The organism is Streptomyces sp. NPDC127117 (assembly GCF_042677325.1).
Taxonomy (GTDB): domain Bacteria; phylum Actinomycetota; class Actinomycetes; order Streptomycetales; family Streptomycetaceae; genus Streptomyces.
This window is the reverse complement of record NZ_JBHXTM010000011.1, coordinates 28821-86238: the sequence shown is the minus strand read 5'-3', so window position 1 is coordinate 86238 and position 57418 is coordinate 28821. Positions and strand designations below refer to the sequence as shown.

Annotated in this window: 54 protein-coding genes (1 of these 54 running past the window's edge); 42 read left to right on the top strand and 12 right to left on the bottom strand. The window is 71.8% G+C overall.

Annotated elements, in window-relative coordinates; all coding sequences use genetic code 11:
- The 7 genes from ACFVH0_RS12655 to ACFVH0_RS12625 form a co-directional block, all read left to right on the top strand.
- On the top strand, positions 1-70 hold the final stretch of the coding sequence (locus ACFVH0_RS12655; protein WP_385819555.1) for a DUF6271 family protein. The gene continues 1271 nt to the left of window position 1, outside the view; 70 of the gene's 1341 nt are visible here — the last part of the coding sequence; its start codon lies off the left edge, out of view; it ends in the stop codon at positions 68-70.
- A 16-nt stretch (positions 71-86) separates the two neighbouring features.
- Complete coding sequence (locus tag ACFVH0_RS12650) at positions 87-1256, top strand: type III PLP-dependent enzyme (RefSeq protein ID WP_385819554.1); 1170 nt, start codon at positions 87-89, stop codon at positions 1254-1256.
- Positions 1257-1268: 12 nt separating this feature from the next.
- A complete protein-coding gene (locus tag ACFVH0_RS12645) occupies positions 1269-1826 on the top strand; it encodes a GNAT family N-acetyltransferase (RefSeq protein WP_385819553.1) in 558 nt (185 codons plus the stop codon).
- A gap of 6 nt (positions 1827-1832) precedes the next feature.
- Positions 1833-3047, top strand: a complete 1215-nt coding sequence (locus ACFVH0_RS12640; RefSeq protein ID WP_385819552.1) for an MFS transporter — start codon at positions 1833-1835, stop codon at positions 3045-3047.
- A 108-nt stretch (positions 3048-3155) separates the two neighbouring features.
- A complete protein-coding gene (locus tag ACFVH0_RS12635) occupies positions 3156-3836 on the top strand; it encodes a 4'-phosphopantetheinyl transferase (RefSeq protein ID WP_385819551.1) in 681 nt (226 codons plus the stop codon).
- An 11-nt stretch (positions 3837-3847) separates the two neighbouring features.
- Positions 3848-4990, top strand: a complete 1143-nt coding sequence (locus ACFVH0_RS12630; RefSeq protein ID WP_385819550.1) for a P1 family peptidase — start codon at positions 3848-3850, stop codon at positions 4988-4990.
- 79 nt (positions 4991-5069) lie between these two features.
- Entirely contained in the window at positions 5070-5642 is a 573-nt protein-coding gene (locus ACFVH0_RS12625; protein WP_385819549.1) for a hypothetical protein, read from the top strand.
- Here ACFVH0_RS12625 and ACFVH0_RS12620 read toward each other — a convergent pair.
- Together ACFVH0_RS12620 and ACFVH0_RS12615 are read right to left on the bottom strand one after the other, a co-directional pair.
- Positions 5624-6484 carry an acyl-CoA thioester hydrolase/BAAT C-terminal domain-containing protein gene (locus tag ACFVH0_RS12620; RefSeq protein WP_385819548.1) on the bottom strand — a complete coding sequence of 287 codons (861 nt, stop codon included), beginning with the start codon at positions 6482-6484 and terminating at the stop codon, positions 5624-5626. The two genes, ACFVH0_RS12625 and ACFVH0_RS12620, sit on opposite strands and share 19 nt — an antisense overlap.
- A gap of 172 nt (positions 6485-6656) precedes the next feature.
- Positions 6657-7541 (bottom strand): SIS domain-containing protein, encoded by an 885-nt coding sequence (locus ACFVH0_RS12615; RefSeq protein WP_385819547.1) that lies wholly within the window; start codon positions 7539-7541, stop codon positions 6657-6659.
- Positions 7542-7726: 185 nt separating this feature from the next.
- Between ACFVH0_RS12615 and ACFVH0_RS12610 the strand changes: the two genes are divergently transcribed.
- The 19 genes from ACFVH0_RS12610 (at position 7727) to ACFVH0_RS12520 (ending at position 28792) form a co-directional block, all read left to right on the top strand.
- Positions 7727-8527, top strand: coding sequence for a DeoR/GlpR family DNA-binding transcription regulator (locus ACFVH0_RS12610; protein WP_385819546.1), 801 nt, complete (start codon positions 7727-7729; stop codon positions 8525-8527).
- A gap of 259 nt (positions 8528-8786) precedes the next feature.
- On the top strand, positions 8787-9959 hold the full coding sequence (locus tag ACFVH0_RS12605) for a Gfo/Idh/MocA family protein (RefSeq protein ID WP_385819545.1): 1173 nt from the start codon (positions 8787-8789) through the stop codon (positions 9957-9959).
- Positions 9960-10306: 347 nt separating this feature from the next.
- A complete protein-coding gene (locus ACFVH0_RS12600) occupies positions 10307-11308 on the top strand; it encodes an MBL fold metallo-hydrolase (protein WP_385819544.1) in 1002 nt (333 codons plus the stop codon).
- A gap of 80 nt (positions 11309-11388) precedes the next feature.
- Complete coding sequence (locus ACFVH0_RS12595) at positions 11389-12759, top strand: ATP-binding protein (protein ID WP_385819543.1); 1371 nt, start codon at positions 11389-11391, stop codon at positions 12757-12759.
- On the top strand, positions 12756-13181 hold the full coding sequence (locus tag ACFVH0_RS12590) for a roadblock/LC7 domain-containing protein (RefSeq protein WP_385819542.1): 426 nt from the start codon (positions 12756-12758) through the stop codon (positions 13179-13181). The genes ACFVH0_RS12595 and ACFVH0_RS12590 overlap by 4 nt, the downstream gene beginning before the upstream one ends.
- A complete protein-coding gene (locus tag ACFVH0_RS12585) occupies positions 13178-13531 on the top strand; it encodes a DUF742 domain-containing protein (protein WP_360933071.1) in 354 nt (117 codons plus the stop codon). The genes ACFVH0_RS12590 and ACFVH0_RS12585 overlap by 4 nt, the downstream gene beginning before the upstream one ends.
- Positions 13509-14123 carry an ATP/GTP-binding protein gene (locus ACFVH0_RS12580; protein ID WP_385819541.1) on the top strand — a complete coding sequence of 205 codons (615 nt, stop codon included), beginning with the start codon at positions 13509-13511 and terminating at the stop codon, positions 14121-14123. The genes ACFVH0_RS12585 and ACFVH0_RS12580 overlap by 23 nt, the downstream gene beginning before the upstream one ends.
- Positions 14120-15394: a cytochrome P450 gene (locus ACFVH0_RS12575; protein ID WP_385819540.1), complete on the top strand. Its 1275-nt coding sequence runs from the start codon at positions 14120-14122 to the stop codon at positions 15392-15394. Before ACFVH0_RS12580 ends, ACFVH0_RS12575 begins: the two co-directional genes overlap by 4 nt.
- Positions 15395-15498: 104 nt before the next feature.
- Positions 15499-15897: a cell division protein SepF gene (locus ACFVH0_RS12570; RefSeq protein WP_385819539.1), complete on the top strand. Its 399-nt coding sequence runs from the start codon at positions 15499-15501 to the stop codon at positions 15895-15897.
- Between the two features lie 117 nt (positions 15898-16014).
- Positions 16015-17226, top strand: a complete 1212-nt coding sequence (locus ACFVH0_RS12565) for an ATP-binding protein (protein WP_385819538.1) — start codon at positions 16015-16017, stop codon at positions 17224-17226.
- Positions 17223-17591: a nucleotide pyrophosphohydrolase gene (locus ACFVH0_RS12560; protein WP_385819537.1), complete on the top strand. Its 369-nt coding sequence runs from the start codon at positions 17223-17225 to the stop codon at positions 17589-17591. Before ACFVH0_RS12565 ends, ACFVH0_RS12560 begins: the two co-directional genes overlap by 4 nt.
- A 123-nt stretch (positions 17592-17714) precedes the next feature.
- Positions 17715-18317 carry a DUF6099 family protein gene (locus ACFVH0_RS12555; protein WP_385819536.1) on the top strand — a complete coding sequence of 201 codons (603 nt, stop codon included), beginning with the start codon at positions 17715-17717 and terminating at the stop codon, positions 18315-18317.
- 127 nt (positions 18318-18444) lie between these two features.
- Positions 18445-19368, top strand: coding sequence for an LLM class F420-dependent oxidoreductase (locus tag ACFVH0_RS12550; RefSeq protein WP_385819535.1), 924 nt, complete (start codon positions 18445-18447; stop codon positions 19366-19368).
- Positions 19369-19601: 233 nt separating this feature from the next.
- Complete coding sequence (gene mmuM, locus ACFVH0_RS12545) at positions 19602-20477, top strand: homocysteine S-methyltransferase (protein WP_385819615.1); 876 nt, start codon at positions 19602-19604, stop codon at positions 20475-20477.
- A 118-nt stretch (positions 20478-20595) separates the two neighbouring features.
- Positions 20596-22095, top strand: coding sequence for a 3' terminal RNA ribose 2'-O-methyltransferase Hen1 (locus tag ACFVH0_RS12540; RefSeq protein ID WP_385819534.1), 1500 nt, complete (start codon positions 20596-20598; stop codon positions 22093-22095).
- Positions 22092-24656 (top strand): polynucleotide kinase-phosphatase, encoded by a 2565-nt coding sequence (locus tag ACFVH0_RS12535; RefSeq protein ID WP_385819533.1) that lies wholly within the window; start codon positions 22092-22094, stop codon positions 24654-24656. Before ACFVH0_RS12540 ends, ACFVH0_RS12535 begins: the two co-directional genes overlap by 4 nt.
- Positions 24657-24810: 154 nt before the next feature.
- Entirely contained in the window at positions 24811-26043 is a 1233-nt protein-coding gene (locus ACFVH0_RS12530; RefSeq protein ID WP_385819532.1) for an arginine deiminase, read from the top strand.
- Between the two features lie 112 nt (positions 26044-26155).
- The gene (gene argF / locus ACFVH0_RS12525; RefSeq protein WP_385819531.1) at positions 26156-27172 is read left to right on the top strand and encodes an ornithine carbamoyltransferase; all 1017 of its coding nucleotides are present in this window, start codon (positions 26156-26158) and stop codon (positions 27170-27172) included.
- Positions 27173-27349: 177 nt separating this feature from the next.
- Entirely contained in the window at positions 27350-28792 is a 1443-nt protein-coding gene (locus tag ACFVH0_RS12520; RefSeq protein WP_385819530.1) for an amino acid permease, read from the top strand.
- A gap of 48 nt (positions 28793-28840) precedes the next feature.
- Here the strand turns inward: ACFVH0_RS12520 and ACFVH0_RS12515 are convergent, their stop codons facing one another.
- The gene (locus ACFVH0_RS12515) at positions 28841-29272 is read right to left on the bottom strand and encodes an ATP-binding protein (protein WP_385819529.1); all 432 of its coding nucleotides are present in this window, start codon (positions 29270-29272) and stop codon (positions 28841-28843) included.
- A 251-nt stretch (positions 29273-29523) separates the two neighbouring features.
- Here ACFVH0_RS12515 and ACFVH0_RS12510 point away from each other — a divergent pair, with 251 nt between their 5' ends.
- Together ACFVH0_RS12510 and ACFVH0_RS12505 are read left to right on the top strand one after the other, a co-directional pair.
- The gene (locus ACFVH0_RS12510; protein ID WP_385819528.1) at positions 29524-30351 is read left to right on the top strand and encodes an enoyl-CoA hydratase family protein; all 828 of its coding nucleotides are present in this window, start codon (positions 29524-29526) and stop codon (positions 30349-30351) included.
- 4 nt (positions 30352-30355) lie between these two features.
- Positions 30356-32713, top strand: a complete 2358-nt coding sequence (locus ACFVH0_RS12505; RefSeq protein ID WP_385819527.1) for a bifunctional salicylyl-CoA 5-hydroxylase/oxidoreductase — start codon at positions 30356-30358, stop codon at positions 32711-32713.
- Here the strand turns inward: ACFVH0_RS12505 and ACFVH0_RS12500 are convergent.
- Genes ACFVH0_RS12500 through ACFVH0_RS12490 form a run of 3 tightly spaced genes read right to left on the bottom strand, consistent with a single transcriptional unit; the run spans position 32700 to position 35599 of the window.
- Complete coding sequence (locus tag ACFVH0_RS12500) at positions 32700-33131, bottom strand: hypothetical protein (RefSeq protein ID WP_385819526.1); 432 nt, start codon at positions 33129-33131, stop codon at positions 32700-32702. The two genes, ACFVH0_RS12505 and ACFVH0_RS12500, sit on opposite strands and share 14 nt — an antisense overlap.
- Entirely contained in the window at positions 33128-33949 is an 822-nt protein-coding gene (locus ACFVH0_RS12495; RefSeq protein ID WP_385819525.1) for a GNAT family N-acetyltransferase, read from the bottom strand. The genes ACFVH0_RS12500 and ACFVH0_RS12495 overlap by 4 nt, the downstream gene beginning before the upstream one ends.
- 48 nt (positions 33950-33997) lie before the next feature.
- Positions 33998-35599 (bottom strand): AMP-binding protein, encoded by a 1602-nt coding sequence (locus ACFVH0_RS12490; protein WP_385819524.1) that lies wholly within the window; start codon positions 35597-35599, stop codon positions 33998-34000.
- A gap of 198 nt (positions 35600-35797) precedes the next feature.
- On the opposite strand from ACFVH0_RS12490, the gene ACFVH0_RS12485 reads away from it, so the two are divergent.
- Positions 35798-36925 (top strand): acyl-CoA dehydrogenase family protein, encoded by a 1128-nt coding sequence (locus ACFVH0_RS12485; protein WP_385819523.1) that lies wholly within the window; start codon positions 35798-35800, stop codon positions 36923-36925.
- Positions 36922-37323 carry a RidA family protein gene (locus ACFVH0_RS12480; RefSeq protein WP_385819522.1) on the top strand — a complete coding sequence of 134 codons (402 nt, stop codon included), beginning with the start codon at positions 36922-36924 and terminating at the stop codon, positions 37321-37323. The genes ACFVH0_RS12485 and ACFVH0_RS12480 overlap by 4 nt, the downstream gene beginning before the upstream one ends.
- A gap of 68 nt (positions 37324-37391) precedes the next feature.
- Here ACFVH0_RS12480 and ACFVH0_RS12475 read toward each other — a convergent pair whose 3' ends face one another.
- From ACFVH0_RS12475 to ACFVH0_RS12455, 5 genes are read right to left on the bottom strand one after another with little or no spacing between them, the layout of a single operon-like run.
- A complete protein-coding gene (locus ACFVH0_RS12475) occupies positions 37392-38525 on the bottom strand; it encodes an FAD-dependent monooxygenase (RefSeq protein ID WP_385819521.1) in 1134 nt (377 codons plus the stop codon).
- Between the two features lie 53 nt (positions 38526-38578).
- Complete coding sequence (locus ACFVH0_RS12470; RefSeq protein WP_384762294.1) at positions 38579-39148, bottom strand: ATP/GTP-binding protein; 570 nt, start codon at positions 39146-39148, stop codon at positions 38579-38581.
- 6 nt (positions 39149-39154) lie between these two features.
- On the bottom strand, positions 39155-39559 hold the full coding sequence (locus tag ACFVH0_RS12465; RefSeq protein WP_385819520.1) for a DUF742 domain-containing protein: 405 nt from the start codon (positions 39557-39559) through the stop codon (positions 39155-39157).
- Positions 39556-39993 (bottom strand): roadblock/LC7 domain-containing protein, encoded by a 438-nt coding sequence (locus ACFVH0_RS12460; protein ID WP_385819519.1) that lies wholly within the window; start codon positions 39991-39993, stop codon positions 39556-39558. The genes ACFVH0_RS12465 and ACFVH0_RS12460 overlap by 4 nt, the downstream gene beginning before the upstream one ends.
- A complete protein-coding gene (locus ACFVH0_RS12455; protein WP_385819518.1) occupies positions 39990-42971 on the bottom strand; it encodes a nitrate- and nitrite sensing domain-containing protein in 2982 nt (993 codons plus the stop codon). Before ACFVH0_RS12455 ends, ACFVH0_RS12460 begins: the two co-directional genes overlap by 4 nt.
- A gap of 172 nt (positions 42972-43143) precedes the next feature.
- On the opposite strand from ACFVH0_RS12455, the gene ACFVH0_RS12450 reads away from it, so the two are divergent.
- The 10 genes from ACFVH0_RS12450 to ACFVH0_RS12405 all read left to right on the top strand — a co-directional run bounded on the left by ACFVH0_RS12450 (position 43144) and on the right by ACFVH0_RS12405 (position 52480).
- On the top strand, positions 43144-43575 hold the full coding sequence (locus ACFVH0_RS12450) for a (4Fe-4S)-binding protein (protein WP_385819517.1): 432 nt from the start codon (positions 43144-43146) through the stop codon (positions 43573-43575).
- Positions 43576-43721: 146 nt separating this feature from the next.
- Entirely contained in the window at positions 43722-46649 is a 2928-nt protein-coding gene (locus ACFVH0_RS12445) for a Na+/H+ antiporter subunit A (RefSeq protein ID WP_385819516.1), read from the top strand.
- Positions 46646-47248 (top strand): Na(+)/H(+) antiporter subunit C, encoded by a 603-nt coding sequence (locus ACFVH0_RS12440; protein WP_385819515.1) that lies wholly within the window; start codon positions 46646-46648, stop codon positions 47246-47248. The genes ACFVH0_RS12445 and ACFVH0_RS12440 overlap by 4 nt, the downstream gene beginning before the upstream one ends.
- Entirely contained in the window at positions 47245-48900 is a 1656-nt protein-coding gene (locus ACFVH0_RS12435) for a Na+/H+ antiporter subunit D (RefSeq protein WP_385819514.1), read from the top strand. Before ACFVH0_RS12440 ends, ACFVH0_RS12435 begins: the two co-directional genes overlap by 4 nt.
- A complete protein-coding gene (locus tag ACFVH0_RS12430) occupies positions 48897-49523 on the top strand; it encodes a Na+/H+ antiporter subunit E (protein ID WP_385819513.1) in 627 nt (208 codons plus the stop codon). The genes ACFVH0_RS12435 and ACFVH0_RS12430 overlap by 4 nt, the downstream gene beginning before the upstream one ends.
- Positions 49520-49864 carry a monovalent cation/H+ antiporter complex subunit F gene (locus ACFVH0_RS12425; protein ID WP_385819512.1) on the top strand — a complete coding sequence of 115 codons (345 nt, stop codon included), beginning with the start codon at positions 49520-49522 and terminating at the stop codon, positions 49862-49864. The genes ACFVH0_RS12430 and ACFVH0_RS12425 overlap by 4 nt, the downstream gene beginning before the upstream one ends.
- Positions 49861-50214: a monovalent cation/H(+) antiporter subunit G gene (mnhG, locus tag ACFVH0_RS12420; RefSeq protein ID WP_385819511.1), complete on the top strand. Its 354-nt coding sequence runs from the start codon at positions 49861-49863 to the stop codon at positions 50212-50214. Before ACFVH0_RS12425 ends, mnhG begins: the two co-directional genes overlap by 4 nt.
- 148 nt (positions 50215-50362) lie before the next feature.
- Positions 50363-50968, top strand: coding sequence for a DUF5994 family protein (locus ACFVH0_RS12415; RefSeq protein WP_385819510.1), 606 nt, complete (start codon positions 50363-50365; stop codon positions 50966-50968).
- Positions 50965-51471 (top strand): DUF5994 family protein, encoded by a 507-nt coding sequence (locus ACFVH0_RS12410; protein ID WP_385819509.1) that lies wholly within the window; start codon positions 50965-50967, stop codon positions 51469-51471. Before ACFVH0_RS12415 ends, ACFVH0_RS12410 begins: the two co-directional genes overlap by 4 nt.
- 166 nt (positions 51472-51637) lie before the next feature.
- Positions 51638-52480, top strand: coding sequence for a hypothetical protein (locus tag ACFVH0_RS12405; protein WP_385819508.1), 843 nt, complete (start codon positions 51638-51640; stop codon positions 52478-52480).
- A gap of 46 nt (positions 52481-52526) precedes the next feature.
- Here the strand turns inward: ACFVH0_RS12405 and ACFVH0_RS12400 are convergent, their stop codons facing one another.
- Positions 52527-53321, bottom strand: a complete 795-nt coding sequence (locus tag ACFVH0_RS12400) for an AraC family transcriptional regulator (protein ID WP_385819507.1) — start codon at positions 53319-53321, stop codon at positions 52527-52529.
- A gap of 101 nt (positions 53322-53422) precedes the next feature.
- Here ACFVH0_RS12400 and ACFVH0_RS12395 point away from each other — a divergent pair, with 101 nt between their 5' ends.
- Positions 53423-54235: a sulfite exporter TauE/SafE family protein gene (locus tag ACFVH0_RS12395; RefSeq protein WP_385819506.1), complete on the top strand. Its 813-nt coding sequence runs from the start codon at positions 53423-53425 to the stop codon at positions 54233-54235.
- Between the two features lie 451 nt (positions 54236-54686).
- Positions 54687-57275 (top strand): SdrD B-like domain-containing protein, encoded by a 2589-nt coding sequence (locus ACFVH0_RS12390; protein WP_385819505.1) that lies wholly within the window; start codon positions 54687-54689, stop codon positions 57273-57275.
- The last annotated feature ends 143 nt before the right edge of the window (positions 57276-57418 follow it).

Sequence of the window (57418 nt, the reverse complement as noted above, 5' to 3'; positions counted from 1 at the left end):
GAGGGCGAGCAGAACCACCACCGTCCACCGGCCGGCCACATCCGCCGGCGTTCATCGGCCGAGCCACTAGGCGGGCCTGGATCATCATGCATCTCAATGCCCATACGCGCGCTGCGCTGGAAGCCGCCGACGAGGACCGCATCGTCTTCGATCTAGCGGGAATCGAAGCGCAATACGATGCACTGTTACGGGAGTTGCCCGGCATCTCCGTCCGGTTCGCCATGAAGTCCTGCCCCGTGGACGAGGTTCTTTCCCGGCTCGCGGAGAAGGGGTCGGGATTCGACGCGGCGAGCCCGAACGAGATCGCGCAGGCCCTCAGGACCGGTGTGCCGGTCGACCGGATTCACTACGGCAACACCATCAAGTCCGACGAGAACATCGCCGAAGCACACCGCCTCGGCGTGCGGACCTTCGCGACCGACAGCCTGGAGGACGTGGCTGCGACAGCGGCCCACGCCCCCGGTTCCCGGGTCTTCTGCAGGCTGGCCACCAGCGGCGACGGGGCACTGTGGGGCCTCAGCCGGAAATTCGGCTGCTCCGGGACCGACGCGGTACTCGTCATGGAGGCCGCCCGGTCGGCCGGACTGACACCGGCCGGCCTCTCCGTCCACGTCGGCTCGCAGCAGATGACATCGGAAGCCTGGCAGGACGCCTTCGAGCGCATCGCCGATGTGCTCACGGACCTGAACCGGCGGGACATCTTTCCGGACCACGTCAATCTCGGCGGCGGCCTGCCCGCTCTCGGCTATCTCGACAGCCGGGGAATTCCGCTGGACCCTCCGCTGGACAAGATGTTCGCGGTGATCCGGGAAGGCATCCAGCACCTCGGGGCGGTCTCGGAGACCCCGCTGGACTTCGTCATGGAACCGGGCCGTCATCTGGTCGCCGACCACGGCGTGATCAGAGCACATGTGTCCCGGCTCTCGTCCCGCGGGCAGATCGACGGCGAACGCGAACACTGGCTCTATCTGAGCTGCGGAAAGTTCAACGGGCTCTACGAAATGGACCAGTTGCAGTACCGGCTGCAATTTCCCTCCCACTCCGGAACGGAACACGTACCGGCCGTTGTCGCGGGCCCCACCTGCGACAGCGACGACGCCTACGACCACACGCACAATCGTGTCTCCGTGCCCGGATCCGCCGCTTCGGGAGATCCGGTCTGGATTCTCTCCAGCGGCGCCTACGCCACCGGCTACATGACGCAGGGATTCAACGGCTTCGATCCCCTTCCGTACACCTGTGTCGAGGGCGGATAGATGGGCCACGACATGTGCATACGCCCTGTCTCGGAGCGTGACTGGGACGCCGTCGTGGCGCTGGAGGCCGGTGCGTACACCGACGCCGGTCTCTCGGAAGGCCGGGCGGCACTGGAGTCCCGGGCCAGTGCCTCGCCCGCCACCTGCTTCGTACTGGACCACGGGAACCGGACCGTGGGCTATCTGCTGGCACTGCCCTATCCGATGTTCGAGTATCCGGACCTGAACCGGACGGAGGACATCGTCTTCCACTCGCGCAATCTGCATCTGCACGATCTCGTCATCGCCGAGGAATTCCGTGGCAGGGGCCTGGCGAAGAGCCTGCTGCGGCACTTCACCGGAACGGCGGAGGTGAAGGGGTACGAGGGAATCTCCCTGATCGCCGTCCTGGGCAGCGACACCTTCTGGGCGGCGAACGGATTCAGGGCCCATCGGGAGGTCACACCCCCGGCGGATTACGGCCCGGACGCGGTGTACATGTCCCGGGCCCTGCCGGCCGTCCACAGCAGGAGAACGAACCCCGCCCGTGCGTCCTCGCACCGGGCACCTCTGGAAGATGAAGTGGGCTGATTGCCGATGTCTGGCGTTACCGATCAATTCCGCCGAGCGCAGTTCGCGATCGCGGCGTTGTTCTGTTTTCTCGGATTCCAGTACGCGACCTGGGCATCACGGCTCCCCGCCATCAAGACCCGGCTGGACCTGACGGAAGCGGAACTGGGCCTGCTGCTGATGGCCTGCGGCGCGGGCGCGGCCGCGTCGTTCCCCCTCGTGTCGATACTGATGAAACGCATGGGCTCACGACGCCTCGCGGTCCTGTCGGCCGTGGTTCTGAGCCTGCTCCTGCTCGCGCTGTCGGCAGCACCCAACTACCCGGTCGCCCTCGTCGTCATCTGCTGCGACGGGATCGCCGTCGGCAGCCTGAACGTCGCGATGAACGCTCAGGGCGCCGCGCTCGAAGTCACCTATCGGCGCACCGCCATGGCCAGACTGCACGCGACGTTCAGCGCGGGCTCGCTGTTCGCCGCGCTCCTCGCCTCCGGTGTGAACCTGCTGACCACGGATGTCTCGGTGCACTTCGGTGTGGCCGCGGCCCTGCTGCTCCTGCTGGTCGGACTGACCAGGTCGGGCCTGCTGACCGAGGACCAGCAGGCCCCGGCCGAGACCCCGGCCGAGACCCCGGCCGAGACCCCGGCGAAGAGCCGCCGCAAGCTGAGCATGCCGTCCCGCGTGACGATATGGATGGGCTTCGCGATGGTGTTCGGCACGGTCACCGAGGGCGCCATGAACGACTGGTCCGCGCTCTACATGAAGGACGTGGTCGACGCGGCGCCGGAACTGGCGCCCATGGGCATCGCCGTGGTCTCGGTCATGATGGTGCTGGCCCGGGTCTTCGCCGACGGCTGGCGCAGCCGCTGGGGCGACGGGCGCATCGTCCGCGTCGGCGGAGTGGTGGCCGGTGTCGGGCTGGCACTCGCGCTGTCGGTGGGCGGTGTGGTGCCGACGCTGATCGGGTTCGCCTGCGTCGGCCTGGGCATCGCGGCCGTGACGCCGTGCGTCTACGTGGTGGCGGCGGCGCAGGGCACGGACGCCCTGGCCCTGGTCGCCGCCATGGGAACGACGGGCCTGCTGGCCGGACCCGCGCTGATCGGCTTCATAGCGAGCGCCGGCAGCCTGGTCTGGGGAATGGGCGCCGTCGCCGCCTCGGCGATCCTGGTGTCCCTGTGCGCCACACGGATCCGCTGGCCGAGGCTCGCCGGGTCGCAACCCCGGGTCCTGAGCCCCGAGACCTGAGCCCCGGGACCGTGAGCACGGGCGCTCCGGGACTCCGTGACCCCCGACCGGTTGGGCGAGCTCCCGGCACCAGGCAGGATGGTGCCGTCCAGCCGGTAAGGGGAGACCATGATCGAGAAAATTCTGCCGTTCCGGGTAGCGGTGGCAGAGGCGTTCTCCGACCTGCCCGACGCCGTGCTCCTGCCCGGTGAGGAGGAGCTGACCCACGGGTTCGTGGAGAAGCGGCGCGGGGAGTTCGCCACGGCGCGTCACTGCGCCCGCCTCGCCCTCGGATCGCTGGGCATCGCTCCCGTCCCCATCCTCAAGGGCGCGCGCGGTGCCCCGCTCTGGCCGCAGAACACGGTCGGCAGCCTCACCCACTGCACCGGCTACCGTGCCGCCGTCGTGGCCCACCGGGCGCATGTGCGCTCCGTCGGCATCGACGCCGAGTGCGACGCGCCGCTCCCCGGCGATGTGCACGGCAGCATCGCGCTGGCGACGGAGCAGCGGCGTGAGCGGGAACTGCGCCTGGAGCACCCGGGGACCAACTGGGACCGGCTGCTGTTCAGCGCCAAGGAGGCCGTGTACAAGACATGGTTCCCGCTCACGCAGCGCTGGCTGGGCTTCGAGGAGGCCGATATCGAACTCCATCGGGACGGCAGCTTCACCGCCCGGATCCTGGCCTCCGACCTGGCACCGGCGGCCGGCCGGGGAGCGCCGGAGGTCCCCGCGGTCTTCAACGGCCGCTGGCTGTCCGAGGGCGGCCTGCTGCTGACCGCGATCGTTGTCGAGAACACCTCCGCCCCGTAACCTCTGTCCGCATGAGTGAGGATCACCCGGGCGAAGAGCGCATGCGCGCACGCGAGTTGGGCATCTCCCTGAACGGTGAGCCGGGGAAGTGGAACGCGATCACGGACGTCCCCGGCGTCGAGGTCGGATACGTCACCCTCGTCGACGGCGACGACGTACGCACCGGCGTGACCGCGCTGCTGCCGCGCGGCCGGGAAGGTGTGGGCACCCCCTGCGCGGCCGGTTGGCACTCGTTCAACGGCAACGGTGAGATGACCGGCACCGCGTGGATCGAGGAGACCGGCTCGCTCGCCGTTCCGGTGGTCATCACCAACACGTACGCGGTCGGCCCGGTGCACCGGGGCGTGGTCGAGTGGGTCCGCGCCAACTGCCGGGGCATGGCGCCGGAGTGGCTGCTGCCGGTCGTCACGGAGACCTGGGACGGTCACCTCAACGACATCCACGGCCCGGCCGTGGAGTCCCGCCACGCGGCGGACGCGATCGAGGCGGCGGCGTCCGGCCCGGTCGAGGAGGGATGCGTCGGCGGCGGGACGGGCATGCGCTGCTACGGCTTCAAGGGCGGCTCGGGCACCGCGTCGCGCGTGGTGGAGTACGGCGAGGACCGGTACACCGTCGGAGCCTTCGTCCAGGCCAACTTCGGCGCACTGCGCGAACTGGTGGTGGCCGGCGTGCCGGTGGGGCGCGAGCTCGCCGACCCGGCCGGGGCGGAGGCCCCCGAAGCGACGGCGGACGGGGAGCGCCCGGTTCCGCCCGGCGCGGGCTCGGTGATCGTGGTGGTGGCGACCGACGCCCCGCTGCTGCCGGGTCAGTGCAAGGCGCTGGCCCGCCGGGTGACGCTCGGCCTGGCCCGTACCGGCACCACCGGCAGCCACTTCTCCGGGGACCTGTTCCTGGCCTTCTCCACGGCCAACCCGTCGGCACTGACCAGTACGTTTCCCGAGAACGACGGCAGCGCCCCGTACGAGTCGATGCGCTTCGTGCCCTGGGGCCGGATGGACCCCTTCTACGGCGCGGTGGTCGAGTCGGTGGAGGAGGCGGTGCTCAATGTGCTCACCGGCGCGCAGCCGATGACCGGCCGGGCCGGCCACCATGTCCCGGCGCTCCCGCTGGACCGGGTGACCGGACTCCTGGCGGCGCGCGGAGCGGTCTCGTAGCCCACGAACGGGGGCACTCACAGCCGCTTCGCGGCGGGCTCGTTGGCCGGGTACAGGTTCGTCGGCCATACTGCCCGCCGTGGAGCAGCGCATAGATCCGAACACTCAGCCCGGATACGCCGCAGGGACAGACCCGGCGTTCATCCCCGGTCTCACGGCCCCCGTCACGGCCAGGAAACCGGACACGAGCCTGGAGCAGCCAGACCTGGAGGAGACAGAACCGGAACAGGCGGAGCAGGAAGAGCCGGAGCACGGACAGCCGGAGCCGGAAGCGGCGGAGGAGCGAGCGGCCGGCGACGCCGCTCCCGACAAGGACGCTTCCGACGACGGTGCCGGCGAGGCGGCGGCGGACGACGACAAGGAGGCGGCGGACGGTCCCTCGTTCGAGGTGAGCGACCGGCGCGGCTCGATCAGCGCGGACCGTGAGGGGGTCCGGTTCCGGCTGGACGACCAGGAAGCCGACTTCCGGTGGGACGAGATCGGCGCCGTCGAGGTGAAGCTGCCCCGGTTCGGCCGCCGGTTCACCGTCACTGTCCATATGTCGACCCGGCGGTGGTTCAACGCCGAGGTCGAGGCGCCGGCCAGGAGCAGCCTCAAGGGGTGGGCGGCGGAACTCGACGCGGTGCTGGACGCCTACTTCGAGGAGTCCTGACCTCGGCGGAGCGCTCCGGTGGGCGGGGCCGGCAGTCGCCCCGCCCACCGGCCTCGGCGCCTGCTGTGCGGGCCGCGGAGCGCGTCGAGGATGTGCGGCCAGGCGGCGGCCCCGAGCGCCGCGTCCGCCGCGGCCGAACCTCCGTACCGGAACTGCGCGGAGGCGGGCGCCGGGCCCTCGCCGGGCAGCCGCGGGCGGTGGCCGGCGCCCGGGCCGCCGACGACCCGTACGGGCAGGCCGGCCGCCCTGCGGCGGGTGGCCAGCTCCTCGGCATAGGGCAGTGCGGGCCACATCTCGTCGTCGCCGCCCGCGACCAGGACGAGATCCGCGCCGGACCTCTCCACCGGGATCCTCGCCGCGTCGACGTGCCCGGCGAACGTGCGCCGGCTCTGCTCGTACCAGCCGAGGATCGCGACCGGACCGTCCTCGGGCCGTGCGGGCGTCCAGGAGTCGTCGTACGGGACGAACGGCAGCGGTTCACCGCGCCAGGTCCACGAGGACCGGTAGGGCCGGGCCCGTCCGTCCTTCCCGGGCCCGACGTTCGCCCAGGTGAGCGACGTGGGGGAGAGGGCCACCACGGCGTCGACACCCGGCAGGAGCACGGACAGGTGCAGGGCCGCCTCCGCGCCCTTGGACGTACCGAGGACGCAGATCCGGCGTGCGCCGCCCGCGCGCAGCAGTGCGATCGCGGGCTCGAAGGTCTCCAGCGGGACCTCGCAGATGCCCGGCGGCTGTCCCGGGCCGCCGAACCAGCGGACCGACAGTGCCGCCATGCCCTCCCGGGCCAGAATCCGGCACCGTTCCTCCTCGATCCGCCCGCTGGACCCGGAGAGCACGAGCACCCCGACCTCCGGGTCGCCGGCCGGGCCGTGCGGGGGCCTGGCGAGAAACCCCTCGCGAACGCCCCGGTGCGGGGCTTCGTGAGGGGTTTCGCGAGCAGCCGCGCGAGCGCCTTCACCGGGATCGCCTTCACCGGGATCGCGGAGAACGCGCTCGACGATGTGCACCGGACGGTCAGGCGTCCGTGAGCACGACGGAACGGGTCAGGTGGCGCGGGCTGTCCGGGTCCAGACCGCGGGCGACGGCACGGGCGATCGCCAGCCGCTGCACGCGCACCAGGTCGGCCAGCGGGTCCAGGCCGCTGTCCACCCAGCGGGCGCCGGTCGCCAGCACCTGCTCCGCGAGCCCCTCGGGGGCGGTGCCGAACATCCAGGTCGCGGTGCCCTCGGTGGCGATGCTGATCGGACCGTGGCGGTACTCCATCGCGGGGTACGACTCGGTCCAGGACAGCGACGCCTCCTTCATCTTGAGCGCCGCCTCGTTGGCGAGCCCCGCCGTCCAGCCGCGGCCGAGGAAGGTGAACTGGGTGGACTCCACCAGGCCCTCGGGCAGCGGCTCGGCCAGCGCGGTCTCCGCGTCGCGTACCGCTTCCTCGGTGTGCAGACCGAGGTGGGCACGGAGCAGGGTGAAGGCGGTGGTGGCGAACCGGGTCTGCACGACGGACTGCTCGTCGGCGAATTCGAGCACGACGACATCGTCGGCCGCCGTCATCACCGGGGTGTTCGGGTCGGCGGTGATGGCGACGGTACGGGTGACGCCCCGGAGCCGTTCGAGCAGTTCCAGCACCTCGGTCGTGGTCCCGGAACGGGTGAGGGCCACGACCCGGTCGTAGCCCCGGCCGAACGGGAACTCCGAGGCGGCGAAGGCATCGGACTCGCCCTGACCGGACCCCTCACGGAGCGCGGCGTACGCCTGGGCCATGTAGAACGAGGTGCCGCAGCCGACGACCGCGATGCGCTCGCCGCCGGCGGGCAGCGCGGCCGACCGGGTCTCGGCCAGCTCGGCGGCGCGACGCCAGCACTCCGGCTGACTGGCTGTCTCGATCTCGACAAATGACACTTTTGCACTCCGTACTCGTAGTGGGATGCTCGTTTACGCACGTTATACGCGACCTGCGAGCATTATCAAGCATCTTGCGTGCAGATGGCTTGACTGGGCGGAGCCTTGTGCGACGCTTGCGCGTGTCCGGTGACCGTACCCAAGGGGATGGGTGCCCGAAGCCCGGGCTCGTGAGGAGAGTTGCCTTGTCCAGGGATGCCCGGTGGAACGCGCTGCTGGAACTCGTCGGCAAGAACGGCCGGGTGGACGTCGAGGACGCCGCCACGACGCTGGACGTCTCGGCCGCGACCATCCGCCGCGACCTGGACCAGCTCGCCGAGCAGCAGCTGCTCACCCGTACCCGCGGCGGCGCGGTGGCGCACGGCGTCAGCTACGAACTGGCCCTGCGCTACAAGACCGGCCGCCACGCCCCGGAGAAGCAGGCCATCGGCCGCGCGGTCTCCGAGCTGGTGGCGGTGGGCGAGGTGGTGGGGCTGACCGGCGGTACGACACTGACCGAGGTGGCCCGTTCGCTGGCGGTGCGCTCCGACGTCGTCGGTGACGGCGCGACCGGAATGGGCGGCCAGCCGACCCTGACCGTGGTCACCAACGCCCTCAACATCGCCAACGAGCTGGTGATCCGGCCGCAGATCAAGATCGTGGTGACCGGCGGAGTGGCCAGGCCCCAGTCGTACGAGCTGACGGGCCCGCTGGCCAGCGGGGTGCTGGGCGAGATCACGCTGGACGTCGCCGTGCTGGGCGTCAACGCCATCGACACCGAACGCGGCGCGTACGTCCATCACGAGGGCGAGGCCAGCATCAACCGCCTGCTCGCCCAGCAGGCCCAGCGCGTGGTCGTGGCCGCCGACTCCTCGAAGATCGGCAAGCGGGCCTTCGCCCGGGTCTGCGACCTGGCCCAGGTCGACTTCCTGGTCACCGACAAGGGGATCACCCCCGAGGCGACCGCCCGCTTCACGGAGGCCGGGGTCACGGTCATCGCGGTGTGAGCGCCGGCCGCCCGACGGCGGGGCGCCACCCCGGATGCGGGGCGGCGCCCCGCCGTTTCTTCGTGCCCGCTGCCTCTTTGCTTGCAACGAGACGACTCGATGTCGGTTGATGCTCGATAAGTCCGCGAAATGAACAACTCTTGCCACTTGCGTGCGCTGTCGTGAACTATGTGTGTGTCGCCGTGCAGGAGCATCGGCCGCACCCCCATCCCTGTACGAACCCGCCCGCACCACCAGTACAGCCAGCGAAAGGACCCCCGTGTCAGACCTGCGACTCGGCGTCATCGGGCTCGGCCTGCGCCGTTCCATCGCGACGTCCGCCCACCACCCCGGACAGGGTTCGGCGATCACCGCCGTCTGCGACCTCGACCCCGAGGTGCGGCAGCGCGAGGCCGAGCAGTTCGGTGCCGATGTCGCGGTCGAGGACTACAAGCTGCTCCTCGGCCGGGACGACCTCGACGCGATCATCGTCGCCACACCCGACGACACCCATGAGACCATCGCCATCGACGCGCTGCGGGCCGGCAAGGCCGTCTTCGTCGAGAAGCCGCTCGGGATCACCGTCGAGAGCTGCGACAACATCCTGCGGGCGGCTCACGAGACCGGCACCCGGCTGTACGTCGGGCACAACATGCGCCACATGGGCGTCGTGCGGCTGATGCGTGACATCATCGCGCGCGGCGACATCGGTGAGCCCAAGGCCGTGTGGGTGCGGCACTTCGTCGGATACGGCGGTGACTACTACTTCAAGGACTGGCACGCCGACCGGACCCGCACCACCGGTCTGCTGCTGCAGAAGGCCGCGCACGACATCGACGTACTGCACTGGCTGGCCGGCGGCTACACCCGACGCGTCAACGCGCTCGGCGACCTCCTCGTCTACGGTGACCTGCCGCGCCGCGAGGCGGACACCCCGCGCCCGGCGAACTGGCTGCGGGAATTCGACTGGCCGCCGACGGCCCGCAAGGACCTGCATCACGTCGTGGACGTCGAGGACGTCTCGGTGATGAACATGCAGCTCGACAACGGGGTCGTGGCCGCCTACCAGCAGTGCCACTTCACCCCCGACTACTGGCGGAACTACACCGTCATCGGCACCGAGGGCCGCCTGGAGAACTTCGGTGACGGGCCCGGCGACGAGGTCAAGGTCTGGAACACCGGACCCAGCGGATACCGCGCCGGGGCGGACATCACCTACCGGGTGCCGGAGGCCAACGGTTCCCACGGTGGCGGGGACAGCCGGATCATGGAGGAGTTCTGCCGGTTCGTGCGCGACGGGGGCGTCACCGACACCTCGCCGGTCGCCGCCCGGATGAGCGTCGCGGCCGGTGTGCTCGCGACCCGGTCCCTGCGCGAGGGAGGTGTGCCGTTCGAGGTGCCGGCCCTCGACCCCGAGCTGATCGCCTACTTCGAGGGCGGGCAGGTCCGGTAGCGCACGAATGGTGCGACTGGTTCGCAGCTGCGGAGACCTTCGGGGACGGTGCCTTCCGGTGCCGTCCCCGAAGGTCTCCGTACTACTGTTTTCGGCCATGCTCGGTGGGTAATCGGCTCATTCCGGTTTGGCGGCCGCCCGGTGGGCGTTCGGTGAGATGTGTGACATCGCCGAGTGAATTGGGCGGAATTGCAAGGAAGGTGACGGGTGGGGGTGAGGTGTGTCGGTCTCGCACGGTCACCGTGGGTGCGCCCCCAAAGGGGCTGGGCGTCGAATTCAAGCCAATGGGATCTCGTAGTGGCCGAGTTCGAACGCGTGGCCGGATCCCGGTCGGCATAATCGCGTCCATGTCGATCACGGGTGGAGACGTCGTTGACCTGGGGCTGGGCCTTTACGCATGGCTCCCGCCGAAACGGGGCTGGGGGCTGGCCAACTGCGGTCTGCTCGTCTCGCCCCGCGGCGCGCTCTGGATCGACACCCCGTACGACGCGGTGCTGGCCGGTCAGTTCCTGGCCGAGTCCACGAAGCGGCTGCCGGACGGTGTCCGGGTCGACCGGGTGATCGTCACCCATGCCAACGGGGACCACTTCTGGGGCGCGGGCGTACTCCCGGACGCGGAGATCATCGCGACCCGCGAGGCCCGTGAGCACATCCACTACGAGCCCACGCCCAAGCAGCAGCACGCCCTGGTCACCTCGGGCGATCCGGCCACCCCGCTCGGCGGCTACCTCGCACGCCACTTCGGCCCCTTCGACTGGTCGCAGACCGAGCCGGTGGTGCCGACCACCTACTTCACGGGCGAACTCGAACTGACCCTGGGGAAGTACCCCGTCCGGATCTCCGCGCTGCCGTCCGCGCACACCACCGGCGACCTGATGGTCCATCTGCCCGCCCAGGGCGCCGTGTTCACCGGGGACATCATCTTCTCCTCCACCCCGGAGCAGCCGGGCGACCACCCGGTGCACTGGGCGGGCCCGCTGAGCAACCTGATCTCGGCCTGCGAACGGGTGCTGGACACCGGCGCCGAGACCGTCGTCCCGGGACACGGCCCGATCCTCGACCGGGCCGGGGTGCGCGACCACATCGTGTACCTGGAGTACGTGCGCGAGCGCGCCCACGCCTTCCACGCGGCCGGGATTCCCGCCGTCGAGGCGGCCCGCCGGGTCATCGGCGAGGGCCGTTACCCGGAACTGGGGCTTCCGGAGCGGCTGGTGGTGACCATCGGCAGCGAGTACCGGCAGCTCGACGGCTCCGAACTGCCCGGCGTGCTCCAGGTGATGACCGAGGTCGCCGTGGTCGCTCAGGAATTGGAGCAGCCGGATGAGCCGGCCGGACCCGCGGAGCACTAGACGGAGCCGGCCGGGCCTGCGGAGCGCCTGCCGCCGCTTCGGCCGGAAGACCGATCCGACAACAGAAACGCGGTGACGGCATGGGATGGATAGTCGCGGTGATCGCCGCCGCCGCTGCCTTGGCGGCAGCGGTCCGCGCACAGAACGCGGCGCGCGCCGAACGCATCGCCGCGGCCCGCGCAGAGCTGGCCGAACGGCAGGCGAAGGCCGCCGAGGCCCGTACCGCGGCCCTCACCGAGGAGATCCGCCAGCTGGCCCGCGAGCGGATACCCGCCGCCGCGCTCGCCCTGTCCCACCCCACCGCCAAGGTCCCCGGACTACGGGAGGCCGCCGAGGTCGACGGCGGCTCCGCGCGGCTGCTCACCGAGGCGGTGCAGGCCGCCCGCACGGCCGTCGTCGAGGAGCGGGGCCGGGTCGACGCGGCCGCCCGCGCGGCGATGCGCGGCACCTCCGCCAAGATCCAGTCCCTGCTGAACCAGTCCCAGCAACTGCTGCACGAGCTCCAGCACGAGTACGACGACCCGCGCATCCTGCAACTGGACTTCCGCAACGAACTGGCGCTGCGACGCACCCAGGCCACCGCGGTGCTCTGCGACGCCTGGCCCGGCCTCGCCCGGCAGAACTCACCGCTCGTCGAGATCGTGCTCGGCGCCCAGTCCCGCGTCGCCGGCTACGAACGCGTCAAGGTCGCCAACCACCTGCGCGACGAACGGCTCGCCCTGGTCGCCCGCGCCGCCGAACCCCTCGCCATCGCCCTGGCCGAACTGCTGGCCAACGCCACCGCGTACTCGCACCCCGACACCGATGTCCAGGTCACCCTCCAGCAGAGCGGCGGCCGGGGCGCGTTCCTGGTGGTCGACGACGCGGGCATCGGCATGGACGACGACGCGCTCGACCGGGCGCGGGTCCTGCTCGCGGGCCCGCCCGAGGTCCTGCTGACCGAGCTGGGCGATCCGCCGCAGACCGGCTTCGCCGTCGTCGGCCGGCTGGTGCTGCAGTACGGCTTCAACTGCCACATCGAGGCCTCGCCGTTCGGCGGCATGCGCACGATCCTGCGCGTCCCCGCCCATCTGCTGACCGTGATGGAGGAAGACCGCAGCCTCTCCGCCCTCGCCCCGAAGCCGGTGCAGACCCACGCCGCGCCCACCGTTCCCGCCCCGACCGAGCAGGAGACCGCCCCCGTGCCGCAACCCGCCGGCGGTCAGGCACCCGCGCTGCCCAGCCGGCGCCGACGCGCACCACGGCCGGCCCCGGCCCGCGCCGCCTCCGCCGGTGCCGCCCCGGACCGCGAACAGGTGCCCCGTACACCCGAGCAGGCCGGGGCTTCCTGGGCGGCGCTCCAGCAGGGCACCCTCAACGGCAGGAGCCTCGCCGGACCGCCACCCGCACCGGCACCGGACGACCACGACCACCCGGACGACCGGGACGACCAAGGAGACGACCAGACGTGAGCGCCCCCACTTCCACCACCGGTGACCTCGCATGGGTGCTGACCCCGCTGCTGGAACTGCCCGGAGTCCAGCACGCCGTGGTCGCCACCGGCGACGGCCTCGTCGAGGGCGCCTCGCCCGGCCTGGACCGGGCCTCCGGCGAACGGGTCGCCGCCATGACCGCCACACTGCACGCCGCGGCACGCGCGTTCACCACGGCCTTCACCGACGTCGAGGCGCCCCGCCTGGCCCAGACGGTCGTCGAGTCCGACCAGGGCTTCGCCATCGTCGTACCGGCCGGGAACAACACCACGCTCGCCCTGTTCGCGGAACCCGGGGCCAAGCTCGGGGACATCGCGTACCAGATGCAGGTGCAGGTCACCGCCCTGACCCGGGCGATGAACGCCCCCGCCCGTCAGCCGGACACCGCCGCCCGGCCATGACCTCCGGCCCGGGGCGCCGTCTGATACCCGCCTATCTGGTCACCGGCGGCCGGACCCGGCCCGCCGGTCCCGCGCTCGACCGGCTCGACATCCTCGTGCGCGCCGACACCGAACTGCCCCCGGACACCGGCTCGGAGCAGCGCAGACTCTGCGAGCTGCTCGAACCGGGGGCGCTCACCGTCGTCGAATGCGCGGCCCACCTGGACCTGCCGGTCAGCGCCACCGTCTTCCTGGCCACGGACCTCGCGGCCGCCGGACATCTGCACACCCGACCGCCCGTCCCCAGCGCCGGGGAGATCGACCGGTCGCTCGTCGAGAGGCTGCTCGTTGGACTCCGCTCCCTCCACTGACCGCACCGGGATCGGCTATCTGCCGCCCGCCGCCCGGACCCTGATGAAGATCGTCGTCACGGGTCCTTTCGGCGTCGGCAAGACCACCCTGATCCGTACGCTGTCGGAGATCGCCACGCTCCACACCGAAGAGGCGATGACCCAGTCCAGCACCCGGCTCGACGACACCGCCGGACTGCCGGACAAGACCACGACCACGGTCGCCGTCGACTTCGGCCGGCTCACCGTCCTGGACGACCTGGTGCTCTACATGTTCGGCACCCCCGGCCAGCAGCGGTTCCTGCCGCTCTGGGAGGACATCGCGCGCGGTGCGCTCGGCGCACTCGTACTGGTCGACACCCGCAGGCTCGCCGACTCCTTCGCGGTCATGGACATGGTCGAGGAGCAGGGTCTGCCGTACGCGGTCGCGGTCAACCGTTTCCCCGACGCCCCCGCCCACACCGACGAGGTCCTGCGCAAACACCTCGACCTCGCCCCCGAGACCCCGCTGGTGCAGTGCGACGCCCGCGAACGCCGCGGCAGCATCGACGCGCTGATCGCGCTGGCCGAGCACGTACTCACCCGGATGCCCAGGCCCGAGGACCCGTCATGACACCGTTCGTACAGCCACCGGAACCCCTCGCCCTGTACGGCCCGGAATTCGCCGCCGACCCGCGCGACCACTACCGGCGGCTGCGCGAACACGGGCCCCTCGCGCCCGTCCGGCTCGCCCCCGGCATCGACGCCCTCCTGGTCACCGACTACCAGGCCGCCGTCGACCTGCTCCGCGACACCCACACCTTCACCAAGGATCCGCGTGCCTGGCAGGCCACCGTCCCCGACGACTCGCCGGTCCTGCCCATGCTCGGCTACCGGCCCACCGCGCTCTTCAGCGACGGCGACGTGCACGCCCGATACCGCGACGCCATCAACGACAGCCTCGCCCTGATCGAACCGCACGTCCTGCGAGCCGAGGTCACCCGGGTCGCGGGGCGCCTGATCGGCGAATTCGCCGCCACCGGCAACGCCGATCTCATCGCCCAGTACGCCCGACGGCTTCCGCTGCACGTCTTCGTCACCTGGTTCGGCGTGGAGCCGGGCGACGGCGAGCGCATCGTCAACGGCATCGCCGGAATGTTCAACTCCGCCGACAACGCCGCCACCGCGTACGCCGACCTCGTCGAGGTCGTCACCGAACTGGTCGCCGCCCGGCGCGCCCGGCCGCGCCGCGACCTCACCTCGTACCTCCTCGGCCACCCGGCCAATCTCGACAACGACGAGACTGTGCGTCAGATCACCCTGATCATGAGCGCGGGCCACGATCCGACGACCAATCTGATCGGCAACGCGCTGCTGCACATGCTCACCGACGCCCGCTACGCCGGTTCGCTGCACGGCGGCGCGATGACGGCCCACGAGGCGATCGACGAGGTCCTCTGGCAGGACCCGCCGCTGGCCAATCTCTCGGCCCACTACCCGCGGCACGACACGGAGTTCCACGGCGTGCGGCTGCGCGCGGGACAACTCCTCCTGGTCTCCTACGCCGCGGCCAACACCCGCCAGGCGCCCGGCCCTTCGGACTCCGCGGTCCGCTCCGGGGCCAGCGCCCACCTCGCCTGGTCCGCGGGCCCGCACCGCTGCCCGGCGAAGCAGCCGGCGCTGCTCATCGCCATGACCGCGATCGAGCAGCTCACCAGCCAGCTGTGCGATGCGGAACTGGCCGTTCCGGTCAGCGGGCTGAAGTGGCGTCCGGGCCCCTTCCACCGCGCGCTGGTCCGGCTTCCGGTACGGTTCACCCCCGTCGACATGAGTGCGGAAGCCCACCGGCACAGGACCGCCGGGGAAGCGGCGGACGGGCCGCGGGCGGTGTCGATCGGCCCTTGAACCGTGTCGGTGGTACGCCGAACGGGTGAGTGGCGAGAGAATTGCCCGATGAACAGCGAGCGCAGCCGGCGCAACGCCGACCGAAGCACAGACGGGGTGGTCCGGTGAGCAGGTACGACAGGTACGACGTCACGGACGAGCAGTGGGAGGGGCTTGCCCAGGTCGTACCTCTGCGCAGCCGCAACGAGTGGCCGTCCAGGGTGGATCACCGCACGGTTTCCGACGAGACCGAAGCGGCCGAGCAACGGCGACTGGTCGTGTTGCGGGTCCAGGTCTTCGCGGACGCACGGGAGGTGGCCGAATACCTGGTCGCGCAGATCCCGGTGCTGCTCGATCTGACCAGTGCCGAGACGGATGTGGCCAAACGCATCCTGGACTTCACCAGCGGGGTGGTCTTCGGCCTCGGCAGCGGAATGCACCGGGTCGACCGGAATGTCTTCCTGCTGTCCCCGGTCGGCATGGAGGTCGAGGGAGTCACGGCGGCGGGCCTTCCGGGTTCGTAGGGGGCCGCAGGGGCGGGCGGTGGCCGGGGGCGTGCGAGACGGTCGACGTACCCCGATCGTAGGAAGGTCGTTCAGGAGGAACGGTTCGCCTGTAGGTGGCGCGCATACCGTCCGCCCATGACTGCACTCCGTCCCGAGACCTTCCCGACGCCGTCCGCCCTCTCGACCGCGCCCGACAGCACGTCCCTTGCCGCACGCAGGCCGGTCCGCTCCGCCGGGCCCGTCGTCACCGAACTGCGACTGTCCGCCTTCGCCTCGCACCGGGGCGCCGCCTTTCCCGTCGGCCCGGTCACGCTCTTCGGCGGGCCGGGCGGCAGCGGGAAATCGAGCGCGTTACGGGCGTACGAGGCGCTGGCGCGGCTGGGCGGCGGAGACCCGCTGGACGAGGTGTTCCCGGATCCGGCGGCCTGCGTGCCGGAGGGGGCCGCGGCCGATGCACAGGGCCGCCGCGGCTTCCGGATCGGCTGTACGGCGGACGGCCCGGCCGGGCCGGTACGGCTCGACGTCGCCGTCCAGGCGGAGCCCACCCTCCGCATCGTCGGCGAACGGCTCACCGGCGGCGGCGAGACCCTGCTCACCACCGCGTTGCGCGACCCGGGGCGCGCCACGGTCCAGGCGGCCTGGCACACCGCGGGCGCGGTCCCGGTGACACGGGCACCGCTGCCGGACGACCGGCTCGGCACGGCCCTGCTGCCGCTGCGGGTCGCGGGCCGGACCGAGGGGCAGTTACGGGTCCTGGCCGCCGCCGAACAGATGGTGGTGGCCCTGCGGTCGGTCTTCGCGTGCGAACCGCGGCCGCAGCTGATGCGCGCCCCCGTGCCGGCCGGTGACGACCGGCTGCGGCGCGGCTGCGACAACCTCGCGGCGGTGCTGGAGCGTACGCACACGCAGTGCGTCCAGCGCCATGCCCGGCTGGTCGCCGCGGCGCACGCCGGGTGCGCGGGGACAGTGACCGCGCTGGGCGTCGAACGGCTCGGGGACGGATCGCTGCGGGCGATGCTCGGCCGTGGCGGGGGACGGGCCACCCCGGTCGACCGGCTCGGGGACGGCGAGCTGCGGTATCTCGCCCTCGCCCTGGTGCTGCTCACCGGTCAGGGGCTGCTGGCGATGGACGCGGCGGGGGAGGTACCTTCGGCCATGCAGACCCTCACCGTGCTGGCCGACGGACTCGACCGGGACCTGGACGGCCGGCAGTTGCGCGAACTGCTCGCCCTGGCCGTGTCGGTCGGGGCGGCCGGGCACCTCAGGCTGATCGGCACGGTCACGGAGCCCAGCGCTGAACGGGCCCGGGAGACGCCCGGGGTGACGGTGGTAGACCTGGGACCGTGACAGAACTCGATGTACAGACCTTGCAGCGACGGCTGGCCGCGTTCGCGGCCGCACGTGATTGGGAGCAGTACCACACCCCGAAGAACCTGGCGGCGGCGCTGAGCGTCGAGGCGTCCGAACTGGTCGAGATCTTCCAGTGGTTGACGCCGGAGCAGTCGGCGCGCGTGATGGAGCGGCCCGAGACGGCGCACAGGGTGGCGGACGAGGTCGCGGATGTCCTCGCGTACCTGCTCCAGTTCTGCGAGGTGTTGGGCATCGACGCGCTCTCCGCGCTGTCGGAGAAGATCGACCGGAACGAGTCCCGATTCCCCGTGCCGGAGCGCCAGGAGTCCACAGAAACGGGTGACCGTCACTCTTCGGAGTGATCAACTTGCCCACAATCGATTTAGTGTCCACAGATTTCCGAATTCCCCTGGCTTTTCGGTACCGGTGACCTCACTGTGGGTAATGGATGAGGTGAGCGGCTTTTCGTACGGACGGGGGAACGCATGGAAGCGGAACGGCTTGTGGGAGTCAGCCGGCGTGCTCTGGCGCAGAGCAGGGGTACGCCGGACATCATCGCGGAGGCCTGGCAGGCCCAGGCGCTGGCCCAGGCGATCGGCAGCCGCCTGGCGGCCGACGGGCCCAAGGAGTTACGGGGGGAGGCGCGCGGGCTGAGCGAGATCGGCGGGCGGAGCAGCGGTTCGCTGGACCATCCCGCGGCGCGGGCGGGGGTGGCACGGGCCGCGCAGCTCTCCGGGCTCGCCGAACCCCGGGCGACGCTGACAGGGCTGGGCACACTGCTCGGGGAGGTGGGGATGGCGCTGGTCGGGGTCGCCTGCGAGACCGATGAGCAGGGGCTCTACTGGCAGTGCATGGAGGCGATCGACGCGGCCGACGAGTCGATGGACCGGGTGCACGGAATGCTCCGCCGCCTCGACGAGTACGAGAGGGAGCGGCAGCAGGATCTGGAGCGAGGCCGGGAGCGGGACGGCCCGTACGGCGTGCACGGCTCGTACGGCGCGGTCGGCAGGGGCAGCGGAGTCGGCGGGGTCGGCGAGCAGCCGGGTACGACCGCGGCGGCTCGGGGACGCGCAAGGCTTCGGGAGTGACCGGGCGGCCTCAGGGACGGTGCCGGGACGGGAAGAGGACGGGTGACTGTACAGGAGTCCGGCGGCGACGGCGCGGGGGAGCAGGGAGGAGCGGAACGACCGGTGTCCGGAGGTGCAGGATGGATGCATGGATCTTCGAATCTTCACCGAGCCCCAGCAAGGGGCCGACTACGACACCCTGCTCACCGTCGCCAAGGCGACCGAGGACCTCGGCTTCGATGCCTTCTACCGCTCCGACCACTACCTCCGCATGGGGCCGGGGGACGGGCTGCCCGGCCCGACCGACGCCTGGATCACCCTGGCCGGGCTGGCGCGTGAGACCAAGCGGATCCGGCTCGGCACGCTGATGACCGCGGGGACCTTCCGGCTCCCCGGAGTGCTCGCCATCCAGGTCGCGCAGGTCGACCGGATGTCCGGCGGGCGCGTCGAGCTGGGCCTCGGCGCGGGCTGGTTCGAGGAGGAGCACAAGGCCTACGGCATTCCGTTCCCCAAGGAGAAGTTCGGCAGGCTGGAGGAGCAGCTGGAGATCATCACCGGGCTCTGGGCGACGGAGGTCGGCAAGACGTTCGACTTCGACGGCGCCTACTACCAGCTCACCGATTCGCCCGCGCTGCCCAAGCCGGCGCAGGCCAGGGTGCCGGTGCTGATCGGTGGCCACGGTGCGACGCGCACACCGCGACTGGCCGCCCGCTATGCGGACGAGTTCAACATCCCCTTCGCGTCGCTGGAGGACAGCGAGAAGCAGTTCGGCCGGGTCAGGGACGCGGCAACGGCGGCCGGCCGCGAACCGGACGACCTGGTGTACTCCAACGCCCTGGTGGTCTGCGTCGGCAAGAACGACGCCGAGGTGGCACGCCGCGCCTCCGTCATCGGGCGTGAGGTGGCGGAGCTGAAGGCGAACGGGCTCGCGGGCTCGCCCGCCGAGGTGGTCGACAAGATCGGCCAGTACGGTGCGATCGGCTCGTCCCGGATCTACCTCCAGGTGCTGGACCTCGACGACCTGGAGCACCTGGAGCTGATCTCCGCGCAGGTCCAGTCCCAGCTCGGCTGAGGCACCGGAACCGAGGACGGCGCGAGGACCAGGACACCGCGAGGACCAGGACACACGGACAGAGGGAGTCATCTGTGCACCCCGCCCGCCCGGCCGACGGCCCACCCTTCCGACGCCCGCCGGCCGGTACATCCGTCGGCACGCGCGTCGGCACGCGCGTCGGCACGTCCGTCGGCACGTCCGGCGGCACGTCCGGCCGTACGCTCGGGAGTGCTCTCGCGGCGGGGCCGGTCCTGCTGGACGGGGGTCTGTCCAACCAACTGGAGGCGCAGGGCTGCGACCTGTCCGACGCCCTGTGGTCGGCCCGGCTGCTGGCCGACGGGCCCGAACAGATCGAGGCCGCCCACACCGCCTATGTGCACGCCGGCGCACAGGTGCTCACCACCTCCAGCTACCAGGCGACCTTCGAGGGGTTCGCGCGGCGGGGGATCGGGCGGGCGGAGGCGGCCGGGCTGTTCGCCCGCAGTGTCCGGCTGGCGCGGCGGGCCGCCGGTGCGGTGGAGCGGGACGTCCGGGTCGCGGCCTCGGTCGGCCCGTACGGGGCGATGCTGGCGGACGGCAGCGAGTACCGGGGCCGGTACGGGCTCACCCGCCGGGAGCTGGAGCGCTTCCACCGGCCCCGGATCGAGGCGCTGGCCGCCGCCGGGCCCGATGTGCTGGCGCTGGAGACGGTGCCGGACATCGACGAGGCCGAGGCGTTGCTGCGGGCGGTCGAGGGGTGCGGACTGCCGGTCTGGCTCTCGTACAGCGTGGCGGGCGGCCGTACCCGGGCGGGCCAGCCGCTGGAGACGGCCTTCGGGCTGGTCCGGGGGCGCGACGACGTGGTGGCCGTGGGGGTGAACTGCTGCGACCCGGCGGATGCGGGCCGTGCGGTGCGGGTGGCCGCCGAGGCGGCCGGGAAGCCGGTCGTCGTCTACCCGAACAGCGGTGAACGGTGGGACGCGGGGGGCCGGGGATGGGCCGGTGCCCCCACGTTCCGACCGGGCAGGGCAAGGGCCTGGCAGGACGACGGGGCCCGGCTGATCGGCGGCTGCTGCCGGGTCGGTCCGGACATGATCGCGGAACTGGCCGGGCTGCTCGGCACAACGGCGGCCGACGGGGCGGCCTAGCCAGGGGCTCTCGTTTGGATCATGCCGGGCTCGCGTGCCCGGGTGCTTGCCGGGGCGATGGTCCGGACACGCGAAAATGCCTGGTGGGGGGCGAGTGGAGCGGACCATACTCGGACGCGTGTTCCTGACAATCAGCACGACCGGCGATCCGGAACGTCCGGCGACCGACCTCGGCTTTCTGCTGCACAAGCACCCCGAGAAGGCGCAGACGTTCTCCACCTCACACGGCACCGCGCATGTCTTCTACCCCGAGGCATCCGCCGAGCGCTGCACCGCGGCGCTCCTGCTGGAGGTGGACCCCGTGGCGTTGGTGCGCCGCGGCAAGGGCAAGGGCAGGGGAGGCGCTCCCGACGCGGCGCTCGCCCAGTACGTCAACGACCGCCCCTACGCGGCCTCCTCGCTGCTGTCCGTCGCCATGAGCGCGGTCTTCAAGTCCGCGCTGAACGGTGTGTGCCGCGCACTGCCCGAACGTGCACAGGCGCCGATGCCGCTGCGGATCGAGGTGCCCGCACTCCCGGCCCGCGGTGGTGCGGAGCTGGTGCGCAAGCTCTTCGGGCCGCTCGGCTGGACGAGCGTGGACGCCGTGGCCGTACCGCTGGACGAGCGGTTCCCGGAGTGGGGGGACTCCCGGTACGTACGGCTGGTGCTCGAAGGCGAGCTGCGGCTGGCGGACGCGCTGCGCCAGCTGTACGTGCTGCTGCCGGTGCTGGACGACGCCAAGCACTACTGGGTCGCACCGGACGAGGTGGACAAGCTGCTGCGCGCGGGCGAGGGCTGGCTCGCCACCCACCCCGAGCAGAAGCTGATCACCAGCCGCTATCTGTCCCGACGCTGGGGGCTGACCCGCCAGGCGATGCAGCAGCTCGAACTGGTGCGGCTCGCAGAGTCGGACGACCTCGACGTCGAGAGCATCGACAACGCGGTCGACGAGACGACCGACACCGAGGAGAGGCCGGTCCCGCTCGCCGAGCAGCGCCGCGCCGCCATCCTCGAAGCGCTGCGGGCCGCCGGCGCGAGCCGGGTCCTCGACCTGGGCTGCGGCCAGGGCCAGTTGGTGCAGGCACTCCTCAAGGACGTGGCCTTCACCGAGATCGTCGGCGTCGACGTCTCCATGCGTGCCCTCACCATCGCGTCGCGACGGCTGAAGCTGGACCGGATGGGAGAGCGGCAGGCAGCCCGCGTCACGCTCCGGCAGGGCTCGCTCACCTACACCGACAAGCGGCTCAAGGGATACGACGCGGCCGTCCTCAGCGAGGTGATCGAACACCTCGACCTGCCGCGACTGCCCGCGCTGGAGTACGCCGTGTTCGGCTCGGCCCGTCCGCGGACCGTGCTCGTGACCACGCCGAACGTCGAGTACAACGTCCGCTGGGAGACCCTGCCCGCCGGACACGTGCGCCACGGCGACCACCGGTTCGAATGGACCAGGGACGAATTCCGCGGCTGGGCCCGGGACGTGGCGCAACGGCACGGATACGCCGTCGACTTCGTCCCCGTGGGGACGGACGACCCCGAGGTGGGGCCGCCCACGCAGCTGGCCGTGTTCACCATGACCGCAGCCGGCGAGACCGCGAAGCAGAGCGGGAACCGGACCGAGAAGGAGGCGAATGCCGCATGACCAGTACCGCACGCACGCTGCCGGTGACCGACCTCTCCCTCGTGGTCCTCATCGGGGCCAGCGGCTCCGGCAAGTCCACCTTCGCCCGCAGGCACTTCAAGCCCACCGAGATCGTCTCCTCGGACTTCTGCCGCGGCCTGGTCGCCGACGACGAGAACGACCAGAGCGCCAGCCGGGACGCCTTCGACGTACTGCACTACATCGTCGGCAAGCGGCTGGCGGCCGGGCGGCTGACCGTCGTGGACGCCACCAGCGTCCAGTCCGAGAGCCGTAAGCAGCTCGTCCAGCTGGCCAGGAGCCACGACGTGCTGCCCATCGCGATCGTCCTCGACCTGCCCGAGGAGGTCTGCGCAGCACGCAACGCGGCCCGCCCCGACCGCGCCGACATGCCGCGCCACGTCATCCAGCGCCACCGTCGCGAACTGCGCCGTTCACTGCGCGGCCTGGAGCGCGAGGGCTTCCGCAAGGTGCACATCCTGCGCACCGAGGAAGAGGCGGACCACGCCGAAGTGGTGCTGGAGCGCCGCTACAACGACCTGCGCCACCTCACCGGCCCCTTCGACATCATCGGCGACATCCACGGTTGCAGCTCCGAGCTGGAGTCCCTGCTCGGCAAGCTCGGCTACGTCGACGGCACGCACCCCGAAGGGCGTACGGCGGTCTTCGTCGGCGACCTCGTCGACCGCGGCCCCGACAGCCCCGGAGTGCTGCGCCGTGTCATGGCCATGGTGGCGGCGGGCGACGCCCTGTGCGTACCGGGCAACCACGAGAACAAACTGGGCCGTTACCTCAAGGGCCGCAACGTCCAGCACACCCACGGACTCGCCGAGACCATCGAGCAGCTCGACCGGGAGGACGAGAAGGACCCGGCCTTCCGCGAGCAGGTGCGGGAGTTCATCGACGGGCTCGTCAGCCACTACGTGCTCGACGACGGCAAGCTCGTCGTCTGCCACGCCGGGCTGCCCGAGAAGTACCACGGCCGCACCTCCGGACGGGTCCGCTCGCACGCCCTGTACGGGGACACCACCGGCGAGACCGACGAGTTCGGCCTGCCCGTGCGCTACCCCTGGGCGGAGGAGTACCGGGGCAGCGCCACCGTGGTCTACGGCCACACCCCGGTGCCCAACACCTCCTGGATCAACAACACCATCTGCCTGGACACCGGAGCGGTCTTCGGCGGGAAGATGACCGCGCTGCGCTGGCCGGAGCGCGAGCTCGTCGACGTACCGGCCGAGCAGGTCTGGTACGAGCCGGCCAAGCCGCTGGCCGCGGAGGCGCCCGGCGGCCGGGAAGGACGGCCGCTCGACCTCGCCGATGTGCAGGGCCGGCGGACCGTGGAGACCCGGCAGATGGGCCGCATCGCGGTCCGTGAGGAGAACGCCGCCGCCGCGCTCGAAGTCATGAGCCGGTTCGCCGTCGACCCGCAGCTGCTCGGATACCTCCCGCCGACCATGGCGCCCACCGCCACCTCGCGTGAGGACGGCTATCTGGAGCACCCGGCCGAGGCCTTCGCGCAGTACCGGGCCGACGGTGTCGCCGAGGTCGTGTGCGAGGAGAAGCACATGGGATCGCGTGCGGTGGTGCTGGTCTGCCGGGACGCGGACGCCGCCCGTGAGCGGTTCGGCGTGGGCGGCACCCCCGGTGCCGCGGGTGGTCCGACCGGGGCGCTGTACACCCGCACCGGACGGCCGTTCCTCGACGACGCCGCGCTCACCGAGGTGATCCTCGCCAGGCTGCGCACCGCCGTCACCGCCGCCGGACTCTGGGAGGAATGGGGCACCGACTGGGTGCTGCTCGATGCCGAACTGATGCCCTGGTCCCTCAAGGCGGCCGGGCTGCTGCGCTCGCAGTACGCGGCGGTCGGTGCCGCGTCCGGAGCTGTCCTCCCGGAGGCCAACGCGGCCCTCGCGGCGGCGGCTGCCCGCGGTGTGGACGTCGGTCCGCTCGCGGAGCGCCAGCGTGGCCGGGCCGAGGACGCCACCGCGTTCACCGAGGCCTACCGCCGGTACTGCTGGAGCACCCAGGGCCTGGACGGGGTGCGGCTCGCGCCGTTCCAGATCCTCGCCGTGCAGGGCCGCTCGCTGGCCTCCGTACCGCACGACGAGCAGCTGGCCTGGCTCGACCGACTGGTCGAGCACGACCCGACGGGGCTCCTCCAGGTCACCCGCCGGCTCGTTGTCGACACGGGGGACGAGGCATCGGTGCGCGCCGGGGTCGACTGGTGGCTGGAGATGACCGGCCGCGGCGGCGAAGGCATGGTCGTCAAGCCGCTCGCCGCGCTCGTGCGGGACGGCAAGGGCCGGCTGGTCCAGCCGGGCATCAAGGTGCGCGGCCGGGAATACCTCCGGATCATCTACGGCCCGGAGTACACCCGCCCGGAGAATCTGGAGCGGCTTCGCGACAGGTTCCTCGGCCACAAGCGCTCGCTGGCGCTGAGGGAGTACGCGCTGGGGCTCGAAGCGCTGGACCGGCTGGCCGACGGGGAGCCGCTGTGGCGGGTCCACGAGGCGGTGTTCGCGGTGCTGGCCCTGGAGTCGGAGCCGGTCGACCCGCGCCTCTGAGGCGTGACGCGGCAGGCGGTGGAGCGTCGCCGGTGGGTTCCGCGGAGGCGCCGGTGGGTTTTCCGGAGTGATCCGGTGTGATCCGGAGTGATCAACGGAAAACCCACTGGCGATTCGAAGGGTTCACCGGCCCGCGCACGGTGAGGATGGAGGCATGGGATTCCATGTCGACTCCGAGGCCGGGCGGCTGCGCCGCGTCATCCTGCACCGCCCCGATCTGGAACTGAAGCGGCTCACCCCCAGTAACAAGGACGCGCTCCTCTTCGACGACGTGCTCTGGGTGCGCCGCGCCCGCCAGGAGCACGACGGCTTCGCGGACGTGCTGCGCGACCGGGGTGTGGAGGTGCACCTCTTCGGCGATCTGCTCCGTGAGTCGCTGGACATCCCGGTGGCCAGACGGCTCGTCCTGGACCGGGTCTTCGAGGAGAAGGAGTACGGACCGCTCGCCACCGAGCATCTGCGGGCAGCCTTCGAGGAGCTGCCCAGCGCGGAGCTGGCCGACGCGCTCGTCGGCGGCATGACCAAGCGGGAGTTCCTGGCCGGGCACAGCGAGCCGACCTCCGTCCGCTTCCACGTCATGGACCTGGACGACTTCCTGCTCGACCCGCTGCCGAACCACCTCTTCACCCGGGACACCTCGGCCTGGATATACGACGGGGTGTCCATCAACGCGATGCGCTGGCCGGCCCGGCAGCGCGAGACCGTGCACTTCGAGGCGATCTACCGCCACCACCCGCTCTTCACCGGCCCCGAGGCGGGCGCCTTCCACCACTGGTCCCAGGGGCAGGACGACTACCCGTCCACCATCGAGGGCGGCGACGTCCTGGTCATCGGCCACGGCGCCGTCCTCATCGGGATGAGCGAGCGCACCACCCCGCAGGCGGTGGAGATGCTGGCCCGCGGCCTGTTCGACGCCGGCTCGGCCCACACGATCGTGGCGCTCGACATGCCCAAGCGCCGGGCCTTCATGCACCTCGACACGGTGATGACGATGGTCGACGGCGACACCTTCACCAAGTACGCCGGGCTGGGCATGCTCCGCTCGTACACCATCGAGCCCGGCGCGGGGCCCAGGGACCTGAAGGTCACCGACCATCCGCCCGAGCACATGCACCAGGCGATCGCGCACGCTCTGGGGCTGGACTCGATCCGGGTCCTCACCGCCACCCAGGACGTGCACGCCGCCGAGCGCGAGCAGTGGGACGACGGCTGCAATGTGCTGGCCGTCGAGCCGGGCGTCGTCGTCGCGTACGAGCGCAACGCCACCACCAACACCTTCCTGCGCAAGGAAGGAATCGAGGTCATCGAGATCCGCGGCAGCGAACTCGGCCGGGGCAGGGGCGGCCCCCGTTGCATGAGCTGTCCGGTGGTGCGCGACCCGGTGTAGGGGCGTGAGGGGCACAGAACTACGGTGGGCACTCCGTATAGCGATGCAAGGTGTCGTATATACTTCCAGGGTTACCGTACGTGCGATCCTCGCCCGACCCAGGAGCTGTCCCATGGCCATAGACCTCGCAGGCCGCCACTTCCTCAAGGAGCTGGACTTCACGGCCGAGGAGTTCCGCGGCCTGATCGAGCTCGCGGCCGAGCTCAAGAGCGCCAAGAAGTCGGGGACCGAGGCGCAGCGGCTGCGCGGCAGGAACATCGCGCTGATCTTCGAGAAGACCTCGACCCGGACCCGCTGCGCCTTCGAGGTGGCCGCCGCCGATCAGGGCGCGTCCACGACCTATCTGGACCCCTCCGGCTCCCAGCTGGGACACAAGGAGTCGGTGAAGGACACGGCTCGCGTCCTCGGCCGGATGTTCGACGGCATCGAGTACCGCGGTGACAGCCAGGCGGCCGTGGAGGAGCTGGCCGCCCACGGCGGCGTGCCGGTCTTCAACGGGCTCACCGACGACTGGCACCCGACCCAGATGCTCGCCGACGTCCTGACCATGACCGAGCACAGCGACAAGCCGCTGGAGCGGATCGCCTTCGCCTACCTCGGCGACGCCCGCTTCAACATGGGCAACTCCTACCTGATCACCGGCGCCCTGCTGGGCATGGACGTACGGATCGTCGCGCCGAAGGCGTACTGGCCCGACGAGGGGATCGTCGCCGAGGCCCGCCGGCTGGCCGGCGGGAGCGGTGCGAGCGTCACCCTCACCGAGGACGTCGCCGAGGGCGTCAGGGGCGCCGACTTCGTCGCCACCGACGTCTGGGTCTCCATGGGCGAGCCCAAGGAGGTCTGGGCCGAGCGCATCGAGGCCCTGGCGCCGTACAGCGTGACCATGGACGTGCTCCGCGCCACCGGCAACGCCGACGTGAAGTTCCTGCACTGCCTCCCCGCCTACCACGACCTCGGCACCGGGATCGGGCGGCAGATCGAGGCCGATCACGGGCTGGCGGAGCTGGAGGTCACCGACGAGGTCTTCGAGTCCGCGCACTCGGTCGTCTTCGACGAGGCGGAGAACCGGATGCACACGATCAAGGCCGTTCTGGTGGCGACCCTGGCGGACCCGGTGGTCAACGGCTGATCGACTGCATGACCATGCCCCCAATTGGGTGAACATGCGGGAAGGCGACTAATATGTTGCCTCTTGGTGGGGTTCGAGCTCGCACGCTCGAACCCCATTTTTCTGTGTGTCACCGGAGCCCCCACAGCCCGCTGACGCACCCCCCCCACATGCTCCACCAGAGAAGAGACCATTCCCGTGAGTCCGCTGCGCCCGCCGAGGCCCCCGCACCTGTCCGGGCCGCGCATCAAGAATCCCCACCAGCTGATCGCCGAGTCCGGTGCCGACCTGGAGGGGCACGGCCTCAAGCGCACCATGGGGCTCTTCCAGCTGGTGTGCTTCGGTGTCGGCGCCGTCGTCGGGACCGGCATCTTCGTCGGCCTCTCCGACTCCGTCGCCGAGGCGGGCCCCGCGGTCGTGCTCTCCTTCGTGCTGGCCGCGATCACCTGCATCTTCACCGCCTTCTCCTTCGCCGAGCTGGGCAGCGCCATCCCGGTCTCCGGCAGCTCCTACTCCTTCGCCTACGCCACCCTCGGCGAACGCGTCGCGTTCCTCGTCGGCTGGTGTCTGCTGCTGGAGTACGGCGTCTCGGTCTCCGCGGTCGCCGTCGGGTGGAGCCAGTACGTCAACGAGCTGCTGGACAGCCTGTTCGGCGCACAGCTGCCGGCCGCGCTCTCGGCGGGGCCCGGCGACGGCGGGGTGATCAATCTGCCCGCGGTGCTGGTGGTCATGATGGCCGCCACCCTGCTGGTGCGCGGCGTCCGGGAGAGCGCCGGGGCCACCGCCGCGATGGCGGTCCTCAAGATCACCATCCTGATCGTTTTCTGCGTCATCGCCTTCACGGCCTTCGAGCGCGGAAACCTGGCGCCGTTCTTCGCCCACGGCGCGGGCGGGGTCACGGCCGGCGCGTCGCTGGCCTTCTTCTCGTACATCGGCTTCGACGCCATCACCACCGCGGGCGAGGAGGTCAAGAACCCGCGGCGGAACATTCCGGTCGCGATCATGGTCTGCATCGGCCTGGTCACGCTGCTCTACTGCGCGGTCGCGCTCGCCGCCATCGGCGCGCTGGGGCCGAAGGCCGTCGCCGACCGGCCGGCGGCGCTCTCGATCGTCGTCGACCAGGTCACCGGCTCGACCGTGGGCGGCGGAGTCATCGCCTTCGGTGCGGTCGTCGCGATCGCCTCGGTCGTGCTCGCGGTGATGTACGGGCAGACCCGCATCCTGATGTCGATGTCCCGGGACGGACTGATCCCCCGGGTCTTCGAACGGGTCTCGCCGCGCACGGCGACGCCGGTCGCCAACACCTGGATCGTGGCGGTCGTCTTCGCGGTCCCGGCGGCCTTCGCCTCGCTCGACGTGGTGGTGAACCTGACGACCATCGGCACGCTGGGCACCATGGTCGCGGTGAACATCGCGGTGATCGTGCTGCGGCGCCGCAACCCGGAGGTGAGGGGCTCGTTCCGGGTGCCGCTCTATCCGCTGAGCCCGCTCCTGGGCGTCGGTTTCTGCGTCTACCTGATGTACGGGACGGGCTGGCGGACCTGGATCCAGTTCGCGGTCTTCCTGATGGCCGGCGCGGCGGTGTACGCCTTCTACGGCCGCAGCCGCTCCCGGCTGGCCGGCGCCGGCGCGGCCCGCTGAGGGCGGCGGGCCGGGGCCCCGCTGCGGCCGGTCGGCTCCGGGGCGCGCTCAGCTCTGAGGCGTGAGGGACGGCAGGGTGAACCACACCGCTTTGCCGTGCTCGGTCGTGCGGTGTCCGCAGGACGAGCTGAGCGTACGGATCAGCAGCAGGCCCCGGCCGTGCTCCTGCCAGGGGTCCGGCTCGCTGTCGGGCCGGGGGAAGCGCAGGCCGCCCGGCGGGGCGGGGTCGCGGTCGTGCACCTCGACCTGGCAGCCGGTCGGCAGGAGCTCCACCACCAGCTCGATGGGTTCGTCGCTCCGGGTGTGCTCGACAGCGTTGGCGACCAGCTCCGCGGTGAGGAGTTCGGCGGTGTCGCTGTCGGCCGGCGCGTCGATGTCCGCGAGTGCGGTACGGATCAGGGCTCGGGCGATCGGTACGGCCGCCGTCGAATGCGGCAGCGCGATCCGCCAGGAGGCGGGGAAGGGGACATCGGTGGGCACGGCATGGTTTCCGTTCCGGGGTTCGGGTGCGGTTGCCCGCGAGGGGCGCGGGACTCTCTGGCGGTCAAGACTTCTCGGTTTCAACCTTACGAACCGCAACGACACAGACAAGGGACTGCCGACCGGTATCAAAGGGACGTTGGCCACTGGGTCCTCACGCTCCGCTTATTGCGTGCTCGTGACGGAAGTCACGTATGAGTGATAAGTTCGGGAGCAGGTAGCAGCCCGACGGCTGAAGGGGAGCCCCCTCCATGAGCCCGTTTCCCAGCTCCGCCCCGCACACGGACGACTGGCGCCATCTGCGGCTGACGACGGACGACGGGGTCGCCACCGTCACGCTCGCCCGGCCCGAGAAACTCAACGCGCTCACTTTCGGCGCCTATGCCGACCTGCGCGATCTGCTCGCCGAACTCTCCCGCGAACGCAGCGTGCGCGCTCTGGTGCTCGCGGGGGAGGGCCGCGGGTTCTGCTCCGGCGGGGACGTCGACGACATCATCGGCGCGACGCTCGCCATGGACACCGCCCGGCTCCTCGATTTCAACCGCATGACCGGGCAGGTGGTGCGGGCCCTCCGTGAGACCCCCTTCCCCGTCATCGCCGCCGTACACGGGGTGGCCGCCGGTGCGGGGGCGGTCCTCGCACTGGCCGCCGACTTCCGGATCGCCGACCCGTCGGCCCGTTTCGCCTTCCTCTTCACCAAGGTCGGCCTCTCCGGCGGCGACATGGGCGCCGCCTACCTGCTGCCACGCGTCGTCGGCCTCGGCCATGCCACCCGGCTGCTGATGCTCGGCGAACCGGTCCGGGCACCCGAAGCGGAACGCATCGGGCTGATCAGCGAGCTGACCGAAGAAGGCCGGGCGGACGCAAGGGCCGCAGTGCTCGCCCGCCGTCTCGCCGACGGACCCGCCCTCGCCCTCGCCCAGACCAAGGCACTGCTCACCGCCGAACTCGACATGCCGCTCGCCGCCGCGGTCGAGATGGACGCCGCCACCCAGGCCCTGCTGATGCACGGCGAGGACTACGCGGAATTCCACGCCGCCTTCACCGAGAAGCGGCCCCCGAAGTGGCGGGGCAGGTAGCGCGATGCCCTCCGAAGCGGCTCCGGCCGGCACGACGCGGACCGATACGGCCCGGGCCGATACGACGCGGACCGGCACGACCCGGACCGGCGTGCGGCGCATCGCGGTCATCGGCGGCGGCCCCGGCGGGCTCTACGCCGCGGCCCTGCTCAAGCGGCTCGACCCGGGGCGCGAGATCACCGTCTGGGAGCGCAACGCCCCCGAGGACACCTTCGGCTTCGGCGTCGTCCTCTCCGACGAGACCCTCGGCGGCATCGAACACGCCGACCCCGTCGTGTACCGGGCCCTCAGGGACGAATTCGTCCGGTGGGACGACATCGACATCGTCCACCGGAGCGTCACCCAGACGTCCGGCGGCCACGGCTTCGCCGCGCTGGGCCGGCGCAGGCTGCTGGAGATACTGCACGAGCGCTGCGAATCCCTCGGTGTACGCCTCCGCTTCCGCACCGAGGCCCCGCCGGCCGCCGAGCTGGCCGCCACCCACGACCTGGTGATCGCCGCCGACGGGGTGCACAGCCTCACCCGCGCCGCCCACGCCGACACCTTCGGCCCCCGCCTCACCACCCACCGCTGCCGCTACATCTGGCTCGCCGCCGACTTCGCCCTCGACGCCTTCCGCTTCGAGACCGCCGAGACCGCCCACGGGGTGATGCAGCTCCACGGCTACCCCTTCTCGGCCGACGCCTCCACCGTCATCGTCGAGATGCGCGAGGAGGTCTGGCGGGCCGCCGGGTTCGACACCTGCGAGGTCGAGCACTCCACACTGCGCTGCGCCAAGATCTTCACCGAGGCGCTCGGCGGCCGGCCGCTGCGCTCCAACAACTCCTCCTGGCTCACCTTCCGCACCGTCGTCAACGCCCACTGGTCGCACGGCAACACGGTCCTCATCGGCGACGCCGCCCACACCGCGCACTTCTCCATCGGCTCCGGCACCAAACTCGCCGTCGAGGACGCCCTCGCCCTCGCCGCCTGCATCGAGGAACAGCCCGACCTGCCGCGCGCCCTGTCCGCGTACGAGGCCGAGCGCCGCCCGGTCGTCGAATCGACCCAGCGAGCCGCAGCGGCCAGCCTGCGCTGGTTCGAGGAGCTCGCCACCTACGTCGACCAGCCGCCCCGCCAGTTCGCCTTCAACCTCCTCACCCGCAGCCGCCGCGTCACCCACGACAATCTGCGGCTGCGCGACGCCTCCTTCACCGCCGCCGTCGAGGCGGAGTTCGGCTGCCCCCCGGGCATCCCGCCGATGTTCACCCCGCTGCGGCTGCGCGGCCTCGAACTCCGCAACCGCGTCGTCGTGTCACCCATGGACATGTACTCGGCCGTCGACGGCATCCCCGGCGACTTCCACCTCGTCCACCTGGGCGCACGCGCGCTCGGTGGAGCCGGACTCGTCATGACGGAGATGGTGTGCGTCAGCGCCGAGGGCCGCATCACCCCCGGCTGCACCGGGCTCTACACCGCCGAACAGGCCGCCGCCTGGACCAGGATCACCGACTTCGTCCACGCGGGCGCGCCCGGCACGGCCATCGGCGTCCAGCTCGGCCACTCCGGACGCAAGGGCTCCACCAGACTGATGTGGGAGGGCATCGACCAGCCCCTCGACCACGGCAACTGGCCGCTCACCGCCGCCTCCCCGATCCCGTACGCGGCCGGCGTCAGCCAGGTCCCGCACGCCCTGGACCGGGCCGGACTCGACGCCGTGCGCGACCAGTTCGCCGCCGCCGCCCGGCGCGCCGACCACTGCGGCTTCGACCTGCTCGAACTGCACTGCGCCCACGGCTATCTGCTCTCCGGCTTCCTCTCGCCGCTCACCAACCGACGCACCGACGAGTACGGCGGACCGCTGAGCAACCGGCTCCGCTTCCCCCTCGAAGTCTTCGACGCGATCCGCGCCGACTGGCCCGACGACCGGCCCATGACCGTCCGGATCTCCGCCACCGACTGGGCCGATGGCGGCACCACGGCCGAGGACGCCGTCGAGATCGCCCGCGCCTTCGTCGCCCACGGGGCCGACGCCATCGACGTCTCCACCGGCCAGGTCGTCCCCGACGAACACCCCGAGTACGGGCGTTCCTACCAGACCCCGTACGCCGACCGGATCCGCAACACACTGTGCGTGCCCGTCATCGCGGTCGGCGCGATCTCCTCCTGGGACGATGTCAACTCGCTGCTGCTCGCGGGCCGGGCCGACCTCTGCGCCCTGGCCCGCCCCCACCTCTACGACCCGCAGTGGACGCTGCACGCGGCGGCCGAGCAGGGCTACGAAGGGCCGGGCGCGCCCTGGCCGCTCCCGTACCGCGCGGGCAGCCGCACCCCGCCGACGGGCCGCACGGACGCACCGAAGCCACGGCTCACCCTGGAGTGACGGGCAGGCACTCGTGGCACAGGCACCCCTGCGGATGCGGGGCCGCGTGGTGCGCGTGCCGTTCCTCGCGGGCGATCCGCTCCAGCAGCGCGGCCAGCTCCGCTGCCTCCTCGCGAGTGCCGAGCCCCCGGCTGTCGCACCGGTTCAGCACCGCCGGGGTGTACACCAACCGCGCCCGGAAGGTGTGCAGATGACGGACCCCGGTGTCGATGGTGATCCAGTGACCGGTGTGCCGCCCGTGCCCCACCGTGGTCAGCTGCTGGTGCCCCATCCCCGGATAGGTGCCGACGACGTACACCTTCGCGCCGCCCCGGTACGCCTTCGTGCCCGGCCGCAGCTCCTGGCCGAGATCCCCGTACCGCCGCCACAGCACCACGTTCGCTGCGACCAGCCAGACCGGCTCGGGCGTCCCGCTCACCGCTCCGCCACGCTGATCAGCAGCCGGTCCGAGACCGCCCGGTAGCCGATGCGCCGGTACACGCCGTTGCTGGTGGGGTTCGCGAGGTCGGTGAAGAGCAGCACCTCCCGCGCACCCGCCTCCCGCGCGGCCCGGCTGATCTCCGCCGTCACCGCGGCCGCGTAGCCCCGGCCGCGGTGGACCGGCGGGGTGTAGACCGAGGCGACCCGGACCATGCCGGCGATCCGGCGCGAGACCCCCGCCATCGACACCGGGACGCCGTCGTCCTCCCAGAGCGTCAGCCCGCCGGACGCGATGCGCTCGTCCACCAGCCGCTCGGCGTGGGCGCCGGGCTGACCGGTCCCTTCGGCGAAGGCGCGGACCCAGCGCACCAGCAGCTCCCGGTCGGCGGCGCCGGCGGTCCTGGGCCGCCCCGAAGGCGCCGGGGAGGGTGGGACCAGCGTCGCCAGCCGGTAGAGCCGCTGCTCCTGGTCGACCCGGTGACCGGGCCAGCCGGCGGCGATCCGCCCGGCGGTGGCCCGGTCCGCGTTGATCCGGGTCAGCGGGAGCGCGGTGGCCAGCGGACCCACCGCCTCCGGGGCGACGGATCCCAGCAGGGGAGGGTGCGGCGGGGTCTGCACCAGCGTCCCCGCGACCTCGCCGTCCGCCCCGCGCCACCAGCCGAGCAGTGGGGCGGCGTCGCCGTAGGCGTGCGGGCCGTGGAGCCGCAGGGTCTCGGTGACGGTCAGGATCAGGGTGTTCTCGGCGGGGCGGGCGGCCAGCGAGGCGCCGGCCGCGTCGAGGAGGACGTCGACGTCATCGGTGAAGGTCCAGGGCATGGTTCATCCTGCCGGGTGCGCGGGGAGCGCGGCACCCGCATTTCCGGTTCAGCCCTCCCGCAGCCGGAAGCGCTGGAGCTTGCCGGTGGCGGTGCGGGGGAGCGCGGGCAGGAACTCGATGACGCGGGGGCACTTGTGCGGGGCCAGCACGGTCTTCATGTACGCGCGCAACTCGTCCGCCGCCGTCCCGGCGCCCTCGCGCAGCACCACGTACGCCACCACGATCTGGCCGCGCAGCTCGTCCGCCCGGCCCACCACCGCCGCCTCGGCCACCGAGGGGTGGTGCAGCAGGGCGTCCTCGATCTCGGGGCCCGCGATGTTGTAGCCGGAGGAGATGATCATGTCGTCGGCGCGGGCCACGTAACGGAAGTAGCCGTCCCGATCGCGTACGTAGGTGTCCCCGGTGAGGTTCCAGCCGTGTGCGACGTAGTCCCGCTGGCGCTCGTCGGCGAGATAGCGGCAGCCGACCGGGCCGCGTACCGCGAGCAGTCCGGGCTCTCCGTCCGGCACCGGGTGCCCGTCGCGGTCCAGTACCCGGGCCTGCCAGCCGGGGACGGGGACTCCGGTGGCGCCGGGGCGGATCGCGTCGTCGGCGGCCGAGATGAAGATGTGCAGCAGCTCGGTGGCGCCGATGCCGTTGATGATGCGCAGCCCGGTCCGCTCGTGCCACGAACGCCAGGTGGCGACCGGGAGGTTCTCCCCGGCCGAGACGCAGCGCCGCAGCGCACTCAGATCGTGGTGGTCCATGCGGTCGAGCATCACCCGGTAGGCGGTCGGCGCGGTGAACAGCACCGAGACGCGGTGGGCGGCCAGCGCGGGCAGCAGCTGCGCCGGGCCGGACTGTTCGAGCAGCAGGGCGCTCGCGCCGGCCCGCAGCGGGAAGACCACCAGACCGCCGAGGCCGAAGGTGAAGCCGAGCGGCGGGCTGCCCGCGAACACGTCGTCGGGGGTGGGCCGCAGGACATGGGCCGAGAAGGTGTCGGCGATGGCGAGCACATCCCGGTGGAAGTGCATGCAGCCCTTCGGGCGTCCGGTGGTGCCCGAGGTGAACGCGATCAGCGCGACATCGTCCGCCGCCGTCCGCACGGCCTGGTACGGCCCGGTCCTGGCCTCGGCCAGGCGCAGCAGATCGTCCGGGCCCCCACCTCCGTACGGTGTGATCCGCAGCCCCGGCACCTCGGCCTTCACCAGGTCACCGACCGCCCGGTCGTCGCACAGCGCGTGACTCACCCGGGCGATGGAACAGATGGTGGCGAGTTCGGCGGACCGCTGCCGGTCCAGCACCGTGACGGCGATCGCGCCCGCCTTCAGCACCGCGAGCCAGCAGGCGGCCAGCAGGGGGGTGGTGGGGCCGCGCAGCAGGACCCGGTTGCCGGGGACGACCCCCAGGTCGGAGGTGAGGACATGGGCGATCCGGTCCACCCGCTCCCGCAGCTCCCGGTAGCTCCAGACCGTGCCGTCCGGGGTGCGGAAGGCGGGGCGGTCGGGGCCGAAGCGGTCGGCCGTACGGTCCAGCAGTTCCGCCGCACAGTTGAGGCGGTCCGGGTACTGCAGCTCGGGAAGGTCGAAGAGCAGTTCCGGCCACTGGTCCTTCGGTGGCAGGTGCTCCCCGGCGAAGGTGTCGACGTGCGCTGAGGTCTTCGGGTCCATGACGGCTCGCCCCCTTGTCGCCTCTGGAGCGTATCGTTTGGGTGACGGTAGTCAACGGTCCGCGATAGAGCGGGTGGACAGGAAATCGGGCGGACGGGATACGGGACATCGAACGGACGGGAGAACGGACAGGAACACGGACGGGAAAAACGGGAACGAGAGACCGGGAAGACGAGACGCGACCAGAGAGGCGCCCGTATGACGGCATTCTCACTCGATCCGGCACAGACCGCCTGGTGTGAAGAGCTAAGAACCCTTGCCGAAGAGCAACTGCGCCCCCTCGCCGAGAAGGGCGCCCCCGGCCACGTCAACCGCCCCCTGATCGCCGCACTCGGCGAGGCGGGCCTGCTCGACCGGCTGCTCAGCTCGGGCGCCCTCGACCTCTGCCTGCTCCGCGAGTCCCTGGCGCGCGGCTGCACCGAGGCCGAGACCGCGCTCGCCCTCCAGGGCCTCGGCACCCACCCCCTGGTGCGGGCGGGCACCCCGGCCCACCGCGAACGCTGGCTCCCCGAGGTGCGGGCCGGCCACGCCGTCGCCGCCTTCGCACTCAGTGAACCGGGCGCGGGCTCCGACGCGGCGGCCCTCGCCCTGAGCGCCGCACCCGCCCCCGGCGGCTGGCGGCTGACCGGCGAGAAGTGCTGGATCTCCAACGCCCCCGAGGCCGACTTCTACACCGTGTTCGCCCGCACGACCCCGGGCGCCGGCTCCCGGGGCGTCACCGCGTTCCTGATCCCCGCCGACCGCCCCGGACTGACCGGCACCGCCCTCGACATGCTCTCGCCGCACCCCATCGGGGCCCTGGCCTTCGACGGAGTCCCGGTCACCCCCGACGACGTGCTCGGCGAACCCGACCGGGGCTTCCGGGTCGCCATGGACACCCTCAACCTGTTCCGCCCCAGCGTCGGCGCGTTCGCCGTCGGCATGGCCCGCGCCGCTCTGGACGCCACCGTGGAACACACCGCCCACCACACCGCGTTCGGCGGCCCGCTGAAGGACCTTCAGGCCGTCTCCCACCAGGTCGCCGAGATGGCGACCCGGACCGAGGCCGCCCGGCTCCTGGTGTTCGCGGCGGCCGCCGGGTACGACGCGGGGGAGCCCGGCGTGCCGCGCCGGGCCGCCATGGCGAAGCTGTACGCCACCGAGACCGCGCAGTACGTCGTCGACACCGCCGTCCAGCTGCACGGCGCCCGCGCCCTGCGCCGCGGCCACCTCCTCGAACACCTCTACCGGGAAGTCCGCGCGCCACGGATCTACGAGGGCGCCAGCGAGGTCCAGCGCACGATCATCGCCAAGGAGCTGTACGCGACCCGGGAGGCGTCCGCATGAGTCCGGTCCACCGGATCAACCCCGTCGACCTGTCACCGCCCACGGGCTTCTCGCACGCCGTCACGGCCACCGGCAGTCAACTGGTCTTCCTGGCCGGGCAGACCGCCCTCGACGAGGACGGCAAGATCGTCGGCGACGGCCTGCCCGAGCAGTTCGCCACCGCGCTCACCAATCTGCTCACCGCCCTGCGCGCGGCGGGCGGCGCCCCGGCGGACCTCGCCAGGGTCACCGTGTACACCACCGATGTGGCCGACTACCGCGAACGGTCCGCCGAACTGGGCCGGATCTGGCGGCGGATGGCGGGCCGCGACTACCCGGCGATGGCGGTCATCGGCGTGGCCAGGCTCTGGGACGAGCAGGCCCTGGTCGAGATCGACGGGGTGGCCGTACTGCCGTGAACGCACCGTACGGGCCCGGTGATCCGGGCCCGTACGGCCCTGGGCGCATCAGCGCGCACCGGTGCCGGTCAGTACGGCTTCACCAGCACGTGCGCCGCGCCCGGGATGCCGACCTTCAGCAGCTCGTCCTCCTCGGGCGTCGTCTCGTTGCCCGTCTCCTGCTTGAGCACCGCGCGCGACATGGCCTGCACCCACATGGCCCGGGGGCGGCGGCGTGCCTCCCACGCTTCGAGCGCCGCGGCCACGTCGGACCCGGCGTCCAGCGACTCGGCGAGCACCAGCGCGTCCTCGACGGCCATCGCCGCGCCCTGCGCGATGTGCGGGGTGGAGGCGTGTGCGGCGTCACCGGCCAGGACGACCCGGCCGACGTGCCACGGCTCCTCGACCGTCACCTGGGAGATCCGCGAGTACACCACCGAGGCCGGGTCGGTGACGGTGGCCAGCGCCTCGGCGACCGGTCCGGAGAACATCGCGAGCCGCTCCGTGAGCTGCTCGTGGGCCCGCTCCGGGTCCGGCCGGAAGTCCTCGGACTCCGCGAACACCGCACCCAGGTACATCAGTTCCTCGGTGATCGGGGTGAGCAGCGCCTTCGCGTCCTTGCCCGCGGTGCCCATCACCACGCCCCGCACCTGCGGCTGCCTGGGAACCGTCACCCGCCAGTTCGCGAAGCCGGTGTACTCGGGGGTGTAGCGGTCCCCGTAGAGCCGGGTGCGCAGCGGCGAACCGATGCCGTCGAAGGCGGCCACCAGGTCCCAGCGGCCCGAGGAGCCGTCGGAGAGGGTGACGTCCACGCCGGAGCCGTCGTCGGTCAGCTCGGTGATGGTGGTGCCGAAGCGGATCTTCGCACCCGCGGCGACGGCGGCGGAGTTCAGCACCCGGGCCAGGGCGGGGCGCGGGATGCCGTTGTTGGAGGGGGCGTCGCCCATCCGCGGCTGGGGTATCTCGGCGAGTGTGTTGCCGGCCGGGTCGGCGATGGTCAGGATCTCCCACTCGAAGCCCGCCGCCAGGCAGTCGTCCAGGACCCCGATCTCCCGCATGACGTGGAGGGCGTTGGACGGCTGGATGATGCCGACGCCGAGTGCGTCCACCTCGTCGCGGAGTTCGGCGATCTCGACGGTGTGGCCGCGCCGGGCCAGTGCGGTGGCGAGCGTGAGCCCGCCGATGCCGCCGCCGTGAATCAGGACGCGCAGGGGTGTTGCCATCTCAGGTGTCTCCAGAGCGAGAAAGGTGCAGAGAGTTACGGGGGAGCGGACGGTCAGCCGGCCGCGACGGGCAGGCTCATCAGGTGGTCCACCAGAGCCAGCAGCACGTCCCGGCCGAACGGCCGGTCGCGGACGTCACCGATCAGCAGCGGCACGTGCGGGTCGAGGTCGAGGGCGGCCCTGATCTCGTCCGGGGTGCGGGTGTTGTGGCCGTGGAAGCAGTTGATCGCCACCACGAACGGGATGTCCCGGCTCTCGTAGAAGTCGATCGAGGCGAAGCTCGTCTCCAGCCTGCGGGTGTCGGCGATCACCACGCCGCCGAGCGCCCCGTTGACCAGGTCGTTCCACATGAACCAGAAGCGTTCCTGGCCGGGGGTGCCGAAGAGGTAGACCACCAGTTCGGAACTGACCGTGATACGGCCGAAGTCCAGCGCCACGGTGGTGGTGTCCTTCTGGCCGACACCGGCCAGGTCGTCGACCCCGATGCTGGCCTTGGTGAGGTACTCCTCGGTGCGCAGCGGTGCGACCTCGCTGACCGCGCCCACCAGGGTGGTCTTGCCGACGCCGAAGCCTCCGGCGATAAGTATCTTGACGGCGGCGGGGGCCGCCTGACTGCTTGTCATCTTGGTTCAGAGTCTCCGGAGTCCGTCTCGAACGGCGGCCAGCAGGCCCATGTCGCGCCCGCCCGCCACCCGCGCCACCGAGAGCGGGGCGCGGGCGAGCAGCAGGCCCTGGGCGACGAGGTCGGCCAGCAGGATCTTGGTCACCGACACCGGGAGGCCGAGGTCGGAGGCGACTTCGGCGACCGCGGCCGGGCGCAGGCAGCGCTCCAGGATCATCCGGTGCTCCGGCTGGAGCCGTCCGGGCCGCACCGGCGCACCGTGCTCGTCCCGGGGGTCCTGCGCGGTCGTGAGCACGGTGATCAGGCTGAAGTCGTCCCGCTCGGGAGCGGTCCGGCCCCGGGTGATGGTGTACGGGCGCACCATCGTGCCCGCCCCGTCCTCCTCGGCCTCCTCCTCCCAGTACGGGGTCACGCGCGCTGCCCGTCCCCGGTACCGAAGGCGTCGAACTCACCGCGGGCCGGCGTGGTGAGCTTCTGGCCGACCTGCTGCACGAGGTTGTGCATGGCGAGCGACATGATCTCGGCGTCCACCTCCTGGGAGGCGATCACGGCCAGGTGGGTGCCCTGGGCGGCCGCGATGATGAAGAGCCAGAGGTTGTTCAGCTCGACGATGACCTGGTGCACGCCGCCGCCGTTGAAGAGCTGGCCGACGCCGCGGGCCAGGCTCTGCTGGCCGGTGCAGATGGCGGCCAGCCGCTCGGCGTCGGCGCGGTCGATGGTGCGCGAGTGGCTCACCACGAGCCCGTCGTCGGACAGCAGGACGGCGTTCTGGGTCTCGGCCACCGAGTCCACCAGGCCGTCGAGCAGCCAGTCGAGATCCTGGTGGGTGGCGGTTGTGCGTGTCATGGCCGTTCTTCTCTCGTGGGGTGCGGGATGGCTGGCGGTGCAGGCTGCTTCGGCGCCTCGTCGGTCGCGCGGGCGGCACGGGACCGGCGCTGGAACGCCCCGATCGCGGCGCCGGCCCGGCGTGGCGCCGGTCGCGGCTGCGGGTTCTCGGACGGGCCGGGCGGCTGCGGTGCGGCGGGCCGGGAGGCCGCCGGGTCGAGCCGCAGCTCGTCGGCCAGGCTGGCCTGCCGTACCCGGCGCGGCAGCGGGGGTTCCGCACCGGGCGCGGGAAGGGCGGGCCGGTCGGACCCGTGCCCCGCGTCCTGGGTGCGGATGGCCGCGACGTCCGGCGGGGCCGGGTGGTCGGGCTCCGAGACCGGCAGCCGGGCGGGCCGGACGTTCTGCGGCCCGGACTGCCGGGGCGCGGGAATCGGGAGGGCCGCGCGGTCCGTCCCGGGGGCGGAGGAGTACGGGGCCGCGTACGGCTGCTGCGGAGCCGCGTACGCTTCGGCGGGTGCCGCGTACGGCGGCTGGTCACCGGGGTACTCGCCCTGGGGCGCAGGGTACGGCGGCTGGTCACCGGGGTACTCGCCCTGCGGCGCCGGGTAGGGCGGCCGGTCCACCGGGTACTGGCCGGCGGCCGTCATGTACGGCTGTTCGGCCTGGCCGTACGGGCTCTCCTGCGCGGCGTACGGCGCGGCCGGCGGAGCGTACGGCTGCTCCTGCGCTTGCTCGGGCCCCGGCTGGTACGGCTCCTGCTCCGGGGACGGGTAGGGCTGTTCGGCGACCGGGTGCGGCTGCTCGGTGGTGGCGTAGGGGGCGCCCGCCGTGTGCAGCGCGGTGACCCCGGCCAGCGCCTGACCCTGTACGCGGGTGGGCAGCGCGCCGTCGGCCGCGGGGGCCGAAGGCGCGGCGGGCGCGACGGGGGCGACGGGGGCGGCGGCAGCGGGGGCAGGCACGCCGACCGGACCGGTCCGCGGTTCGGGGACGGTGAGTTCGTCGGGGACGAGCAGCACCACGCGGGTACCGCCGTACGCGGAGGAGCGGAACTCCACCCGCAGGCCGTGCTGGTCCGCGAGGCGCGCGATCACATAGAGACCGAGACGGATGTCGTCGGAGTGGGCGAGCACGTCCATCCGGGGCGGCCGGACCATCAGGTCGTTGGCCGCCGCCAACTGGTCCTCCTCCATCCCGAGTCCGCGGTCCTCGACCTCGATGGCCAGACCCCGGCTCACCTTCGCGGCCCTGACCTCGACCGGGCTCGGCGGCCGGGAGAAGCTGAGCGCGTTCTCGATCAGCTCGGCGAGCACATGGGAGACCGGGCCGACGGCCCGCTCCGACAGCCAGGGGCTGCCGTCCAGGTCCAGCACCACGCGCCGGTAGTCCTGCACCTCGCCCTGGGCGGAACGCATCACGTCGAGCAGCGGAACCGGCTTGCGCCAGCGCCGGTGCGGGGAACCGCCGGCGAGGATCACCAGGTTCTCCTCGTACCGCCGCAGCCGGGCCGTGAGGTGGTCCAGGTCGAAGAGACCGTCGAGCACCTCGGGGTCCTCGTGCTTGCGCTCCAGCTCGTCCAGCTTCTTCAGCTGCTGGCCGATCAACTGCTGGGTGCGGCGGGCGATGCGCTGGAGCAGCCGCTCGAAGCCGCGGTGCTGGTCGGCCTGTTTGACGGCCGCCGCCAGCGCACTGGTGCGCGCCAGGTTGAGCGCGTCGCCGAGCCGGGTCAGCTCGTCGCTCCGGCCGCCCTTGCTGTCGTGCTCGATGGCTCGTGCCTCGGCCTCGACATCGATCCGCTCGCCCTGGGCGAGCCGCTCGACGACGTCCGGCAGGGCCTTCTCCAGCTCCTCGGCCCGCTCCTGGAGGCTGCCGATCCGGCGGCGGAGGTTGCGGGTGAGGCGCCAGGTGGTCCAGATGACCGCGATCACGGCCACCAGGCCGACGACGGTGGTCAGCACCATCTTGAACAGCAGCGACATGACGCTGCCCTTGCCCTCCTCGACCACACTGGCGGTGCGGTGCTCAAGGAGCTTCTCGATCTGCGGGGTCAGCTCGTCCATCGCCCCGCGCCAGGTCTTCTCCCGGGCGCCGAGGGTGACGAACCCGTCCGAGCCGGCCTCGGCCGGGCGCAACACCTCGTTCTCCACCTGCGTCTTGGTCTTCCAGGCCGAACTGTGGGTGATCTTCTCCCACATGGCCTTCTCGTCCGGGGGCAGTTGGGGAACGACCTTGGTGGAGAACTGGAGTTCCTGGCCGGAAACGGCCTCCCGGACCTGCTTCAGGTCCTCGGTGCTCAGCTTCCCCCCGGACCAGCCGCGCGCCAGCAGGGCGTCCGAGCGGGAGATCATCTCCTTGGTCCAGAACAGGTCGACCAGCGGCTGCGAAAGCGTGGTGATCCGGCCGTTGTCGACATGGCTGAGCGCCGCGAAGAGCTGGAGGTCGACCGCGATCAGGTCCGTGTAGTAGCCGTACACGGCCTTCTGCTGGTCGTCGCCGCCGTCGTCGACGAGGGCGCGCTGGGCCGGCAGCTGGTTGATGGCCGCGCGGGCCTTGCCGACCGCGTCACGGACCTCGTCGGGGGCGTCGTCGGTCGCCACGTCGGAGAGCGACTGGAAGCTCTCGACCGCGTCGTCGGTCAGCTTGCGCTGCCGCTGGAGCTCTTCGGCGGCGCCCTTGTGCCGGGCGAGCACCTCGGCGCTGAGCCGGCGCTCCGCCTGGAGGTTGTAGTACACGATGTTGGACGGCTGGCCGGCCTTCTGCGCCAACTGCCCCTGGGCGGCCTGGCGTTGGAAGTCCAGCAGGGTCTGACCACTGGTGACGGCCCAGAGGGCGGCCAGTGCGACGCCGGGAACGATGGCCAGAACGAGCAGGGCTGTCCGCAGCGACATGGTGGTCGATTCGGTCCGCCGTGAGGCGCGCGTGCGCAGGGCGTGCTCCTTGATGATGCCAGCCTCGGGACTGGTCAAATCCGTTGAGAACTTCGACAGATAGATATTAGTCACAGTGAAAAAATGAAAAGAAAGCGGGCTCACAGGTGCATCACTGATCACACACATCTCCGCCACCGTGATCCGGATGGCCGGATTCATCCCGGTCCGAGTAGCGGGCCGGGAGGTCCGGGGGGAGGCTTGAACCATCCGTACGGAGTCACGAACCGACCCAGGAAGGTCACCGGTGGCCACCGACCAGCCCCCGCGCCCCGCGGTCAGGTCCTACGACGGCGAGGGAATCACCGTCGACTACGACGTGCACCGCTGTCTGCACGCCGCCGAATGCGTACGCGGCCTGCCGTCGGTCTTCGACACCGCCCGCAAGCCGTGGATCCAGCCGGCGAACGCCCCGGCCGACGACATCGCCGACGTCATCCACCGCTGCCCCAGCGGCGCCCTGCAGTACCACCGCACCGACGGTGCCCCCGACGAGGAGCCCGAGGTGCCGACCCATGCCTCGCTGCACTCCGACGGAGTGCTCCACCTGCGCGGGGATCTCGAAGTGGCCACCCCCGAGGGGCCGCGCCAGGAGACCCGGGTGATGCTCTGCGGCTGCGGACTCACCGGGAACCGGCCGTACTGCGACCACAGCGGGGTCTGCGGCGAGCACGGGTGAACCCACCGCGCGGCGTCGGGCGCGGCGCGCCGTACGGGTGAAGCGCGGCCGGGGATATATCTGTATTGGGTGCCATTTGCCCGTTACGTATCGCCCAGGCCCGGGACGCCCGTCCGCGGCGGGCGCGGAACGCTCCCCGGGGCCGTATGACCGCGCTCATCGTCTGCCACTTCGTCCTGGCCGCCTTCGCGCGACCACTGGTACGGACGCTGGGCAGACGCGCCTTCGTCGTCCTCGCGCTGCCACCGGCCGCCGCCACCGTGTGGGCGGCCACGCAGTGGAACACCGCGGCGTCCGGCTCCGCGGTCACCTGGTCATGGCGGTGGATGCCGGCGTACGACGTCACCGTCGCGCTGCGGTTCGACGCGCTCGCCGAGCTGATGGTGCTGCTCGCGGCCGGAATCGGCACGCTCGTCCTGCTCTACTGCGCCTCGTACTTCACCGACGAGACCCCCCGACTGGCCGGATTCGCCGGCAATCTCCTGGCGTTCGCGGGCGCCATGCTCGCCCTCGTCCTCGCCGACGACCTGATCTCGCTCTATGTGTTCTGGGAACTGACCACGGTCTTCTCGTTCCTGCTGATCGGGTACGACAGCGAGCAGAGACACAGCCGCCGCTCCGCGCTCCAGGCGCTCACCGTGACCACCCTCGGCGGTCTCGCGATGTTCGTCGGCTTCCTGATCATCGGTGACTCGGCGGGCACCTACCGCATCTCCGCCATCCTCGCCGACCCGCCCCGGGCGAGCCTCGCCGTCTCCGTCGCGGTGGTGCTGATCCTGTGCGGGGCCCTGTCGAAGTCGGCGATCTGGCCGTTCAGCCTCTGGCTGCCGAACGCCATGGCCGCACCCACCCCCGTCAGCGCCTATCTGCACGCCGCCGCGATGGTGAAGGCCGGGGTCTACCTGGTGGCGCGGCTCGCGCCCGGCTTCGCCGACGTGCCCGTCTGGCGGCCCGTCGTGATCGTCCTCGGCGCCGCGACCATGCTGCTCGGCGGCTGGCGGGCGCTGCGCCTGAACGACCTCAAACTCGTCCTCGCCTACGGCACCGTCAGCCAGCTCGGCTTCCTCACCCTGCTCGCCGGGACCGGCAACCGGGACACCGCGCTGGCCGCCGCCGTCATGATCCTGGGTCACGCACTGTTCAAGGCCCCGCTGTTCCTCGTCACCGGCATCGTCGACCACGCGGCCGGCACCCGTGATCTGCGCAGACTCTCCGGCGTCGGCCGGGCACTGCCGCACGTCTGCACGGTCGCGGTGCTCGCCGCCGCGTCCATGGCGGCCCTGCCCCCGCTGCTCGGATTCGCCGCCAAGGAGGCCGCGTTCGACGCACTGCTGCACGGATCGGCCGCCGACCGCTGGGCGCTGGGCATCACGGTCGCGGGCTCGGCCCTGACCGTCGCGTACACCGTGCGGTTCGTCTGGGGCGCCTTCTTCCGCAAGCCCGGGACCGAGGACACCCCGGTGCACCGGGTCGGCTGGGCCTTCCTCGCACCGCCCGCCCTGCTCGCGGTCTGCGGGCTGGTGCTGGGGCCGGGCGTCGGCTGGACCGACCGGCTGTTCAGCGCGTACGCGGACGCCTTCCCGCCGTCCGCGCACCCGTACCACCTCGCGCTCTGGCACGGCTTCGGAAACGCACTGCTGCTCTCGGCCGTCGCCACCGCGGGCGGTGCGCTGCTCTTCATGGGGCGCACCACCGTGACCCGGCTCTCCCGGCGGATCGCCTGGCCGACCGCCGACAGCGTCTTCGGACACCTGCTGCTCGGCCTGGAACGGTTCTCCCTCCAGCTCACCGGATTCGTCCAGCGCGGCTCGCTCTCCGTCTACCTCGCCACCACCCTGCTGGTGATGCTGGCCGGCCAGCTCACCGTCCTCGGCGTGGACCGGCCCTGGCGCGGAGCGGTGGCCCCGCGCGTCTGGGACGCCCCGCTCCAGGGCGCCGTCGCCCTGCTGACCTGCGCGGCGGCGCTCTTCTGCCTCACCGTCCGCCGCCGGATGAAGGCCGTGGTCCTGGCCGGGCTGACCGGATACGGCGCGGCGCTGCTCTTCGTCGTCCAGGGCGGCCCGGACCTGGCGCTCACCCAGTTCTGCGTCGAGACCGTGTCGATGATCGTGTTCGTACTGGTGCTGCGGCGGATGCCGGTGCACTTCCAGGAGTCGGTCAGCACCTGGCGGCGCGCGGTGCGCATCCCGGTGGCGCTGGCCGCGGCGGCGACGCTCGGCGTGGTGGTGTGGGTCGCCTCGGCCGCCCGGACGGCCGACCCGGCGGGCGCGGCCATGGTCGAGGAGGTCTCCCACCACGGGCTCAAGGACGTCGTGGCGACCATCCTCGTCGACCTGCGGTCCTGGGACACGATGGGGGAGTCCGCCGTACTCGCCGCGGCGGCGGTCGGCGTCACGAGTCTGATCTATCTGCACCGCCGGACCGAGGGACCGTCACCGCGCGATGAGGTACGGGGACGTACCGCCTGGTCGCTGACGGCACCCGGGATGACGGGACTGCCGCACGGCGACGAAGGGGCACCGGAGCGCGGCTGGCTCGCGGCCGGCTCGACGCTGGCGCCCGAGCACCGCTCCGTCGTCTTCGAGGTCGTGGCCCGGCTGCTGTTCCACCCGGTCCTGGTGCTCTCGGTGTACCTGCTGTTCTGCGCCGAGAACATGCCGGGCGGCGGCTTCGTCGCCGGGCTCGTCGCCGGACTCGCCCTGATCACCCGCTATCTGGCGGGCGGCCGGTTCGAACTGGCCGAGGCCGCCCCGCTCCAGCCCGGACTCTTCACCGGCCTCGGGCTGTTCGTCTCCACCGGCGTCGCCCTGCTCGGCCTCGCCGACGGAACGGTCCTGCACGCCTGGACCCACCACGGCCGGCTGCCGCTGATCGGTGAGTACCACATCGGCACGCCCGTCCTCTTCGACTTCGGGGTCTACCTGCTGGTCCTGGGCGTGGTGCTGGACATCGTGCGCGCGCTCGGCGCCAAGATCGACCGCCAGATCGAGCGCGCGGCGGCCGAGCAGGCGGCCGCGGCGGGCACCGCCGCACCACCGCGCCCGGCACCCGGCACGGGAGGCACCCCCGGATGACCGTCAGCGTCTCCCTCCTGGCCACCGCCGCGGTGCTCTGCGCGGTCGGCGGCATCCTCATGCTCACCCGCCCGCTCACCCGCATCCTGCTCGGCGCCGTCATCGCCGGCAACGGCATCAACCTGCTCGTCCTCGCCGCGGGCGGCCGGGCCGGCGCGGAACCCCTCCTCTACGGCGTCCCGCTGGGACAGGTCACCGACCCGCTGCCGCAGGCCATCGCGCTCACCGCGATCGTCATCACCCTCGCCACCACCGCGTTCCTCCTCGCCATGGCCTACCGCAGCCACCAGCTGACCGGCACCGACGAGGTCCACGACGACCTGGAGGACCGCCGGATCGCGCTGCGCTTCGAGGTACGGGGCGAACGGGACGAACTGCGCGAGCGGTACCGGGCCACCGACGACGTCACCGACGAGGAACGCGAACGGTACCGCGAGGAGCGCCGCCGCCTGCGCGCCCGGCTGCGCGCCGACCGCGCCCTGCAGGCCCGCGGCCGGGACGCCACCGGTGACCTCTGGCACGACGTGCTGGGCGCCGACCCCGAGGACTACGCGGCCCAGCGGGCCCACCCCGACGCCGACCCGGGAGCCACCGGATGAACGCACTCGTCCCCCTGCCGGTGCTGCTGCCGCTCTGTGCCACCGGCCTGAGCCTCGCCTTCGGCACCCGCCTCAAGCAGCTCCAGCGCCTCATCAGCGTCGCCGTGCTCACCGCCGTACTGGGGCTCTCCGTCACCCTGATGATCGTCGCCGACACGCGCGGCCCGCTCACCGTCCACCTCGGTGACTTCGCCCCGCCGCTCGGCATCACCCTGGTCGCCGACCGGCTGTCCGGACTGATGCTGACCGTCTCCTCGGCCGTCACCCTCTGCGTGCTGGTCTACTCCCTCGGGCAGGGCATGGCCGACCGGGAGGAGGAGACACCCGTCGCGGTCTTCCACCCGGCGTATCTGATCCTGGTCGCCGGGGTCTCCTGCACCTTCCTCGCCGGCGACCTCGTCAACCTCTACGTCGGCTTCGAGATCATGCTCGTCGCCAGCTTCGTCCTGCTGACCCTCGGCGGCACCGGACCCCGCATCCGCGCAGGCTCCACCTACGTGATCATCTCGCTGTTCTCGTCGATGCTGTTCCTCACCGCCATCGCCATGACGTACGCGGCGACCGGCACCGCGAACTTCGCCCAGCTGGCCGGCCGCCTCGCCGGGCTCCCGCTCGGCGTCCAGACCCTGATCCAGGGGATGCTGCTCACCGTCTTCGCCATCAAGGCCGCCGTCTTCCCGCTCGCCGCCTGGCTCCCCGACTCCTACCCGACCGCACCCGCCCCGGTCACCGCCGTCTTCGCCGGTCTGCTCACCAAGGTCGGTGTCTACTGCATGCTGCGCACCGAGACCCTGCTCTTCCCCGGCAACCGGCTCGGCGATCTGCTGATGGCCGCCGCGCTCGCCTCGATGGTCGTCGGGATCCTCGGAGCGGTGGCCCAGACCGACCTGAAACGGCTGCTCTCCTTCACCCTCATCAGCCACATCGGCTACATGGTCTTCGGGATCGGCCTCGCCACCCGGGACGCGTACGGCGGCGCGATCGTCTACGTCGCCCACCACATCACCGTCCAGACCACGCTGTTCCTGGTGGCGGGACTGATCGAACGCCGGAGCGGCACCACCGAACTCACCCGGATCGGCGGCCTCGCCAAGGCCGCCCCGCTGCTCGCCGCCCTCTTCTTCGTACCCGCCATGAACCTGGCCGGCATCCCGCCGCTGTCCGGCTTCATCGGCAAGCTCGGGCTGATGAGGGCCGGTGTCGCCGACGGCAGCGTCTGGGCGTGGATCCTCGTCACCGGGTCGGCGGTGACCAGCCTCCTCACCCTGTACGTGACGGCCAAGGTCTGGAACCTGGCGTTCTGGCGGGCCGCACCTCCCGGACAGGCCGCCACCGGCACCGTCCTGGAGGCCGACTCCGACGAGGACGACGACGATGCGGACGAGGGCCCCGACCGGATCCCCGGCACCGGCGACGAACCGGTCCGCCCCCGCCACCAGCCCGCCGGGCGGGCCGTCGCGGCCACCCTCCACGGGCACGCCGTCACCACCACGACGAAACTGCCCCTGCCGATGACCGGGGCCACCGCGGCGACCGTCGCACTCGGCCTCGCCTTCACCGTGCTCGCGGGCCCCCTGACCTCCTACACCGACCGCGCGGCCGCCGAACTCATCGCGCGGGCCCCCTACGTACAGGCGGTGCTCGGCCGGTGAAACGCCTGCTCAGGCTGTCCTTCCGGAACAAGGACCTGCCGCCCTTCAGCTGCGAGTTCACCGGACGCCGACGACGCGTGCTCGACCTCCCGCTCATCGCCTGGCTCACCCTCATCTGGGTGCTGCTCTGGTCCAGCCCGAACCCGGCCAACCTGCTCACCGGCGCGATCGTCGCCGTGGCCGTCTGCCTGGCCTTCCCGCTGCCCCGGGTCGACCTCGGACTCCGCCTGCACCCCTGGGGCATCCTGATGCTCGCCGGATATCTGCTCTACGACATGTACACCTCGGGCGTACGCGTCACCCGGCAGATCTTCGTCGACCACCCGCACCGGGCCGCCGTCATCGCGGTACCACTGCGCTGCCGCTCCGACCTGATGCTCGCGGCCACCGCCGTGGCCGTCTCCAACGTGCCCGGAGGATCGGTCGTCGAGGTACGCCGCGCCACGGCCACCGTCTTCCTGCACGTCCTGGACGCGGACCGGCCCGCCGTGCTCGAAGCGGCGCGCCGCTCCGTCTGGCGCCTGGAACGGCTGACCGTACGGGCCTTCGGCACCGCGGACGAGATCGCCCGCGTCGCCGCACCACCTCCACCGGCCGCACCCGACAGGGAGGGCGACGCATGAGCGTCCCGGAGACCGTCGACCGGGCGCTGCTCACCGCGGCCGTCGTGGTCATCGTCATCGCCGGAGCGGCACTGCTCGAACGCATCCGCCGAGGCCCCTCCATGCTGGACCGCGCCATCTCGCTGGACGTGTGCGCCGCCCTGATCATCGCGGGCCTCGGCGCCAAGTCCGCCTTCGCACGGGACTCGTTCTACTTCCCGATCATGCTGGTGCTGGCGTTCCTGGGGTTCACGGGGTCGGTCGGCATCGCCCGCTTCATCGCCGTACGCGACAGACCGCCGCGACACGGCAAGGACCGGGCCGGGAACGGCACCGAAGACCCCGAGGGGGAATCGCGGTGACCGTCTGGCTCCAGATCCTCGACCTGGCCGGCGCGGCCCTGGTCTTCGTCGGCGCGGCCATCTGCCTGCTCGGCGTGATCGGGATGCTGCGGCTGCCGGACGTGCTCTCCCGCAGCCATGCCGCGACCAAACCGCAGACCCTCGGCATGCTCCTGGTCCTCGCCGGGGTCGCCCTGCGGCTGCGCAGCGGCATGGACCTCGCCACCCTCGCGCTGATCGGCTTCTTCCAGCTGATGACCGGCCCCGTCGCCGCCCACCTGGTGGCGCGATCCGCCTACCGGACCGGCCAGATCGACCACGGCGAGCTGCTCTTCGACGAACTGGACGAGCAGTTGACCGAGGAGAGCTGACCGGCATCACGGTCCGGCAGGAAGGCCCTGGTCAGGAGTACCCTGGAGCCACCGGGGACAATTCGTGCACCCGCTTTCAGGCCGGTGCCGCTCTCGGCGATTCACAACACCGGGCCGGTCATGACCGGCCCGGGGCAGGGTTCGCGTCATGACCGCGATCATCGAGTACCCGCAGGCGGTCGAAGGCCGGACCCCTTCTTCGTCGCCGCTCCGACTGATGCTGGTTCCCGCCGGCACCTCTGCGGCCCTTGTCGACGGTGCGTGGTGGCCCCGCTCCCGCGACCTGACGGCGGAACTGCCGCCGCTGATGGCCGTACTCGATCCGCTCTGGGGCAGGATCACCCGGGTCACCGTCAACCCCACTTTCTGGCCGGTCATCCCGCGCAAGGTGCAGGTCGCCGGGCATCTGGTCCACGTCGGCTGGTTCGAGGCCGAACAGGACCCGCACAAACTCCTGCTGCTCTCCTACACCACCGGTCGCTGGGACCTGCTGGTGATCCCCCCGGAGACCGGCCCGGCCACAGCCGCCCGGCTGATGACCGCGGCCGCCGATCCTCTGCGGGTGCTCACCGCGAGCGGCCTGATGGACGAGGCGGAGTTCTTCCGGATCGCGGCCGAGGCCGACTGGGACTCGACCCGGGAACTGGCCTGGGACTCCGAGGGCGGCCAGGGCGCGGCACCCCGGACGCCGGCACCCCGACGGCCCGTCCACCAGGGCACGGCCCCGGGTCTGCGGACAGCCGGCAACCCATGACCGCCGGCTCACGTGACCCGGTACCTCTCCTGCTGCTCCGGGACACCGCCGATCAGCCCGTGGTCCCGGGCAGCGCCGTGCTGCGGATGGAGACGACCTCCAGCCGTGCCGGGATCTTCGACGGTGCGTGGTGGCCCCGCTCACGCGACATCAGAAGCCAGTTGCCCGACCTGATCGAAGCGCTGACGGCCAGTCTCGGACCCATCGCGCGTGTCGGCCTGGACGCGAGTGCCTGGAACGAGGTCCCGGCGTACCTCGTCGTCGGCGAGCGCAAGGTCCGTATCGACTGGTCCGCCGTGGACGACAGCACCATGATCATCACTCGCGGCCACCACGACCACTTCGCGTTCCTGGTCATCCCGCCGCAGTCCTCCGCCGCGGCCGCACACGCAGCGATGACCATGGCCGTACGGGACGACAACCGCGCATCCGCCGAGCAGATACTCGAAGCCGCCGGTATCACCCCGGCCCGGCCGGGAGCACCGCGTCGTCGGCCGACGTGACAACGACCCCGGCAATATGCGCCGGGGTCGCCCTTCCGGGCGGTGCACGTGAGCGTGCGCCGACCCACCCTCCACGGTACTCCCGGGACGGCATTCGCGGCATGAGACGCGAACGGTGCGCACGGGCTCCCGTGTGCGGGAGGCCCCCGCGACTAGCCTCCGCACCATGCTGCGTATCACCGACACCCGCACCGGCCACCTCGTGGAAGTCCCCGCCGCACCGCGCCGCCTGCTGCGCAGCCGCGTCCATCTGCCGGACATCGGCACGGGGCCGCCCACCGGCACGGGGCCGGCCACCGGCACCGGCATCGGCCCGCTGCACCTGCGCGTCCCGCTGATCGGTGACGTCCTGGCACGCACCGCGGAACTGAACGGCCTCCAGGTCGTCACGGTCCTCACCACCCCGGAGCTGACGCCCGACCGGGCCCGAGCCCTGGACCGGGTCATGGCGGTGCTCGGCATCCATCCCCCCGCAGTGGTCGGAGCCCATCGCCCGGAGGCGGCACTGGGCGGCCCCGCCGACGTCCACGTGGTCGCCCGGGACGCCGTCCCGGACGACGCCCAGGGCGGCGCCCTGATCGAGGTGGGCCGAGTCGTCACGGCTCCACAGGCGGAGGGCGTCCCCGATCCGGGCACCCCCGACCCCGCGGACACCGCCGACCCGCTGGCCGTGCGCCTGCTGCTGCTCAGCAGCCCCCACGGAACGCCGGTCACGGTCACCGGCGCCGCGCTCGCCGGGGCCAGGCAGACCCTTCGCGACTGGCGCCGGTCGGTCGCCGACTGGGCGCAGGAGCCGTCCAGGCCGATCCCCGCCGACCTGCTGCGGCAGTCCCACGAGGCGCTCGCCGAGGATCTCGACGTGGCCTCCGTCCTGGCGCTGCTGGCCGGGGTGGCGGCACGCTCCGATGTGCCGGCGGGCGCCAAGTTCGAGACCTTCGCCCACCTCGACCGCGTACTCGGCCTGGACCTGGCCCGCGACGTGGGCCACCAGCGCCCCACGGGCCCGTGAGCCGGACGGCCGCACGAACCGGCCGGCTACGGGGCCACCCTGTCGCTCACTCCTCCCGGCTCCGGACACCGGTGGCGTCGGGGCTCCGGTACGCCGTGGGCGGCCGCCCCAGAAGCCTCTTGAACGCGGCCGTGTACGCGGCGGGGTTGTCATAGCCGAGCCGGGTCGCGACGCGTGTGACGGGCGTACCCGCGGTGAGGTACTGGAGGGAGTGCAGGACGCAGGCACGCTGACGCCACTGCGAGAAGGTCAGGCCGGTGCCGCGCAGGAACAGGCGGGCGAGGGTGCGTTCGCTGATGTTGAGTGCCGCGCACCAGCGCGCGGGCGGGTCGTGGATGTCCGGCTGCTGCAGGAACGCCTCGCACAGGCCGCGCAGCCGGGGATCGGACGGCAGCGGCACATCGAGGGGGAGCGGCGTGAGGTTCCTGAGCTCGTGGAGGATGAGCGCGGCGACCGCCGCGTCGCGGCTGTGCGCGGGGTAGTACGGCTCCATCTCGACGGCTTCCAGGATCAGTTCCCGCAGCAGGGCGGAGACGTCCACGGCCTGGCAGCGGGACGGGAACCACGGTACGGCGGCGGGCTCGATGTAGAGGCTGCGCGTGCTGACGCCCGTCATCGCGACCTGGTGCCTGGTCCTGGACGGGATGAGTACGGCGCGGGCGGTGGGGATCGTCCAGTTGCCGTCCGCCGTCTCGACCCGCATGACGCCGGTGGCCGCGTACAGGACCTGGGCGCGGCGGTGCTCGTGCCGGATGAGCAGGTGGTCAGGGGGATAGTCGGTGCCGATGGCCAGCACCGCACGATCGAGCCCGTCCACCTCCGCGACCGGAATGTTCCGCATGCCCTGAGGCTACCCGCGAACGAGCGCGGTGTCTGCTGCGCGTAGATAGTAGGCAACTCATCGATTGCCCGCCAAGCCCGGCGCTCCCTAATGTCGGACCAGTGCTGACCTCCTTCCTCACCCTCCTGTCCCTCGGCTGCCTGACCGGCATCACGACCGTGCTCTTCGGCTTCGGTGGCGGTTTCATCACGGTCCCCGTCGTCTACGGCGTCCTGACCGTGACGGCGCGCCCCGGAGCGGACGCGGACGCGATGCACGTGGCCGTGGCGACCTCGGCGGCCGTCATGGTCGTCAACGCCACGGCGGCGGCCCTGGCCCAGTGGCGCCAGGGCCGACTGCGCCGCGAGTACGTCTGGCCGTTGGCGGCGTTCATCGCGGCGGGCGCCGTCGCCGGATCCTTCGCGACCACCCTGATCGGCGGCACGGCGCTGCGCCTGCTGTTCGCCGCCTACCTGCTGATCACGATCGCCGACAGCCTGCTGAGGAAGGGCTTCCTCTCCGTGGCCGGACGGACCCGCCCGCAGCCGCTGGAACGGCGAACCGTCACCTTCGGCGGCGTCGGCATCGGCCTCGTGGCCGCCGGCCTGGGAGTGGGCGGCAGCGTCATGACCGTCCCGCTCCTGCGGCGCAGGGGCCTTCCGATGGCCGAGGCGACCGCCATGGCCAACCCACTGAGCGTCCCCGTCGCCGTGGCCGGAACCCTGGTCTACGCACTTGCCCCCACCACTGCCTCCGGCCCCGGCCAACTCGGCTACGTCGACCTCACCGCCGGCGCCGCCCTGCTCATCGGCTCGCTCCCCACCATCGCGGTGGCCAGACGCCTCACCGGACGGGTGCCGGACCGCGTCCACTCCATCGCGTACGTCGCTCTGCTCGTGGTCGTACTGCTCGTGATGCTGGCCATGGGACTCTGACGCACCCACGGGCTCCGTCGCACGTCCCCCTCTCCCACTGCCGGCAACCGCTCTTCCTGCCCTGCCCCTGCCGCCCCGCCCCTGTCGCCCCGCCCCCGCCGCCGCGCCCGCGATGCGCTCGGAGGCCGTCGCGCGAGGATTCGGTGAAGAACGAGTTCGCCATTCCGCCACGATCTTGCCCAAATCACTTTTAAGATCGCGGGTAAGGCGGTTCTCCGCATCTCTATGTACTCCCTCATGAGTAGGGGCATCAGGCCCTTCTGAACGCTGAGAGCAGGGGATGACATCTACAAATGAACAAGCGAAGGGGGCCGCGCCCGAGTCGGGTCGACGGCGGCCGGGCCTGCTCGGTCGCCGCACCATTGGCTGTGTGGCCGCGCTCGCCCTGGGAATCGGCAGTGGCTCGTTAGCCACGGCGCCTGCGGCTTACTCGCAGGCGGAGGACGGGTCGGTGACGGTCCGGGTGATCCGGGCCGTGGACACCAGTGGAGTGTGGAAGCCCGCGTTGGAACCGGGCATCGCGGGCGTCAAGGTGACCCTCACCGACGAAGCCGGGGCGGGCGTCGAGGGGGTCACGGCGGCCGACGGCACCGTGACACTGACTCCGGCGGCGGGTGGGACCACCGGCGGCAAGTACCGGGTGCAGGTGGTGAATCCGAGGCCGGGGGTGCTGTTCCCGGCCTTCGCCTCGCGCCAGGGACTGGACGGCGCACCCGAACGGCTGAGCAGCAATGAGGAGTTCGTCGACCTCTCCGCCGGGAAGAGCGTGGCGTACACCACCGGGCTGTGGAATCCGGGTGACTACTGCCAGAAGAACGCACCGCTGATGACGACCTGTCAGCCCGCCGCCCGCGAGGGCGGGGCCCAGCGCACGCTGGTCTCCTTCCCGTACGACGCACGCGGCCAGGACGGCGTCGATGTCGATGTCACGAACATCGCCACCGCCGCCGACACCGGCACGCTGTTCGGCATCGCGTGGAACAAGGCCGACAAGCGGGTGTTCTCCTCGGCGGTGGCCAAGCGCTCCACGGACTACGGTCCCGGCGGCGCCGGGGGGATCTACGTGACCGACCCCGCGCAGAAGAGAACCACGCTGTTCACCGTCGTCCCGGACGCGGGGACGACGGCGCACGGTTCGGGTACCGACGACGCCTTCCTTTCCGTACCGGGCAAGGAGAGCCTGGGCGGCATCAAGGTCACCGATGACGGCAAGAACCTGTTCGCCGTCAACCTCGGCAACCGCAAGCTCTACCGCTACGACGCCACGAAGGCGACCGCTCCGGCGCCGAAGGCCGTCCACGACATCCCGGACCCGGGCTGCCCGGCGGCCGGGGACTGGCGCCCCTTCGGCCTCGGCCTGCAGGACGGCGTCGGCTACCTCGGCGGCGTGTGCTCCGGCGAGTCCACCGGGAAGCCCTCGGACCTGCGCGCGGTGGTCATGCCCTTCGACCTCGCCACCGGAGAGTTCCGCAAGGCGGTGCTGGACCAGCCGCTGGACTACCCGCGTCAGTCCACGGTCGGCAGTGGCGCATGCGACGGCGCGGGCTGGTTCCCCTGGACCGACACCTTCCCGACCTCCCAGAACGGACAGAGCTGTCAGAGTTATCTGGCCCAACCCGAACCGGAGTTGGGCGAGATCGGCTTCGAGGCCGACGGCTCCATGCTGCTGGCCTTCCGCGACCGCTTCGGCGACCGCGCCCCGGCCGGTCCCACACCCAACACACCCGGCAACGTCCTGTCGGGCGGCGACCTGAACAAGGCATGCCTGGCGGGCGGGGTGTATGTGATGGACACCAACAACGGCTGCGGGCTCTCCCCCCGGGGAACACGCTTCTTCGACAACAGCCGGATGGGCTCCCACCACAACGCGGCCTTCGCGGGCATGGCGCTCTCCAAGGCCGAGAACACCATCGCGACCTCCGGCTTCGACCCCAACAGCACCGCCTTCGGGTACGGCACCTCCTTCGTCCAGCGCGACGGCAAGCAGGATCCGAAGGGCGGCCTGCGCCTCAACCCGCCCGGGACCGTGGCCCCGTTCGGCAAGGGCGCCTCGATGGGTGACCTGGAAGTGCTCTGCGACCAGGCCCCGCTGCAGATCGGCAACCGGGTCTGGTACGACCCCGAGCGCAAGGGCACCCAGGAGCCGGGCCAGCGCCCGGTCGTCGGCGCGACCGTCCACCTCTACGACGAGTCGGGCAAGCAGGTCGGTACGACCAGGACATCGGAGCGTGGTGAGTACTACTTCGACGACTCCAACGTCACCGGTGGCCTCGAACCGACGACCAAGTACACCATCCGGCTCGACAACCCGGCCGACTATGCCGAGGGCGGCCCGCTCCACCAGTGGGTGCCCACCGACGCGGATGTCGGCGACAACCATTTCATCGATTCCAAGGGCATCGTCCCGTCCGGCGCGAAGTACCCGGAACGGGCGCTGACCACCGGCGGGCCGGGAGAGAACGACCACACCTACGACTTCGGCTTCCGACAACAGGAGGGTGTGCTGCGCCTGGTCAAACACGACCAGAACGGAAAACCGCTGGCCGGGGCGGAGTTCCAGCTGTGGAAGGAGACGAACGGCTCCGAGGGCGCGCAGACCACCGGGGCGACGCCGGACACGCGGGTCGGCAAGGCATGTACGACCGAGGCCGACGGCATCTGCCGGGGCAGCGGCGTGCCGGGGACGTACTACTGGCAGGAAGTCAGCCCACCGGCGGGATACGCGGTACCGGACGAGACGGTGTTCGGGCCACTGGTGCTGACGTCCGGCAACCTCGACGCCGGGGTCTCCGTGACAGCGGTCAACCGGCGGCTGCCCACACCCACCCCGACACCGACGCCAACAGCGACGGCGCCGGCACCGGGGGCGCCGGGCACACCGCCGGCACCGGGCCCCGACCCCGGCTCGCACCTGGCGGGTACGGGCCTGAGCCAGGCGGTCCTGACGGCCCTGGCCGGCGCCGCCGCGCTCACCACCCTCGGCACGGTGCTGTTCGTGCTGATGCGCAGGCGAAGGGCGCTGCACAACGAGCGGCCCTAGCCCCCTGGCAGGGCAGCCGGCCTCGGTGACCCTCCGGGCCGGACCGGGCGGGGTGGGGCCCCCCCCGGGGGGCCAACCCCCCCCCGGTGTGTACCGCCCCCCAGTGGAAACGACCGCCAAGGGCGGGCGGTTTGGTTGTGCGG

Coding starts and splice junctions, on each gene's coding strand:
- ACFVH0_RS12650 (WP_385819554.1), top strand. CDS start 87: ATGCATCTCAATGCCCATACGCGCGCTGCGCTGGAAGCCGCCGACGAG.
- ACFVH0_RS12595 (WP_385819543.1), top strand. CDS start 11,389: ATGGGATGGATAGTCGCGGTGATCGCCGCCGCCGCTGCCTTGGCGGCA.
- ACFVH0_RS12550 (WP_385819535.1), top strand. CDS start 18,445: ATGGATCTTCGAATCTTCACCGAGCCCCAGCAAGGGGCCGACTACGAC.
- ACFVH0_RS12405 (WP_385819508.1), top strand. CDS start 51,638: ATGCTGCGTATCACCGACACCCGCACCGGCCACCTCGTGGAAGTCCCC.
- ACFVH0_RS12575 (WP_385819540.1), top strand. CDS start 14,120: ATGACACCGTTCGTACAGCCACCGGAACCCCTCGCCCTGTACGGCCCG.
- ACFVH0_RS12495 (WP_385819525.1), bottom strand. CDS start 33,949: ATGCCCTGGACCTTCACCGATGACGTCGACGTCCTCCTCGACGCGGCC.
- ACFVH0_RS12535 (WP_385819533.1), top strand. CDS start 22,092: ATGACCAGTACCGCACGCACGCTGCCGGTGACCGACCTCTCCCTCGTG.
- ACFVH0_RS12490 (WP_385819524.1), bottom strand. CDS start 35,599: ATGGACCCGAAGACCTCAGCGCACGTCGACACCTTCGCCGGGGAGCAC.
- ACFVH0_RS12415 (WP_385819510.1), top strand. CDS start 50,363: ATGACCGCGATCATCGAGTACCCGCAGGCGGTCGAAGGCCGGACCCCT.
- ACFVH0_RS12510 (WP_385819528.1), top strand. CDS start 29,524: ATGAGCCCGTTTCCCAGCTCCGCCCCGCACACGGACGACTGGCGCCAT.
- ACFVH0_RS12440 (WP_385819515.1), top strand. CDS start 46,646: ATGACCGTCAGCGTCTCCCTCCTGGCCACCGCCGCGGTGCTCTGCGCG.
- ACFVH0_RS12635 (WP_385819551.1), top strand. CDS start 3,156: ATGATCGAGAAAATTCTGCCGTTCCGGGTAGCGGTGGCAGAGGCGTTC.
- ACFVH0_RS12630 (WP_385819550.1), top strand. CDS start 3,848: ATGAGTGAGGATCACCCGGGCGAAGAGCGCATGCGCGCACGCGAGTTG.
- argF (WP_385819531.1), top strand. CDS start 26,156: ATGGCCATAGACCTCGCAGGCCGCCACTTCCTCAAGGAGCTGGACTTC.
- ACFVH0_RS12505 (WP_385819527.1), top strand. CDS start 30,356: ATGCCCTCCGAAGCGGCTCCGGCCGGCACGACGCGGACCGATACGGCC.
- ACFVH0_RS12410 (WP_385819509.1), top strand. CDS start 50,965: ATGACCGCCGGCTCACGTGACCCGGTACCTCTCCTGCTGCTCCGGGAC.
- ACFVH0_RS12645 (WP_385819553.1), top strand. CDS start 1,269: ATGTGCATACGCCCTGTCTCGGAGCGTGACTGGGACGCCGTCGTGGCG.
- ACFVH0_RS12585 (WP_360933071.1), top strand. CDS start 13,178: ATGACCTCCGGCCCGGGGCGCCGTCTGATACCCGCCTATCTGGTCACC.
- ACFVH0_RS12470 (WP_384762294.1), bottom strand. CDS start 39,148: ATGACAAGCAGTCAGGCGGCCCCCGCCGCCGTCAAGATACTTATCGCC.
- ACFVH0_RS12475 (WP_385819521.1), bottom strand. CDS start 38,525: ATGGCAACACCCCTGCGCGTCCTGATTCACGGCGGCGGCATCGGCGGG.
- ACFVH0_RS12445 (WP_385819516.1), top strand. CDS start 43,722: ATGACCGCGCTCATCGTCTGCCACTTCGTCCTGGCCGCCTTCGCGCGA.
- ACFVH0_RS12425 (WP_385819512.1), top strand. CDS start 49,520: ATGAGCGTCCCGGAGACCGTCGACCGGGCGCTGCTCACCGCGGCCGTC.
- ACFVH0_RS12530 (WP_385819532.1), top strand. CDS start 24,811: ATGGGATTCCATGTCGACTCCGAGGCCGGGCGGCTGCGCCGCGTCATC.
- ACFVH0_RS12435 (WP_385819514.1), top strand. CDS start 47,245: ATGAACGCACTCGTCCCCCTGCCGGTGCTGCTGCCGCTCTGTGCCACC.
- ACFVH0_RS12640 (WP_385819552.1), top strand. CDS start 1,833: ATGTCTGGCGTTACCGATCAATTCCGCCGAGCGCAGTTCGCGATCGCG.
- ACFVH0_RS12400 (WP_385819507.1), bottom strand. CDS start 53,321: ATGCGGAACATTCCGGTCGCGGAGGTGGACGGGCTCGATCGTGCGGTG.
- ACFVH0_RS12480 (WP_385819522.1), top strand. CDS start 36,922: ATGAGTCCGGTCCACCGGATCAACCCCGTCGACCTGTCACCGCCCACG.
- ACFVH0_RS12565 (WP_385819538.1), top strand. CDS start 16,015: ATGACTGCACTCCGTCCCGAGACCTTCCCGACGCCGTCCGCCCTCTCG.
- ACFVH0_RS12460 (WP_385819519.1), bottom strand. CDS start 39,993: ATGACACGCACAACCGCCACCCACCAGGATCTCGACTGGCTGCTCGAC.
- ACFVH0_RS12555 (WP_385819536.1), top strand. CDS start 17,715: ATGGAAGCGGAACGGCTTGTGGGAGTCAGCCGGCGTGCTCTGGCGCAG.
- ACFVH0_RS12485 (WP_385819523.1), top strand. CDS start 35,798: ATGACGGCATTCTCACTCGATCCGGCACAGACCGCCTGGTGTGAAGAG.
- ACFVH0_RS12600 (WP_385819544.1), top strand. CDS start 10,307: ATGTCGATCACGGGTGGAGACGTCGTTGACCTGGGGCTGGGCCTTTAC.